Origin of the sequence: Shewanella acanthi (assembly GCF_019457475.1) — a bacterium.
Taxonomy (GTDB): domain Bacteria; phylum Pseudomonadota; class Gammaproteobacteria; order Enterobacterales; family Shewanellaceae; genus Shewanella; species Shewanella acanthi.
Genome location: NZ_CP080413.1, coordinates 1,730,148 through 1,787,818, shown reverse-complemented (window position 1 = coordinate 1,787,818; position 57,671 = coordinate 1,730,148). Strand labels below are relative to the sequence as shown.

At 46.8% G+C, this 57,671-nt stretch carries 45 protein-coding genes (2 of these 45 cut by a window edge); 25 read left to right on the top strand and 20 right to left on the bottom strand.

Going from position 1 to position 57,671, the window contains the following annotated elements:
- Positions 1-438, top strand: the 3' end of a protein-coding gene (hypF, locus tag K0H61_RS07910) for a carbamoyltransferase HypF (protein ID WP_220052140.1). It extends 2,076 nt beyond the left edge of the window; only the last 438 of its 2,514 coding nucleotides appear in the window; its start codon lies beyond the left edge, outside the window; its stop codon occupies positions 436-438.
- Positions 439-473: 35 nt separating this feature from the next.
- Here hypF and K0H61_RS07905 read toward each other — a convergent pair whose 3' ends face one another.
- Positions 474-1,439 (bottom strand): LysR family transcriptional regulator, encoded by a 966-nt coding sequence (locus K0H61_RS07905; RefSeq protein WP_220052139.1) that lies wholly within the window; start codon positions 1,437-1,439, stop codon positions 474-476.
- A gap of 135 nt (positions 1,440-1,574) precedes the next feature.
- Here K0H61_RS07905 and fdhD point away from each other — a divergent pair, with 135 nt between their 5' ends.
- The 7 genes from fdhD (at position 1,575) to hypA (ending at position 8,638) form a co-directional block, all read left to right on the top strand.
- Positions 1,575-2,396: a formate dehydrogenase accessory sulfurtransferase FdhD gene (gene fdhD / locus K0H61_RS07900; RefSeq protein ID WP_220052138.1), complete on the top strand. Its 822-nt coding sequence runs from the start codon at positions 1,575-1,577 to the stop codon at positions 2,394-2,396.
- Positions 2,380-4,707, top strand: a complete 2,328-nt coding sequence (locus tag K0H61_RS07895) for an FdhF/YdeP family oxidoreductase (protein WP_220052137.1) — start codon at positions 2,380-2,382, stop codon at positions 4,705-4,707. Before fdhD ends, K0H61_RS07895 begins: the two co-directional genes overlap by 17 nt.
- 317 nt (positions 4,708-5,024) lie before the next feature.
- On the top strand, positions 5,025-5,834 hold the full coding sequence (gene hypB, locus K0H61_RS07890; protein ID WP_220052136.1) for a hydrogenase nickel incorporation protein HypB: 810 nt from the start codon (positions 5,025-5,027) through the stop codon (positions 5,832-5,834).
- A gap of 11 nt (positions 5,835-5,845) precedes the next feature.
- Positions 5,846-6,091, top strand: coding sequence for a HypC/HybG/HupF family hydrogenase formation chaperone (locus tag K0H61_RS07885; RefSeq protein ID WP_220052135.1), 246 nt, complete (start codon positions 5,846-5,848; stop codon positions 6,089-6,091).
- A gap of 37 nt (positions 6,092-6,128) precedes the next feature.
- Positions 6,129-7,268: a hydrogenase formation protein HypD gene (gene hypD, locus K0H61_RS07880; RefSeq protein WP_220052134.1), complete on the top strand. Its 1,140-nt coding sequence runs from the start codon at positions 6,129-6,131 to the stop codon at positions 7,266-7,268.
- Positions 7,269-7,271: 3 nt separating this feature from the next.
- Positions 7,272-8,288 (top strand): hydrogenase expression/formation protein HypE, encoded by a 1,017-nt coding sequence (hypE, locus tag K0H61_RS07875; RefSeq protein WP_220052133.1) that lies wholly within the window; start codon positions 7,272-7,274, stop codon positions 8,286-8,288.
- Positions 8,288-8,638, top strand: a complete 351-nt coding sequence (hypA, locus tag K0H61_RS07870; protein ID WP_220052132.1) for a hydrogenase maturation nickel metallochaperone HypA — start codon at positions 8,288-8,290, stop codon at positions 8,636-8,638. The genes hypE and hypA overlap by 1 nt, the downstream gene beginning before the upstream one ends.
- A gap of 143 nt (positions 8,639-8,781) precedes the next feature.
- Here the strand turns inward: hypA and lpxM are convergent, their stop codons facing one another.
- From lpxM to yoaA, 5 genes are all read right to left on the bottom strand, one after another.
- Positions 8,782-9,723, bottom strand: coding sequence for a lauroyl-Kdo(2)-lipid IV(A) myristoyltransferase (gene lpxM / locus K0H61_RS07865; RefSeq protein WP_220052131.1), 942 nt, complete (start codon positions 9,721-9,723; stop codon positions 8,782-8,784).
- Positions 9,724-9,850: 127 nt separating this feature from the next.
- On the bottom strand, positions 9,851-10,147 hold the full coding sequence (gene ihfA / locus K0H61_RS07860; protein ID WP_220052130.1) for an integration host factor subunit alpha: 297 nt from the start codon (positions 10,145-10,147) through the stop codon (positions 9,851-9,853).
- Positions 10,148-10,150: 3 nt separating this feature from the next.
- Complete coding sequence (pheT, locus tag K0H61_RS07855) at positions 10,151-12,538, bottom strand: phenylalanine--tRNA ligase subunit beta (protein WP_220052129.1); 2,388 nt, start codon at positions 12,536-12,538, stop codon at positions 10,151-10,153.
- 15 nt (positions 12,539-12,553) lie between these two features.
- Positions 12,554-13,537, bottom strand: a complete 984-nt coding sequence (gene pheS / locus K0H61_RS07850) for a phenylalanine--tRNA ligase subunit alpha (protein ID WP_220052128.1) — start codon at positions 13,535-13,537, stop codon at positions 12,554-12,556.
- A 468-nt stretch (positions 13,538-14,005) separates the two neighbouring features.
- Positions 14,006-16,009, bottom strand: a complete 2,004-nt coding sequence (yoaA, locus tag K0H61_RS07845) for a DNA repair helicase YoaA (RefSeq protein ID WP_434086605.1) — start codon at positions 16,007-16,009, stop codon at positions 14,006-14,008.
- Positions 16,010-16,385: 376 nt separating this feature from the next.
- Here yoaA and K0H61_RS07840 point away from each other — a divergent pair, with 376 nt between their 5' ends.
- A complete protein-coding gene (locus K0H61_RS07840) occupies positions 16,386-17,525 on the top strand; it encodes a GGDEF domain-containing protein (RefSeq protein ID WP_220052127.1) in 1,140 nt (379 codons plus the stop codon).
- A gap of 448 nt (positions 17,526-17,973) precedes the next feature.
- Here the strand turns inward: K0H61_RS07840 and cysK are convergent, their stop codons facing one another.
- Positions 17,974-18,972 carry a cysteine synthase A gene (gene cysK / locus K0H61_RS07835; RefSeq protein ID WP_220052126.1) on the bottom strand — a complete coding sequence of 333 codons (999 nt, stop codon included), beginning with the start codon at positions 18,970-18,972 and terminating at the stop codon, positions 17,974-17,976.
- Positions 18,973-19,099: 127 nt separating this feature from the next.
- On the opposite strand from cysK, the gene K0H61_RS07830 reads away from it, so the two are divergent.
- The 13 genes from K0H61_RS07830 (at position 19,100) to K0H61_RS07770 (ending at position 33,801) form a co-directional block, all read left to right on the top strand.
- Complete coding sequence (locus tag K0H61_RS07830) at positions 19,100-19,567, top strand: Lrp/AsnC family transcriptional regulator (RefSeq protein WP_220052125.1); 468 nt, start codon at positions 19,100-19,102, stop codon at positions 19,565-19,567.
- 929 nt (positions 19,568-20,496) lie between these two features.
- Positions 20,497-21,396 carry an ATP phosphoribosyltransferase gene (hisG, locus tag K0H61_RS07825; RefSeq protein ID WP_220052124.1) on the top strand — a complete coding sequence of 300 codons (900 nt, stop codon included), beginning with the start codon at positions 20,497-20,499 and terminating at the stop codon, positions 21,394-21,396.
- Positions 21,397-21,399: 3 nt separating this feature from the next.
- Positions 21,400-22,698 (top strand): histidinol dehydrogenase, encoded by a 1,299-nt coding sequence (hisD, locus tag K0H61_RS07820; RefSeq protein WP_220052123.1) that lies wholly within the window; start codon positions 21,400-21,402, stop codon positions 22,696-22,698.
- Between the two features lie 10 nt (positions 22,699-22,708).
- Positions 22,709-23,863 (top strand): histidinol-phosphate transaminase, encoded by a 1,155-nt coding sequence (hisC, locus tag K0H61_RS07815; RefSeq protein WP_220052122.1) that lies wholly within the window; start codon positions 22,709-22,711, stop codon positions 23,861-23,863.
- 63 nt (positions 23,864-23,926) lie between these two features.
- Complete coding sequence (gene hisB, locus K0H61_RS07810) at positions 23,927-25,018, top strand: bifunctional histidinol-phosphatase/imidazoleglycerol-phosphate dehydratase HisB (protein ID WP_220052121.1); 1,092 nt, start codon at positions 23,927-23,929, stop codon at positions 25,016-25,018.
- A gap of 38 nt (positions 25,019-25,056) precedes the next feature.
- Positions 25,057-25,722: an imidazole glycerol phosphate synthase subunit HisH gene (gene hisH, locus K0H61_RS07805; RefSeq protein ID WP_220052120.1), complete on the top strand. Its 666-nt coding sequence runs from the start codon at positions 25,057-25,059 to the stop codon at positions 25,720-25,722.
- The gene (gene hisA / locus K0H61_RS07800) at positions 25,719-26,456 is read left to right on the top strand and encodes a 1-(5-phosphoribosyl)-5-[(5-phosphoribosylamino)methylideneamino]imidazole-4-carboxamide isomerase (protein ID WP_220052119.1); all 738 of its coding nucleotides are present in this window, start codon (positions 25,719-25,721) and stop codon (positions 26,454-26,456) included. Before hisH ends, hisA begins: the two co-directional genes overlap by 4 nt.
- Positions 26,438-27,211 (top strand): imidazole glycerol phosphate synthase subunit HisF, encoded by a 774-nt coding sequence (gene hisF / locus K0H61_RS07795; RefSeq protein WP_220052118.1) that lies wholly within the window; start codon positions 26,438-26,440, stop codon positions 27,209-27,211. The genes hisA and hisF overlap by 19 nt, the downstream gene beginning before the upstream one ends.
- 127 nt (positions 27,212-27,338) lie before the next feature.
- Positions 27,339-27,959 carry a bifunctional phosphoribosyl-AMP cyclohydrolase/phosphoribosyl-ATP diphosphatase HisIE gene (gene hisIE / locus K0H61_RS07790; RefSeq protein WP_220052117.1) on the top strand — a complete coding sequence of 207 codons (621 nt, stop codon included), beginning with the start codon at positions 27,339-27,341 and terminating at the stop codon, positions 27,957-27,959.
- A gap of 491 nt (positions 27,960-28,450) precedes the next feature.
- Positions 28,451-29,638 carry an aromatic amino acid transport family protein gene (locus K0H61_RS07785; RefSeq protein WP_220052116.1) on the top strand — a complete coding sequence of 396 codons (1,188 nt, stop codon included), beginning with the start codon at positions 28,451-28,453 and terminating at the stop codon, positions 29,636-29,638.
- 239 nt (positions 29,639-29,877) lie between these two features.
- The gene (locus tag K0H61_RS07780; RefSeq protein ID WP_220052115.1) at positions 29,878-33,183 is read left to right on the top strand and encodes an intermembrane phospholipid transport YdbH family protein; all 3,306 of its coding nucleotides are present in this window, start codon (positions 29,878-29,880) and stop codon (positions 33,181-33,183) included.
- 62 nt (positions 33,184-33,245) lie between these two features.
- On the top strand, positions 33,246-33,440 hold the full coding sequence (locus K0H61_RS07775; RefSeq protein WP_258406028.1) for a YnbE family lipoprotein: 195 nt from the start codon (positions 33,246-33,248) through the stop codon (positions 33,438-33,440).
- Between the two features lie 22 nt (positions 33,441-33,462).
- Complete coding sequence (locus K0H61_RS07770; RefSeq protein ID WP_220052113.1) at positions 33,463-33,801, top strand: YdbL family probable chaperone protein; 339 nt, start codon at positions 33,463-33,465, stop codon at positions 33,799-33,801.
- A gap of 402 nt (positions 33,802-34,203) precedes the next feature.
- On the opposite strand, the gene K0H61_RS07765 is transcribed toward K0H61_RS07770, so the two are convergent.
- From K0H61_RS07765 to K0H61_RS07705, 13 genes are all read right to left on the bottom strand, one after another.
- Positions 34,204-34,737, bottom strand: coding sequence for a cell division protein ZapC (locus K0H61_RS07765; protein ID WP_220052112.1), 534 nt, complete (start codon positions 34,735-34,737; stop codon positions 34,204-34,206).
- 183 nt (positions 34,738-34,920) lie between these two features.
- A complete protein-coding gene (pyrD, locus tag K0H61_RS07760) occupies positions 34,921-35,946 on the bottom strand; it encodes a quinone-dependent dihydroorotate dehydrogenase (protein ID WP_220052111.1) in 1,026 nt (341 codons plus the stop codon).
- Between the two features lie 65 nt (positions 35,947-36,011).
- On the bottom strand, positions 36,012-40,856 hold the full coding sequence (locus K0H61_RS07755; protein WP_220052110.1) for an NAD-glutamate dehydrogenase: 4,845 nt from the start codon (positions 40,854-40,856) through the stop codon (positions 36,012-36,014).
- A gap of 266 nt (positions 40,857-41,122) precedes the next feature.
- Entirely contained in the window at positions 41,123-43,438 is a 2,316-nt protein-coding gene (locus K0H61_RS07750) for an efflux RND transporter permease subunit (RefSeq protein WP_220052109.1), read from the bottom strand.
- A gap of 31 nt (positions 43,439-43,469) precedes the next feature.
- Complete coding sequence (locus K0H61_RS07745; protein ID WP_220052108.1) at positions 43,470-44,483, bottom strand: WD40/YVTN/BNR-like repeat-containing protein; 1,014 nt, start codon at positions 44,481-44,483, stop codon at positions 43,470-43,472.
- Positions 44,484-44,538: 55 nt separating this feature from the next.
- Entirely contained in the window at positions 44,539-45,903 is a 1,365-nt protein-coding gene (locus K0H61_RS07740; protein WP_220052107.1) for a DUF1329 domain-containing protein, read from the bottom strand.
- 14 nt (positions 45,904-45,917) lie between these two features.
- Positions 45,918-47,954 carry a DUF1302 domain-containing protein gene (locus K0H61_RS07735; RefSeq protein ID WP_220052106.1) on the bottom strand — a complete coding sequence of 679 codons (2,037 nt, stop codon included), beginning with the start codon at positions 47,952-47,954 and terminating at the stop codon, positions 45,918-45,920.
- Positions 47,955-48,292: 338 nt separating this feature from the next.
- Complete coding sequence (locus K0H61_RS07730; protein WP_220052565.1) at positions 48,293-48,508, bottom strand: DUF2835 domain-containing protein; 216 nt, start codon at positions 48,506-48,508, stop codon at positions 48,293-48,295.
- Between the two features lie 40 nt (positions 48,509-48,548).
- A complete protein-coding gene (gene pepN / locus K0H61_RS07725) occupies positions 48,549-51,098 on the bottom strand; it encodes an aminopeptidase N (protein WP_220052105.1) in 2,550 nt (849 codons plus the stop codon).
- 97 nt (positions 51,099-51,195) lie between these two features.
- Positions 51,196-53,235 (bottom strand): carboxy terminal-processing peptidase, encoded by a 2,040-nt coding sequence (prc, locus tag K0H61_RS07720; protein WP_220052104.1) that lies wholly within the window; start codon positions 53,233-53,235, stop codon positions 51,196-51,198.
- Positions 53,236-53,263: 28 nt separating this feature from the next.
- Positions 53,264-53,899 (bottom strand): RNA chaperone ProQ, encoded by a 636-nt coding sequence (gene proQ, locus K0H61_RS07715; RefSeq protein ID WP_220052564.1) that lies wholly within the window; start codon positions 53,897-53,899, stop codon positions 53,264-53,266.
- A 281-nt stretch (positions 53,900-54,180) separates the two neighbouring features.
- The gene (locus K0H61_RS07710; RefSeq protein WP_220052103.1) at positions 54,181-54,639 is read right to left on the bottom strand and encodes a GAF domain-containing protein; all 459 of its coding nucleotides are present in this window, start codon (positions 54,637-54,639) and stop codon (positions 54,181-54,183) included.
- A 15-nt stretch (positions 54,640-54,654) separates the two neighbouring features.
- A complete protein-coding gene (locus K0H61_RS07705) occupies positions 54,655-54,954 on the bottom strand; it encodes a YebG family protein (RefSeq protein ID WP_220052102.1) in 300 nt (99 codons plus the stop codon).
- Between the two features lie 199 nt (positions 54,955-55,153).
- On the opposite strand from K0H61_RS07705, the gene K0H61_RS07700 reads away from it, so the two are divergent.
- The 3 genes in view from K0H61_RS07700 to K0H61_RS07690 are tightly spaced (at most 13 nt apart) and all read left to right on the top strand, a layout consistent with a single transcriptional unit that may run on beyond the window.
- Positions 55,154-55,786, top strand: a complete 633-nt coding sequence (locus K0H61_RS07700; RefSeq protein WP_220052101.1) for a paraquat-inducible protein A — start codon at positions 55,154-55,156, stop codon at positions 55,784-55,786.
- A gap of 13 nt (positions 55,787-55,799) precedes the next feature.
- Positions 55,800-56,438, top strand: a complete 639-nt coding sequence (locus tag K0H61_RS07695) for a paraquat-inducible protein A (RefSeq protein WP_220052563.1) — start codon at positions 55,800-55,802, stop codon at positions 56,436-56,438.
- Positions 56,416-57,671 carry the beginning of an MlaD family protein gene (locus K0H61_RS07690; RefSeq protein ID WP_220052100.1) on the top strand. The gene runs 1,381 nt beyond the window's last position, so 1,256 of the gene's 2,637 nt are visible here — the first part of the coding sequence; the start codon lies at positions 56,416-56,418; the stop codon falls past the right edge of the window. Before K0H61_RS07695 ends, K0H61_RS07690 begins: the two co-directional genes overlap by 23 nt.

The following is a 57,671-nucleotide window of genomic DNA, read 5'->3' as shown; positions in this document are numbered from 1 at the left end:
TTAACACTCGATTTCCCACTAAAAGCGCCCACGCTAAATGAACTGGGCAACAAAGCACGCAGCCAAGTTTGGCAAAGCTCAGCCCTCTTTAAACAAGTTATATCACTCGTCGCTCTGCAAAGAGAAATGACGCAGCAAAGCGAAATGGCGCAGCAAGCATGGGAAGATTTACGAAGTCGTATCGCTAGAGCCTTTATTCACGCCCTTGGCGATGCGGTATGCGCAATGGCTAATTGTCAGGTATCGTCACTCAATCACATCCCCATTGTCCTTACTGGCGGGGTATTTCAAAACCGCTACCTGCTGGAATACTGCCTTGGCAAACTTAATAAACTCGGCCACAGGGTGCTTGAAAGCAAACAAATCCCCATCAATGATGGCGGCATTGCCCTAGGACAATTGTGGTATGCGATTCACCATACTGATTTGAGTGAGTGAAGTGAGCGCTGGTTTAAGCAATCCCACCATTGGCATTATTCATCGCCCTCAAGCAACCTTGTAAAGGCTTTCATCGCCGGCGTCAGGCTGTGCTTTCGGGTGATAAACACGGTACTACCCGATTTTATCCCTTCAAGGGCTTGATAATTAATGCCAAATAATTGCGAGACGGATTCGGCAATGCCTAGGCTCACAATCGCGCTGCCGATCCCATGCTTTACCGCGCTGATTAAATGAAACAGTGAGTCGGTTTCGAGCACCACCTTAAACTCCCCGCCCACCTCTGCCATCGCTTGGTCAATGTATTGCCGAAACTGCATACCCTTACTCAGCAGCACTAAGGGCGTGTTACTCAAGGAAGCAAGTGAAACACTTTTTTGACTCGCCTTATCATCTATATGGTCATCAATGTAGGCACAGAGCAGCGCCATTTGGCTAATGCTGTAAGCAGGGTTAGTGCTTTGAGCATGATTAGTGCTGTGAGCAGGACAATTGCTGTGGGCAAGACTGCGCTGGGGGTAAAGCACAAAACTGCGGCGATTCACCTCCGTTAAATGTTCATCAAAACCTAAACCGATATCGGTTTTATGCAGGGTTAATGACTCAATCAATTGGCTGTTGGTCATCACCGAAAGGTTAATATTGATGTGGGGAAAGGCCTGATTAAAGCGTTTGATCAGCGGCATGATATCCACACTCGATTGCGGCACTATGCCAATGTCGAGGCTACCCGTCATCTGCCCGCTAAATAGACTTAGCTCCTGCTTTAACGCTGCCTGCTCCTGTAGCATTTTTTCGGCGTATTGCAGCACGATATCCCCAGCATCGGTCAATGCCACAAATTGGCTCTGCCGCACCACGAGCTCTAATCCGAGGGATTTTTCCAGGGCACTTATCCCCGCAGAAAGGGTTGGCTGGGTCACATGGCAGGCCTTGGCCGCCTTGGCAAAATGCTGCAACTTAGCAAGCTGCTGAAAATACTGCAGGTGACGTATATTCATAAAAGCCCTAAAGCAAAGCTATCGATTACCGCATTTTAATAGAAGTTTTCTATTAATTCATAAAATACTTTGATTGGCCTAGCGCACATCCCCTCCCTAAAATGTGATCTAACTTCGATTTTCGAGCCGATAACGATGCAAACTCACCCGCGCTTTCTCACGTCCGTTGAGCCCAATCCGTACTCCCATTTAGTGGAGGAGGTTGCCGCCTCAATTAACCTCAATGGGGTGAATTACGCGGTGATGATGACCACGCCAGATAATTTTGAGGACTTTGTCATCGGCTTCCTCTTTGGTGAAGGCATTATCCAAAACGATCGAGATGTGCATGATATTCACCTCACTGAGATTGAGGACGGCTATCTGCTCGATGTCACTTTGGCTAACCGCTGTCTATTTGCCCTAAAGCAACGTAAACGCCGTTTGGTCGGTGCCACAGGCTGCGGCATTTGCGGCGTTGAGGCTATGGGCCATGCCCTGCCGAATTTACCTAAGCTTGTGCCAACACTGCCAATTGATCTTCACGATGTTCAAGGGCTTAAAGCGCAAATCGATGCTTGGCAAGTTAAGGCAAAGCATAGTGGCGCCATTCATGCCGCCTTTGCGCTATCAAGCGATGGCAACGTCATTCGCTGCCGAGAAGACATAGGTCGCCATAACGCGCTGGATAAACTCATTGGCTCACTGCTGCGCCAATCGCCTACTGAAAACGCTGCGCACTGTGACGCTCTGATCATCACTAGCCGCTTAAGCAGCGAACTAATTCAAAAGGCGGTGCGCTATGGCGCTAGCAATCTGATAAGTCTGGCTTCGCCAAGCCAACTCGCGGTCAAACTCGCCATGCGTTACCACTTAAATTTGATCCATATCCCCAAATTTGATCCACCTATCTATTACACCAATGCAAACCCTGAAAGAGTTGCGGATTGCGGAGAACGTTATGCCTGTTCATATTGAAAAACCCACTAAAGCGGGTGGATTTCCGTCATTACAGTCCACATTAAAACACGTGATGCGCAGCCAAAAGGCTAAGCAAAACATTAAAAACCTGCTGCGGGTTAATCAGACCGATGGCTTCGATTGCCCAGGTTGTGCATGGGGCGATAACAAGGCTGGCGCCTTCCAATTCTGTGAAAACGGCGCTAAGGCCGTGGCGTGGGAATCGACGGGTAAGAAAGTCGACAGACACTTCTTTGCCGAGCATTCAGTGCGCCAACTGGCAAAACAAACCGACTACTGGCTTGAATACCAAGGCCGCTTAACTGAGCCAATGCGCTATAACGCCACCACGGATCACTACGAGCCCATTAGTTGGGAAGCGGCTTTCGATTTAATTGCAGCGCACCTAAATCATCTATCCGATGCCAATCAGGTAGAGTTTTACACCTCGGGACGCGCCAGTAACGAGGCCTCCTACCTGTACCAACTATTCGGTCGCCTCTATGGCACCAATAACTTCCCCGACTGCTCGAACATGTGCCACGAGGCCAGTGGTGTTGCGTTAAATCAATCCGTGGGTGTCGGTAAAGGCACCGTCGTGTTAAAGGACTTCGATGCCGCCGAGGCCATTTTTGTGTTTGGCCAAAACCCCGGAACTAACCATCCTCGGATGATGAATGCCCTGCGTAAAGCCGCCAAGCAGGGCTGCAAAATTGTTACCTTTAACAATTTAAAAGAAGTGGCGCTCGAGCGTTTTGCAAGCCCACAAAGCCCAACCGAGCTGCTCACCCCAGCAGCGACCACCATTAGCCACCTCTACCTCACCCCAACCCTAGGCGGTGATATGGCGGCAGTACGCGGTATGGCGAAATGTATCCTCGAAAACGATGCACAAGGTACTGAAAAAAGCTTTATCGACCGGGAATTTATTGCCCGTCACACGGCGTTTTTTGATGACTACGAGGCACGTGTGCGCGCAACCAGCTGGGAGCAAATTGAGGCGCAATCAGGACTCAATCGCGAGCAAATCGAGCAAGCGGCAATGCTGTTCAGCCAAAGTAAGCGTGTGATTAGTTGCTGGGCGATGGGCATCACCCAACATAAACATTCGGTCGATACCATTCGCGAAATCGTCAACCTGCATCTCATGTGCGGTCAAATTGGTAAAGAAGGCGCAGGGCTTTGCCCAGTTCGCGGCCACAGCAACGTGCAGGGCAACCGCACTATGGGTATTAACGAGAAGCCCAAGGCGGAGTTTATTGATCGCTTCGAGCAGCATCTTGGCGTGAGTCTGCCCCGCAATGCAGGCCATAACGTGGTTGATGCGCTCAAAGCCTTAGATAGCGAACAGAGTAAGGTACTGATTTGCTTAGGCGGCAACTTAGCTGCAGCGGCGCCGGATACTGAATTTACCTATCAAGCCATGAAAAAGGCCAAGCTAAACGTGCAAATAAGCACCAAGCTTAACCGCAGCCATCTACAGGTTGCGAGCGATGCGCTTATTCTGCCCTGCCTGGGTCGCACCGAATTAGATCGACAAAAGCAAGGCATTCAAAAAATCACCGTGGAAGATACCTTCAGCATGGTACATGCCTCAACGGGCATGAATGATCCTGTATCTGAGTTGTGTTTATCGGAAATTGACATCGTAGCCCGTATGGCCGATGTCACGCTGGCCAACCGTGTGCAATCACCAAAGGCTGATATCGATTGGTTAGGCCTTCGCGATGACTACGCCCTTATTCGTGATTTGATTGAAAAGACCATTGCCGGCTTTGATGACTTTAACCAACGGGTTGCCGAACCTGCGGGGTTTCATTTAACCAATAATGCCACCGAGCTTAACTGGCACACCCCAAGCCATAGGGCCGAATTTCGGGCCTGCGATCTACCAGAATCGATTCTTGCCGATTGCTCGAGTGATGCATTAAATCACAAGGATGCCCCCGTATTACTGCTGCAGAGCCTGCGGTCACACGATCAATACAACACTACCATTTACGGCATGGACGACAGGTACCGCGGTATTAAAGGTAAACGTAATGTGCTGTTTATGAATAGTGAAGATGCCAAGGCTCAGGGTTTTAGCGAATCACAACTCGTGGATATTCAATCCTTAACCAACGATGGCAAGCTACGTAAAGTCTTTGGCTTTTGCGTGGTGTTCTACGACATTCCTAAGGGCAATATCGCCGCCTATTACCCTGAAACCAACCCGTTGGTCGCCATCGACAGTGTCGGTGTGGGTTCATCAACGCCGACCTCAAAATCGGTGCCCGTGGTGTTAAGCCCATCGACTGAAAATAAGATTGCAGTGTCGCTCGTATAAGTCACTCGTTTAAGTCACTCTTACTGACTTAAAAGCCTTTACAAAGCGCAATCCCATTTAGAAAGGCCAATGTTTCCCACATTGGCCTTTTTGTTTTCAGCACACCTTTAATCCTTGTGATTAATGCATTCCATCCCATAAAAATCCCAATGGATTTATCAAGCTAAACCTGACCAAAATCAAAGAATCCTTGACTTAGTTGCAGCACAATTAACATTAGCGTAATCAAATTAACGAATTTAATAGCACAATATTAAAAGCGTGGATTTAAAACTGACATACGCCGATAACCGACATCAAGACAAGGAGAGATTGAGATGTGTAAAGATTGCGGGTGCTCCATTCCCCGATTTGCAGAAAATCCACTGCAGCATTCCCACGCTTATTCCCATGAGCATAGCCATACGCATTCTCATGGCCACGAGCATGGTGACGCACATCACCATAATGAGCTGCAAACCAATCCTCAGCTGAATGATAAAAAGACCCTGTCGGTTATCCATAAAATCCTCGATAAAAACGATGTCGAAGCCGCCCATAACCGTGCCCACTTTGAAAAGTACGGTCTAACCGCTTTTAACCTAATGAGTAGCCCTGGTAGCGGCAAAACCACACTGCTTGAGCACCTTCAGGAATATACCAAGCTTAAATATGCGGTGATTGAAGGGGATCTTGAGACCTCCCGCGATGCCGACCGCTTAACCGCCAAGGGCATTGCCGCCTATCAAATTCAAACTGGTAGTGCCTGCCATCTCGATGCCTTTATGGTGCACGGCGCCTTGCACCATCTGCCACTCGACGGCCTCGATATCTGCTTTATCGAAAACGTCGGCAATCTGGTGTGTCCCGCCAGCTACGATGTGGGAACACACAAAAATATCGTGTTGCTGTCGGTGCCTGAAGGCGATGATAAGATTGAGAAATATCCAGTAATGTTTCGCCGCGCCGATGTGGTGCTTATCACTAAGTGCGACCTTTTGCCCTACTTCGACTTCAACCTCGATGCCGCCAAAGCGCAGCTTAAAAAGCTCAATCCTGAGACGCAAATCTTTACCGTCTCCATCAAGGATGGCCAGTCTATGTATTCAGTAGCCGAGTGGCTTCAATCGCAACTAATTAAAGCCTAGGAGGGAATATTATGTGCCTATCGATTCCATCCGAGGTAATTGCCGTCGATGCCGAAAGGCAATCCGTGACCGTCGATACCTTAGGCGTGCGCCGAGATGTGAGCAGCCACTTGATAAGCGACCCGCTTGCGATTGGCGACTATGTGCTTATCCATATCGGCTTTGTGATGAATAAAATTGATCGGGACGATGCCCTAAATAGTCTAGAGCTTTACCGAGAAATCGTCGAAAAGATGGGCGGCAATCCACTTAATTAGATCAATAAAATTCAAGGCAAGTTTGAAAGGACTGAACATGCTCGAACTTAAACAGCTCTATCAGGGCTTTCGCGACCCAACGACCATTCTCTCCCTCGCCAGAGACATTGCTCGCCTTGCCGACAAACTGCCAGCGCCTCTTAATGTTATGGAAGTCTGCGGCGGCCACACCCACACCATCATGAAGTACGGCTTACTCGAACTTTTGCCGAGCAATATCGAGTTTATTCATGGTCCAGGCTGCCCCGTGTGCATTATGCCAAAAGAGCGCATCGATCAGGCCGCAGCCCTTGCCAGCATTGACAATGTCATTTTGGTTACCCTTGGCGATATGATCCGTGTGCCAGGCTCCCACGGCTCATTGGCAAGTTTTAGGGCCAAGGGCTGCGATATAAGGCCGATTTACGACCCACTCGACACCCTGAAAATTGCCAAAGATAACCCAAAAAAAACGATAGTATTTTTTGCCATCGGCTTTGAAACATCGACCCCAATGACGGCGGTGCTGCTGCAGCAAGCCGAGCGGCAAGGGATTAAAAATCTTCTGTTTCACATCAACCATGTGCTAGTCCCACCCGCCATTGATGCGGTCATGCAGGACAGTCAAACTCGGGTGAATGCCTTTATCGGCCCCGCCCACGTGAGCGTCATAAGCGGCGCGAAAATCTATCGCAGCACGGTTGAGAAATACGCCACCCCTGTGGTGGTCTCAGGCTTTGAGCCCGTGGATGTAATGGAGTCAATTCTGCGCCTCGTACGCCAGAGAATCGAAGGTAAGGCCGAGCTTGAAATTCAATACACCCGCGCCGTCTCTGAGGCGGGAAACCTCGCCGCTCAGGCGCTGGTGAATCAGTATTTCCAGACTCGGATGCAATTTCGCTGGCGGGGTCTTGGCGAAATATCCAACTCCGCCTTAGCCCTTAAGGACGAATTTGCCCATCGGGATGCCGAGCGGATTTTTGCCGATCGTCTGCCCGTCAAACAAATCGATGATCATAAGGCCTGCCAATGCGGAGATATTTTACGCGGTCTTGCCAAACCTAAGGACTGTAAAGTATTTGGCCGAGGCTGCGCCCCCGAAACGCCCCTTGGCAGCTGCATGGTCAGCTCCGAGGGTGCCTGCAACGCCTATTACCGTTATCAGGGTATCCAAAAAGAAACTGTCGCAAGGAGCTAATCAATGTCTGACTTACCAAGGGATAAAAGCATCCAACTGAGCCACGGCGGTGGCGGTAAAGAAATGAATAAGCTCATTCGCGAGTTGTTTTTCGCCGAGTTCGATAATCCAATTCTTCGCGCCGAAGAAGATGCGGCAAAACTCGACTTACAGGGCGCCAATGCCTTTACCACAGATTCTTTTACCATAGCACCGCTGTTTTTCGCGGGCGGCGATATCGGCAAATTAGCGGTCGCGGGCACGGTTAACGATCTCGCCATGATGGGCGCCGAGCCCCAGTACCTAAGCTGCAGTTTTATTATCGAAGAAGGCTTTTCACTCAATCAGTTAACCACCATAGTGCGCAGCATGGCCAAGGAGCTTAAACACAGCGGCGCACGCATCGTCTGCGGCGATACTAAGGTGGTGCCACGGGGCTGCGCCGATGGCATTTTTATCAATACCTCGGGGATTGGCCGCATCCTGAAACCGCAGATATCTGCGGCAAATGTCGCGCCCGGTGATGCGATTATCGTGTCCCGTGACATTGGTTGCCACGGCGCCGCGATATTAATGGCCCGCGAAGGTCTGGTGCTGGAATCTGAGTTACAAAGTGACTGCGCTACCCTCTGGCCGGTTGTCGAGCAATTGATTGCCGCCAACATTCCTATCCATGCGATGCGAGACGCCACCCGCGGTGGATTATCTGCAGTACTCAATGAGTGGGCAGCCGCGTCTCAAGTTGGGATCAGTGTCGATGAGGTCGCTATTCCCGTTAGCGATGAAGTCAAAGGCCTCTGCGAGCTCTATGGCTTCGAAGCGATGGATTTAGCCAATGAGGGCACCTTTATCCTCGCCGTGCCACAATCCATCGCATTAGGCGCTTTAGAAATCATGCAGCGCTTTGGACACTGTGAGCGCGCCGCCATCATAGGCACAGTGAATGAAGCGCATATCGGTAAAGTGGTGCTAAATACGCCCTGGCAAACCCAGCGTTACCTCGACCTGCCACAGGGTGAACTGCTGCCGAGGATCTGCTAATGCACGAATACTCGATTGTCAGCGCCCTGATTGAGCAGTGTGAGCAGCACGCCTTTGCGAATCACGCCAACAAAGTCACGCGAGTGGAGATTAAATTGGGGATCATGAGTGGCGTCGAGCCAGCGCTACTTCAAACCGCCTTTGAGACATTTAAGCTCGATAGCATCTGCTTTGATGCGATACTCGAGATGCGCCTGCAGCCACTTGTTATTGCCTGCAGTGACTGCGGACAGGAATCGATACTCGATGAGCGCTCCGTCATCTGCCCCCACTGCCAGAGTTACCATACAAAAGTCATCGATGGCGAAGAGATGCTGCTGATGCAACTCGAACTTGAACAGGAAAATTAGCTTCCAATTGTTACTAAAAAAGCTGAATAAAAACATAAAGCTTAAGTAAAAAAAAAGGCGTTAAGCCGGACAGTTAACTAAACATATTGTTTAATAGTATGTCGCTTAACGCCTATGATTTTTAAAGAGAAAGAAAGCCAACTCTATTTTTTATAGATGGATGGCTCACCCTCGGGGCGGGTTTTCAGCAATCTTAAAAACCACATATATTGCTCGGGGTACGCGAGGATCACCTGCTCCACCGCTTTATTGAGCGCCAGCGCTTCGTTCTCCTTACCGACCATATCCTCTGGATTGATGGCCGGCATCACGGTTAATTCAAACTGACGGCTTTGTTGGTTATAGCCAATCTTAACCGGCAGAACCTGGGCATTACCCGCCTGCGCTAAACGGCCAACTACCGGCAGCGTCGCTTTAACTGTGCCTAAAAACGGCGTGAATACGCTTTGTTCTGGGCCTAAGTCTTCATCGGGCAGGTAAAAGAAACTGTTGTTTTGCTTAAGCTCGGCCAGCAGGGCACGAATACCCGCCTCACGCATATAAACGTTGCCGCCACCGCTGCTGCGCACACGGTTGCTAAACCAGTTGAATAAATCATTCTTATGGGCTTTAGCCATCGTTACCATTGGCAACTCGAGATTCAATCTCAGGCCCGCATAATCGATTGGCCACACGTGGGGCATAATAAACACCACCGGCTGCCCTGCCGCCTGCGCTGCCTTAACATGCTCAAACCCTTCAAGCGTTACACGATGACGCAAATTCTCCTTAGAGCGCACCAGAAGCTCGCCCTGAGAGAGCAGCACCAACACAAAGTTCTGCACGTTATCACGCACTAGGGCATCAATTTCGTCGGCGGATTTTTCAGGGAAACACGCCGTTAAATTCGCGCGGGCGATGCGAATCGGTTTTTTGGCAATTGGTGCCACGCATTTTGCCAGCAAACGGGCGATAGGATCGCGCAGCCAAGCGGGCATAATCCCAAAAACAACCAATAGGCCAATGGCTAACCAAGTGAGCCAAAATTTAGGGTGCAACAGGGCGAGTTTGAAACTGCGGTCGAAGTATTTGGGCTGTCTTGCCAAAGCATCACCTCAGACAGTTGGAAAAATGAAAATCGCTATCGGCAATCTTGAGTGCTACCAATAGGTTGTAAAACGAAAATAGGAAAGCCACCCGCTTAGGAGTGGCTTTCCCTTAAAGGATGCGAAATTACTTGCCCGAGTTAGCGGCTTCTACACGGGTTTTCAATTTCTGGCCGGGACGGAAAGTCACGACACGGCGAGCTGAAATAGGAATATCCTCGCCTGTTTTTGGGTTCCTTCCCGGTCTTTGATTCTTATCCCTAAGGTCAAAGTTGCCAAAGCCAGATAACTTGACCTGCTCACCACTTTCGAGAGCGCCACGAATTTCTTCGAAAAACGCCTCTACCATCTCTTTAGCCACACGCTTGTTAATACCAAGTGTTTCAAAAAGATGTTCTGCCATTTCGGCTTTGGTAAGTGCCATACTTTAATCCCTCAACGATGCGTTGAACTCAGTTTTCAGAGCAGAAACCACTGATTCTACCGTTTCAGCAATCTCTTTTTCCTCAAGCGTACGAGTAGTGTCTTGTAATGTAAGTGCTATCGCCAGGCTCTTCTTGCCGGGTTCAACACCTTTACCTAAGTATACATCGAACAAGTTTATGCCAACCAACTGATTTTCGCCAACTTTTCTTATCAAATTCATCACTTCGCCTGAGGAAACACTTTCATCAACGACGATAGCGATATCACGACGATTAGCTGGGAACTTAGATACTGCCTGAGCTAGCGGCAAACTGGTGTGCAATAAAGCATCCAATTCCAACTCAAAAACGATAGTTTTACCATTGAGTCCGAAAGGCTTCTCCAAACTAGGATGGATAGCGCCAATATGGCCGATTACTCGATCATTTCTCAATATTTCAGCACATTGCCCTGGATGAAGCGCAGAATGTGTTGCTCTTCTAAAGCTAAATTCTGATGCTGAAACTGTCAAGCCGATAATTGCTTCTAAATCGCCTTTAAGATCGAAAAAATCAACGGTTTTCGATTCCATAGACCAATGTTCGTCATTTTGAAGGCCAGTAATGACGCAACCTAGCATAGCTTGCTGTCTTACACCTGATTCTGCATTGTTATCAGGGACAAAGCGTAGGCCAGTTTCAAAAAGTCTCACGCGGCTCTGTTGACGGCTTTGGTTGTAGCCAACGGCAGTCAATAATCCGGTAAACATCGACAGACGCATGGCCGACATTTCGCTAGAAATGGGGTTTGGCAGCACCATGGCTTGCTCACCTGGGTGAACCAGATTTTGCAGCTTAGGATCGACGAAACTGTAGGTCACGGCTTCTTGGAAACCACGGGCCACTAACAGCGAGCGCACGCGCTTAAGGCTTAAGTCGGTTTCTTTGTGATCGGACATCTTAAGCGATGCCACAGGCGCCACGTTAGGAATGTTGTTGTAACCGTAAATACGGGCAACTTCTTCGATTAAGTCTTCTTCAATCGCCATGTCGAAACGGTAAGTGGCGGTAGTCACCTGCCAGCTACCCTCGCCTGCTACCACGCCAAAACCTAAACGCTCGAGGATTTCAACCACGTCGGTGTCGGGTACATGGTGACCAAGGATTTTATCTAACTTGCTACGGCGCAATTCGATTTGTGCAGGTTTTGGTAAATCGGCATCGGATTTAGCTTCAACCACAGGGCCAGCTTCACCACCACAAATATCCAGTACTAATCGAGTAGCACGGTCCATCACCTTATGCTGCATCTCAGGGTCTACACCACGCTCAAAGCGGTGTGAAGAATCGGTATGCAGGCCTAAACGGCGTGATTTACCCATGATGGCTAAAGGTGCGAAGAAGGCACACTCAAGCAGGATGTCTTGGGTAGTGTCGCTCACACCTGAGTACTCGCCACCAAATACGCCAGCAAGGGCTAATGGGCGAGCATCGTCGGCAATCACTAGGGTATCACTTGGAATGGTCACCTCTGAGCCATCGAGCAGGGTGATTTTCTCTTCGCCGTTACCTAAACGCACTTGGATGTCGCCCGTTAACTTGGCAAGATCGAAGGCGTGCATAGGTTGACCGAATTCAATCAGCACGAAGTTCGTGATATCAACGATAGGGTCGATTGAGCGGATACCGCTACGGCGTAGTTTTTCCTGCATCCATAATGGCGTCGGTGCTTTCACATTGACGTTTTTCACCACACGGCCCAAGTAACGAGGGCAAGCGGCGGTTTCTTTCACATTGATGGCGACTTTGGCATCAATCGTTGGGTTAACCGCTTCCCACTGAGGTTGTGTTACCGCGTGACGGTTTAACACGCCCACTTCACGGGCAAGACCGACCATGCCTAAACAGTCTGCACGGTTAGCGGTTAAATCCACTTCGATTACCGCATCGTTTAATTGCAGGTATTCACGGATATCTGTGCCTAATGGTGCATCTAATGGCAGTTCAATAATGCCATCGCTTTCGATGTCGATACCGAGCTCACCGTACGAACACAGCATGCCCTCGGATGGCATACCGCGCAGCTTAGCTTTTTTGATTTTGAAATCGCCAGGCAGAGTCGCACCGACCATAGCCACTGCAACGCGCAGGCCTTGACGGCAGTTCGCCGCGCCGCACACGATGTCGATTAGCTCACCGCTACCGACATTCACTTTTGTCACACGCAGTTTGTCTGCGTCTGGATGTTGAGCGCACTCAACCACTTCACCGACAACGACGCCGTTAAAATCGGCGGCAACGGCATCCACGCCGTCCACTTCAAGGCCGGCCATCGTGATTTGGTGTGATAATGCTTCACGGCTAACCGCTGGGTTTACCCACTCACGAAGCCAAGATTCGCTAAATTTCATGCTATTACAGCTCCGTTATTTAAATTGCTTCAGGAAACGCAGGTCGTTCTCGAAGAACGCGCGTAGATCGTTAACGCCGTAACGCAGCATAGTTAAACGCTCAACGCCCATACCAAAAGCAAAACCAGAGTATTTGTCTGGATCAATGCCCACGCTGCGCAGTACGTTCGGGTGAACCATACCGCAGCCTAATACTTCTAACCATTTGCCGTTTTTGCCCATCACGTCCACTTCGGCAGATGGCTCAGTGAATGGGAAGTAAGAAGGACGGAAACGCACTTGCAGATCTTCTTCGAAGAAATTGCGCAGGAAGTCGTGTAACACCCCTTTCAGCTCAGCGAAGTTCACGTGCTCGTCCACTAATAAACCCTCTACCTGATGGAACATTGGCGTGTGGGTTTGATCGTAGTCATTACGGTAAACGCGGCCCGGAGAGATGATACGTAATGGCGGCTTTTCCGTTTCCATAGTACGAATTTGCACGCCCGAAGTTTGGGTACGCAGCATCAGCTTAGGATTGAAATAGAAGGTATCGTGGTCGGCACGCGCTGGGTGGTGCTCAGAGATATTCAGGGCATCGAAGTTATGGAAATCGTCTTCGATTTCTGGACCTTGCTTAACGGTAAAACCTAATTCACCGAAGAAGGTTTCGATACGTTCGATGGTGCGAGTCACAGGGTGCAGACCACCGATTTCGATGGTGCGACCAGGTAAAGTCACGTCTATCTTTTCTGCGATTAATTTGGCTTCAAGCTCAGCACTCTTTAAACCATCGATGCGCTCAGTTAATTTCTGTTGAATGGCCTGTTTCGCATCATTGACCGCCTGACCAAAGGCTGGTTTTTCTTCTGGACTTAAGCTGCCCATCATTTTCATCATGTCGGTGATCTTACCTTTCTTACCCAGGTAGTCGACACGGATATCATCCAGTGCTTTTAGATCACTGGCCTGGTCAATAATGACTAAGGCTTGTTCTACGATCTCTGTTAACTGCTGCATTTTCTCTTCCACTGCATAGTCGCGCTTGATAAACAAGTGCTATGGGCGCCAATTAAAGGCTAATGGGTGCTCAGGTTATCGGCGTTAATGCCAGACGCAAAGCGAATACAAAAAGGATAGAAATTCTACGTGAGCAGGCAAGAGATTACTAGGCTTAATTCTGGCTTTTTATCATGCAAATTCATGTGTTACCCCACAAGAATGGCGCAGATTTATCCAGAAATTTAACCGTCGTTGTTTTTTTAAACAATCATTACTTTGCTCGCAGACTTTCAATGTCAGAACTCTACCGACACATCCCTATGCACTGAGTTGTTTAAAGGATAATAAACGATTGGAAATGATCCAAAATCCGCGGCCATTTTTACTTATTTTTGCTTAAAATGAGCCGAATGAATGAAAAGACAAACAAACGATAGGCAATAAAGTGCCCTCCTAATATCACGTCCATTTAAGCTCAGCAAAGTATTAGGGAATTTGCCTGAGGAAAGCTAAGGCCTTATCTAAATCGCGGGTGCGTGCCATCGGTGGCAGGGAATTTAAAAACGCCTGTCCGTAGGCGCGATTAACGATGCGGTTATCGCAAAGGATCAGCACGCCGCAGTCCTTTTCATCGCGGATTAACCGCCCTACCCCCTGTTTGAGCGCGATAATTGCCTGCGGCAGGGACACTTGATTGAAGGGATCGCCGCCCTGACGACTGATATTGTCGGCGCGGGCGCGGTACAGCGGATCGTCCGGAGACACAAAGGGCAATTTATCGATGATCACGCAGCTTAGTAATTTGCCGCGCACATCCACCCCCTCCCAAAAACTGCTGGTGCCGAGCAGCACCGCATTCCCGAGTTGCCTAAATTTAGTCAGCAAACTCTGCTTACCCGCCTGCCCTTGCACAAGTAGCGGATATTGCACCCGACTTCGAAGTGCTATCGCGGTTTGCTCGAGCATTTTATGGCTAGTAAACAGGATAAAAGTTCGCCCCTGCGCCGCCTCAATCGCCTTAGCGCAAACATCCACCAACTGCTTTAAGGCTTGCTGTTGATTACTTACATTACTCAACTGCCGCGGCACACAAAACAGCGCCTGACGGGGGTAATCGAACGGGCTATCTAAAATCTGCGATCTGGCGTCTTTAATGCCTAACTCATTGGCAAAATGGCCAAGGCTGCAGTTTACCTGCAGGGTCGCCGAAGTAAAAATCCAACTCACTTCAGGCACAAACAATTGCTGGCATTCTCGGGCAATATTAATCGGCGAAATACGTAACACCACAAAGCGATTGCCAAGCTCCACGCTATAGGCCGCCTGCGGGTTATCGCACTGAATAAACTGCATTAGCTTATGATTCATATCGCTAAGTTTAACGGCGATATCATCGAGCTCATCGCTTCGCCCCACATGGGCGAGCAGCAGTTTTTGCAGCGCTTCTAACTGCGCTAATAACTCCCAAGAAGTCATCGCAAGGCTTTTATCGCCGAGCAATTGCCGCCAATCCGACTCGCTATTTGACTCACTATAAGAGAATAACAAATTGTGCCAATCACTGAGCTTAACCATAGCGCGCTGGCTAAACTGGGCGATTTGCTCCGTATCACTGAGCTCGGTTTGATAGATCTTTATTAGCTTTTGCAGGTAATCATCGATGGTGCGACTCGATAATTGCGAGCCAAAGTAACTGACGCAGATATCGGGCAGTAAATGGGCTTCATCGAAAATCACCACATCGGGATCGGGCAGCAGCTCGGCAAAACCCGTATCCTTAAGCACACTGTCAGCAAAAAATAGATGGTGGTTTACAACAATCACCTTGGCATCCATGGCTCGGCTTCGCGCCTTGCGGGTAAAGCATTCATCATAAAAATCGCAGCGCTGACCAAGGCAGGTTTCCTTCGTACTCACTACCAAAGGCAATGCGGGGGAATTTTCAGCCACCGAGGTTATCGCCCCAATATCGCCATCTTTACTCATCCCCGCCCATTGATTGATTTTGAGTAAATCATCGAGCAAGCGCGAATCAATATGGCTCGCCTCTGTCATTTGCCTATTTAAGCGATACTGACACAGATAGTTATTACGCCCTTTTAATAGCGCTAATTTTGGGGAAATACCGAGCATAGTTGTAAGTGCAGGTAAATCCTTTAAAAACAATTGCTCCTGTAGGTTTTTACTGCCGGTGCTGACGATCACTTGCTTACCACTTAATAACGCAGGAATTAAATACGCAAACGTCTTACCGACCCCTGTGCCCGCCTCAATAATCGCATTGCCTTTGTTAGCAATCGCCTCACTGATAATGCCTGCCATCTCCACCTGACTCTGGCGGGCACTAAAGCCCTGAATATGATTTGCCAGTACACCATCGGCAGCAAAAGCGCGCAGCACCTCGCTTGCTAATCGACTGCGCGAAGGCATCCCCTGTTTAAGGGATGGGCTTTGGCTTGGTTTGGGATAGGGATGTCGAGAGCGAGTCAAGGGTAAAGAGTGTCCAATGAAAGTAGTAAAACACAGGGATAAGCAGTCTTATTGAAATGACCTATTAGCACAAGCAGTAATTACTAGAAGGTATCCTTAAAAAAGATTCTACTTATGGTGAAACAATTTAACGAAAAATTATTGCGGGATTTAGGCGTATGATTGCGGGCTTCATCCTACAGCAAAACCGTAGTATTCCATCATGCAATACTGGAAATACTCAATACATCGCTCAACAAATCACAATTCAAAATTAGGATTTATTTTAAGTGTACACAATCATTGCCTATCAAATTAATCCATGAATTTGTTATGGTTAAGTAACACTGTTAAAATATGTATCAATTTTCAATCTAAGCACTAAGCAATTTTCGAAATGACGGCATTCCCATTGGCCCTTCTCTATACACATTACTTTTACTTAGTGGTGTTCTTAATCAATTTGGCGTTTATTTTTCTTTGCAAACGCGCCCTGCAAACGGCTACCAACAAAAGCTCAGTGCAATACTTTTTGTGGTTTTTTGGTTTTAATACCCTCTCATGGGTAGGTGTTTGGCTGATAGAAACCGATTTGGCGCCATTAAGTCTGCATTTCAATGTCCTGACCTATATTCTTACCCATTGGTGTATTTTTATGGCGATTAATGCACTGGCACCGCATCCTGCACTAGCCAATGGTGTAAGCGTTTTTTCAGGCATCGCCCTGATTTGGATGTTGATGCTAAACCAACAGATAGCGTTTTATGACTTTGTTTCCTTATATTCACTTCCCATTGATATTGCAGGATTTTATATACTAAAACAGTTACTAAACCAGTCCGCAAGACAAGAGCGTGATACCGGACTTATCCTGATCCTCATCGCCATTGGCGTAGAGTTATGTGCATCCATTGTTCAACTGGCGGGGGGATGGCTTTACCCCGAGCAAACGTTAGCCTATCGCTTACCCATGCTGACAGGTACTCTGACCTTCTTTCTAGTCAGTATCGGATTTATCACCTCTGTTCTGACCCAAGATAAACAGCGAATTACCCTGCAGTCACAGCGGGATCCATTAACCAATGTGCTCAATCGCCGTGGTCTAGAAGCATCCATAGCAATGCAGTTATCCAAACATGAAACTGTGTCTTTGATCATGTTAGACATTGACCACTTCAAACAAATTAACGATCGCTATGGCCATGACGCGGGTGATTTTGTGCTCCAATCTTTTAGCAGATTAATTAGCCAAAATATCCGCAAAGATGATTTATTCTCACGTATTGGTGGCGAAGAGTTTGTACTACTATTGCCCCACACCACAGGTGACATTGCTGCTAAAATTGCGGATAAACTAAGACAAAAGATTGAGCAATGCGAGTTTCATTTTCAGCAACAACCGATTCAATTTACCTGTAGCTTAGGGATAGCCCACAGCAGTCAGAACTTCGATTTACAGCATCTGGTTAAACAAGCCGATACTGCGCTCTATCAAGCGAAGCATAATGGCCGTAATCGCGTTGAAGTTTTCGCCTAACTCAATGAATATTAAGCAAGTTACAAACGGTAATTCTGTGAGTCACTGACTTCATTGGTCTCTTTAACGCCCTAAACAAACCGTATCCGCAAACGAATGGGTTCTGCAAACGTTTTCACAAAACCATTTTATTGAATTTGATCAGGTCAGATACCGCAAACATTGCTCGGTACAATGCAGACATGCCAGAAAGATGTCCACCCATATTAGGGGATTTCAACACTGAACAAACCCATCTAGGAAAATATGCGGCTAGCAAAACACCAACCGCTAAGTTACTGAATGGAAAAGGTTAGGGTTAGGGGTAAAAAGCATCTATCAAACTGACACTGATACCCTAACAATGGGCAGTCATTAGCTCAGGTTCAAGCGCGTACAAATTTGAGATCACTGACAGTATCACCATTAAAAATGGTGATACTGTCAGATTGGGTGCTGGCGAGTTAATTTAGCAAATTTCTTCAGCTGAAACGTGCGTACTAACAAGCTCTTTATTAAACAGTTCTGTGCTAAAGTAACGCTCAGCCGTATCCGCTAAGATTGTCACAATCGTTTTGCCCGAATTTTCTGGACGCAATGCAACTTGTATTGATGCACAAGCTGCTGCTCCAGATGAAATCCCCACCGCTAGGCTTTCTTTACGGGCGAGTTTACGTGCATATTTAATCGCATCCTCATCAGTCACTGTGATGACTTCATCTAAAATCTCGGTATCTAAAACATCAGGAACATGGCCAGAACTCAGCCCTTGAATTTTGTGAACCCCTGCGTATCCTTTTGATAAAACAGGGCATGATGCAGGCTCTACGGCAATGATTTTTACACTAGGCTTTCTTGCCTTTAAAGCCTTAGCAATACCTGTAATCGTCCCGCCAGTTCCAATACCTGCGACAATGATATCTACATTGCCATCGGTGTCTGTCCATATCTCCTCTGCAGTAGAGTTAAAATGCATTTTCGGATTAGCTTCGTTGGCAAATTGATCCAACATCACAGCATTCGGTCGCTCTAAAAGCAGGTTTTTGGCATAATCTATGGCTCCTTTAGTTCCCAATTCTTTCGGAGTTGTGATTACCTTCGCCCCATAATGCTGAATCAACATTCTGCGCTCAATAGACATGTGCTCAGGAATCACAATCGTTAAGGGGATCCCTTTAATCGCACACGCCCAAGCACAGGCGACACCATTATTACCAGATGTTGCTTCGACAATTTCGGTCTCATTTGTGAAATTAGATGAAGCCATTAGCGCATCTATCATCGCTATTGCGGGGCGGTCTTTTATGGAACCCGCTGGATTAAAAAACTCTACTTTAGCTAATATCTCGCATTTAACATCGTATTCACTTACAAGCCTAGAAAGGCGAACGATCGGTGTATGACCAATCGTTTGAGTAATGTCGTCGTATATCACAGCTGCATTTATGTTTGTTCCGATCCGTTTCATAACAAACTCCATCTCTTCTGTTTATGGTTTGTTAAAAAATGATCTCATGTCGGCTAAAAAATTAATTTTCAATTTTCCCTAGTTAACTGTTATTTTATGGAATTATTTTCTACATTTTTATTAAATAATGAAAAATACATCTCTCGACAAGACCGACAAGGCAATTCTAAAAATGTTGCAGCAAGACTGCACTCTATCTGTCTCAGAAATCGCCGAACGAGTCGCATTAACCACAACGCCTTGCTGGAAGAGAATTCAAAGGCTAGAGCAACAAAATATTATTTCTAAACGTGTTGCTTTACTAAAGCCTCAAAATATCGGATTAGATTTGGTCGTTGTCGTCATGATTAAAACATCTAATCATGAGTCTACATGGCTAGAAAAGTTCGCAGAACACGCTGCATCATTCGACGAGGTTGTTGAATTTTATCGATTAAGTGGGATCTACGACTACATGCTTAAAGTTATTGTCCCAGACATGTCCTCATTTGACGTGTTCTACAAAAAGTTAGTCGCAAAAGTGAACATTGCAGAGGTCACGTCAAGCTTTGCGATGGAACAAATCAAATACACGACAGCTTTACCAATAAAGTAAGTTTATCTGGATTAAACAATAGAAGAATAAGCCATTAAAATTATTAGTGATGTTTATGTATCCAAAGCACGTTCACCTCAAAAATAGGTACCTCACTCCAATAATATTTGAGTGGTTCACCCCGCACTTAGCAAATATCTATTCGGGATGTTCCTCAACCGTTGCAATAAAGTTATCGTCACACCATAATTCTAACTTTTTGAATTAATTGAATTTAATATACAAATCACCAGTAGGTAGCGAATTGAATGCTTCATACCCCATCAAATGGGAACACTTGCTAAGTAGAGTTAATCGGCACTCATGTTGAGGTTTCTGCACGTAAAAATCAGCGACTTTTATTCGCCAATGTCATGAAAAAATGAACCAGCGTTTTTTATCTCGCCTGACACCACATTTTCCTTAACTGACGCTAAATTTGCTCTGGTTCTTCCTAACATCGACCTAGAACCTATTTAAATCCCAAACGCATAAATATTCTAAATTAGATCAAAATAGCTATTGCAAAGGCGGCGTAAAGCAGTTAGCTTAAAAATACATTTGATGGATTTGTATTCATCCAAACGATTTCATAGCGATCAAAAAATATTGATTGCAAAACCACGAAAAGAGACAGATATATGAGCCCTATTCTGAACGCTATCCACCATCATCACCATTATATGCGGTAGCCTTCGGACGCTCACTGCCGGAGGACTGTACCCTTCCGGTGGACTGATCCAATCCCGATCAAAAACCCCTGGAAGGAATTCCGGGGGTTTTTGCTTTTAGGCTGTTTATTTTTGTAGTTGCTCGATGAGTAAATTAATCAAGACTATTTAATTTCAATAGGTTAGTTTAGATAAACGCCCAATTAGACTGATAGATACCAGTTACAACATGCAATTTTGGATCACTAAATTTTGTCAATTTTAAGCGAGATACACACTATGACTGAATCGAACCGTTTACGTATTGCCATCCAAAAGTCCGGGCGTTTATCGACGGAATCCCAGCAGTTACTCAAGAGTTGTGGCGTTAAATTTACCATTAATGAACAACGCCTTATCGCCCACGCCGACAATATGCCCATCGATTTACTCAGGGTGCGTGACGACGATATTCCAGGGCTCGTGATGGATGGCGTGGTTGATTTGGGGATTATTGGAGAAAACGTGCTTGAAGAAGAACAAATCGAGCGCATCACGCTTAATAAACCCGCTGAGTTTGTAAAACTGCGCCAATTGGATTTTGGTGCCTGCCGTCTTTCCCTCGCGGTGCCGACCGAGTTTCGCTATAACGACGCCGCCTCACTTGAGGGACTTCGCATTGCCACCTCCTACCCCAACCTGTTGCGCCGTTTTATGCACCAAAAGGGCATAAATTATCGCGATTGTATGTTGAAGGGCTCGGTGGAAGTGGCGCCGCGTGCAGGGCTAGCCGATGGGATCTGTGACTTAGTGTCGACGGGTGCCACCCTAGAGGCGAACGGTTTATACGAAACAGAGGTGATCTACCGTTCTATGGCCTGCGTGATCCAATCGACTCAAACTCAAAGTCCATCGAAACAGGCGCTTATCGATAAAATCCTTTCCCGTGTAAATGGGGTGATCCGCGCCCGTGAGAGCAAATACATTCTGCTTCACGCCCCAACCGAAACCTTAGATCAAATCGTTGCCCTGCTGCCCGGCGCAGAAAACCCAACCGTGCTGCCACTGAACGATGACACTAACCGTGTGGCAATTCACGCGGTGAGCACCGAAGATTTGTTCTGGGACACCATGGAACAATTAACAGCCCTCGGTGCCAGTTCGATTCTGGTAATGCCAATCGAAAAAATGATGGGGTAATCCATGGATATCATCACTTGGGCAGAACTGAAAAGCACAGAGCAAAAGGCCGCACTAAGCCGCTCGCCGCTGATTGGCGATAGTGGTCTGGAGCAGAGTGTGCGCGCCATTATCGATGCGGTCGTGACCCGTGGCGATGCGGCATTAATGGAATTTAACCAAAAATTCGATGGGGTAAAGAGCGCCAGTGCCAAGGAGCTGCGATTAACCGATGCGCAAATTCAGCTCGCCGTTGAACGTGTGCCTGCGGCACTTAAAGAGGCAATCAATCAAGCTATGGCCAACATCAGTGCCTTTCACAGCGCGCAGCAGTTTCGACCCATCGATATTGAAACCCAAAGCGGCGTGCGCTGCGAGCTTCGCAGTGAACCGATTGAAAAGGTGGGTCTTTATATTCCTGGTGGCAGCGCTCCGCTAATCTCCACAGTGATGATGCTGGCGCTACCTGCCAAAATTGCAGGTTGTGATAAACGCGTGCTAGTCAGCCCGCCACCGATTAACGATGCCATTATCTATGCCGCAAGCGAGTGTGGCATTAACGAGATTTATCAGGTTGGCGGTGCTCAGGCGATTGCGGCGCTTGCCTTTGGCACAGAAACCGTTCCCAGTGTCGATAAGATTTTTGGCCCAGGTAATCGCTACGTGACAGAAGCCAAACGCTTAGTGTCGCAGGATGGCCGCTGCACTGTGTCTATCGATATGCCAGCGGGGCCGTCCGAAGTGTTAGTCATTGCCGATGGCGACGCTAATTGCGATTTTATTGCCGCCGATCTGTTATCCCAAGCTGAACATGGCGCCGACTCTCAGGTGATTTTAGTGACGGATTCCAAGGATATCGCTGAAAAGGTTAATCAAGCCATAGAGGTGCAATTAGCAGCATTGCCACGAAGAGAAATTGCCGCCACCGCGCTTAAATGCAGCCGCACTATTATTGTCGATTCGATGAAGGATGCAGCCAAGGTCTCAAACCAATATGGGCCTGAACACTTAATTATTCAGACCCGCGAGCCCCGCGAAGTGTTGAAGGATATCCGCGCCGCAGGCTCAGTCTTTTTAGGCGCCTATACACCGGAATCCGTTGGCGATTACGCCAGTGGCACTAACCATGTGCTACCAACTTACGGCTACAGCCGCGCGGTATCCAGCCTGTCACTGGCCGACTTTAGCCGCCGCTTTACGGTGCAGGAATTATCCGCCGATGGCCTGATGGGCCTTGCGCAAACCGTAATGACACTCGCCAGTAACGAGCTGCTCGACGCCCATAAAAATGCCGTTGCCCTGCGTGTAAACAGCCTTAAGTGAGAATGCCCAAATGAGCCAAGAGTTAACCAAGATTTCTGTCATTGAGCCGCAAACTGAAAGCAAGAGTTTAGCCGCCCGTTTGGCGCGCCCTGAACTGTTGGATTTAACCCCCTATCAAAGCGCACGCAGGCTTGGTGGTCAGGGAGATATTTGGATCAATGCCAACGAATCGCCCTTTAATAATGTGGCGCTTGAGTCCTTAGATTTGAGCAAACTCAACCGTTACCCCGAGTGCCAACCTCCCGCGCTGATCAATGCCTACAGCCAGTACAGCGGCGTGAAGGCGAGCCGCATTGTAGCAAGTCGCGGCGCCGATGAGGCGATTGAGTTGCTTATCCGCGCCTTTTGTATTCCAGGTGTTGACAGTATCGTCACATTTGGCCCTACCTATGGCATGTACGCCATCAGCGCCAATACCTTTAATATCAAAGTTAACGCATTGAGTTTAGATGCTAATTTTGACTTGCCCGAGGATCTTGCCAGTAAAGCCCGAGGCAGCAAGTTAGTGTTTATCTGTAATCCCAACAACCCAACGGGCACTGTGATTGAAACCGCTAAAATCGAGCAGACCATCAAAGCGCTGCCCGATTCCTTAGTTGTTGTCGATGAGGCCTATATCGAGTTTTGCCCCGAATACAGTGTGGCGAGTCTGTTGGATAACTACCCCAATTTAGTGGTGCTTCGCACCCTCTCAAAGGCCTTTGCCTTAGCGGGTGCTCGCTGCGGTTTTATGCTGGCAAATGTTGAGATTGTCGAAATCATTATGCGGGTGATCGCGCCCTATCCCGTGCCTGTGCCCGTGAGTGAAGTGGCGACGCAAGCACTCTTAACAGACGGCATTACCCGGATGCGCGAACAGGTAACACTCCTTAATGCCCAAGGGGCGCGCTTAAGCAACGCGCTTAATCTTTACTGCAAGCAATGGGGCGGGCGCGTTATCAAGGCGCGGGGTAACTTTGTGCTCGCCGAATTTGATGATGTGGCCAAGGTCGCTAAGTTATTAGTCGAAAACGGGATTGTCGCCCGAGCTTACAAGGATCCACGACTTGCCAATGCAATTCGGTTTAGCTTTAGCCATGGAGCAGATACCGACCGTTTAGTTCGCCTCTTTGAAACAGAGCGCCTTATTGAATCACAAGGCGTTACTAAGCAAGTGTCATTGTAGTTTGAGCCCGATATCGCACTGTGTATAGCACTATTTCAAAATCTATAAATAGGTAACAGCACCATGAATCCAGTTTTTAGCGTCAATCTTGCCCAAAAAATTCTGTTCATCGACCGTGATGGCACCCTGATTGAAGAACCTGCCATCGACAAACAGGTCGATAGTCTGAGCAAACTGGTGTTCGAGCCAGAGGTGATCCCCGCATTGCTGCGCCTGCAAAAGGCAGGTTTCCGCTTAGTGATGGTGAGCAATCAGGACGGCCTTGGCACACCGTCCTTCCCACAGGAAGATTTCGATGCGCCCCACGATATGATGATGCAGATCCTAAAAAGCCAAGGGGTCATTTTTGACGATGTGCTCATCTGCCCGCACTTTAACGATGAAAACTGCAGCTGCCGTAAGCCAAAACTGGGACTGGTAAAAGATTTCCTCACCCAGGGCTGCATCGACTTTACCCAATCAGCGGTGATTGGCGACAGACAAACCGATGTCGAACTTGGCAATGCCATGGGGCTCAAAAGCTTTCAATATCAACGAGAGAAATTGGGCTGGAATGCCATCGCCGATGCGCTGCTCAGTAAAGGCCGCCTTGCGACTGTGGTGCGCACCACCAAAGAAACCGATATTCGCGTCACGGTTGACCTAGATAACGCCGCTAAGGGCAGCATCGAAACCGGCATCGGTTTTTTCGACCACATGCTGGAACAAATCGCCACCCACGGCAATTTTAAGATGGACGTCAAGGTCGCAGGCGATCTTGAAATCGACGATCACCACAGTGTGGAAGATACAGCGCTCGCCATCGGTGATGCCCTGCGCCAAGCCCTTGGAGACAAACGCGGTATCGCCCGTTTTGGGTTTAGCCTGCCGATGGATGAGGCCAAGGGCGAATGTTTACTCGATATCTCGGGTCGGCCTTTTATTAAATTTAGCGCCCAGTTTGAGCGTGAAAAGGTCGGTGAAATGGCCACCGAAATGGTGCCGCATTTTTTCCGCTCCTTCGCCGATGGCCTGCGCTGCACCCTGCATGTGAGTGCCTCGGGCGATAACGATCACCACAAGGTCGAAGCCCTGTTTAAGGTGCTCGGTCGCGCCCTGAGACAGGCCGTTAAAGTGGAAGGCGATGTGTTGCCATCAAGTAAAGGCGTGCTGTAACGCCACACATTTGGACTAGGCCGTAGGATGAATTAAAGATGCAACCACAAACGGATGTAAGAAGTAACGCTCAAGATGTCGATGTGCTGATCATCGACACGGGCTGCGCCAATTTAAGTTCGGTGCGCTACGCCTTTGAGCGCATCGGCGCCAAGGTGCTCGTGACCGATGACAAAACAGCAATCAAGGCCGCCAAACGTGTAGTGCTGCCGGGTGTCGGCAGTGCGGGCGCCGCCATGGCCTCCCTGAACGAGAAGGACTTGGTCGAGTTGATAAAGGGACTGACTCAACCCGTGCTTGGAGTCTGCCTTGGGATGCAAATGCTCAGTTCGCTTTCCAAGGAACAGGGCGGCAAGGGACAAGACTGTGAATGTTTGGGCATTATTCCGACCGTTATCGATGAGTTAGATAGCGACATGTTAAAAGCGGCCGAGCTGCCGCTGCCCCATATGGGCTGGAATCAACTGAAAGTAAGCAATCATCCGCTGTTTGATGGCGTTGAGGATGGCAGCTTTGTGTATTTTGTGCATAGCTTCCGCGCGCCCTTAAGCGAGTTTACTCTCGCCGAGTGCCAATATGGTGAGGCCTTTAGCGCCGCTATCGGCAAAGGCAATTTTATGGGGGTGCAATTTCACCCTGAAAAGAGCGCAGCGATTGGCGCGCAAATCTTAAAAAACTTCCTCAAGATGAAGGAGCAGCAATGATTATTCCTGCTATCGATTTAATTGATGGCCAAGTGGTGCGCCTCTTTCAGGGCGATTACGGCCAGCAAACCACCTTCGATTTAAGTCCCCTCGCCCAGCTGCAATCCTACGAGGCTCAAGGTGCTAAGTGGTTACATATTGTGGATTTAACCGGCGCGAAGGAGCCTGAAAAACGTCAAACCAAGCTCATCAGCCAATTAGTCGCGGGCCTTAACGCCAATATCCAAGTTGGCGGAGGAATTCGTAATCAAGCGCAGCTCGATGAGTTATTTGCCATCGGCGTTAAACGTGTGGTTATTGGTTCCCTTGCGGTGAAATCCCCAGAGCTGGTGAGAAGCTGGTTTGAACAATACGGCAGCGATGCCATTTGCTTAGCGCTCGATGTGAATATTAATGAGGCGGGCGAGAAAATCGTTGCGGTGTCGGGCTGGCAAAGCGGCGGCGGTAAGAGTTTAGAATCCTTAGTTGAATACTTTTGTGAAGTCGGCCTTAAGCATGCGCTGGTGACCGACATTAGTCGTGATGGCACCCTCACCGGCGCTAACACCGCGCTTTATCAAGAACTTGCTACGCAATTTCCCGAGATCCAATGGCAGGCATCCGGCGGTATTGCCACCTTAGATGATGTCGCTGCCGTACGAGATAGCGGCGCCGCTGGGATAATTATCGGTAAAGCATTGTTGATTAATCAGTTTACGGTCGCGGAGGCAATTCAATGCTGGCCAAACGCATAGTCCCCTGTTTAGATGTAAAAGATGGTGCAGTCGTGAAAGGGGTGCAATTTCGTAACCATGAAATCGTTGGCGATATCGTGCCGCTGGCCGCCCGTTATGCCGCTGAGGGCGCAGACGAGTTAGTCTTCTACGATATTACCGCCAGCGCTCACGATCGCGTAGTCGATAAATCCTGGGTGAGCCGCGTAGCCGAGCAAATCGATATCCCCTTTTGTGTCGCGGGCGGCATTAAAACCGTAGCCCAAGCGCGGGAACTATTAGCCTTTGGCGCCGATAAGATTTCGATTAACTCGCCAGCACTGAGCGATCCCAGCTTGATTACCCGATTACAGGATGAATTCGGCCGCCAATGTATTGTGATTGGTATCGACTCCTTCTTCGATGCATCGACCAACAGTTATCAAGTTAAACAATTTACCGGCGATGAAGCGGCGACTCGCGATACGTCATGGTACACCCAGGATTGGGTGGAAGAAGTACAGCACCTTGGCTGCGGCGAAATTGTGCTCAATGTGATGAACCAAGATGGCGTGCGCTCGGGCTACGATATCAAACAGTTAAGTATGGTACGCGCGGTCTGCGATGTACCACTTATCGCCTCGGGCGGCGCTGGCACTATGGCGCATTTTCGCGATGTGTTTATCGAGGCTAAAGTCGATGCGGCCCTTGCCGCCAGCGTATTCCATAAGGCGATTATCAATATCGGTGAGCTTAAGCACTACCTCGCCGAGCAAGGGATTGCCATTAGGCGCTAATGCCGAATCGTTATTGTAGTTTCATCAGTTGCGAGACAGTTATTGAAAAACATTCGCCCGGCGAACCATTGGGCATTAAAACGATTCAGTTATTTGGATAATTAAACTCTTTAGATTAGGTAATGGCATGACTCAACAAGCGATGGATATCACCCAACTCGATTGGGAAAAACAGGATGGCCTCATACCCGCCATTGTTCAAAATCACCTGTCGGGCAAGGTATTAATGCTCGGCTATATGGATAAAGCCGCGCTGGAAAAAACCTTAAGCACTGGCGATGTCACCTTTTATAGTCGCTCCAAACAGCGTTTATGGACCAAGGGCGAAACCTCGGGCAATACCCTCAAACTTGTCGCCCTCGATATGGACTGCGATAACGACAGCCTGTTAGTGCAGGTTATCCCAAACGGCCCCACCTGCCATAAGGGCACCGAAAGCTGCTGGGCCGCAGCGGTACACCCCTTTTTAAACCAATTGGCCGAGCTGATTGCAAGTCGCCGTCACGATAGCCCAGATTCGAGCTACACCGCCTCGTTATTTCAACGTGGCACTAAACGCATCGCGCAAAAGGTTGGTGAAGAAGGCCTAGAAACCGCCCTTGCTGCGGCGACCCACGATAAAGAAGAACTAGTGAACGAAGCCTCAGATTTGATTTATCACCTGCTGGTACTGCTCGAAGATCAAAACCTCAGCCTAAGTGATATCAATGCCAATTTGTTAAGTCGTCATCAAAGGGCAAAACCCTAAACCTACACTTGCTCAGTACCATAAGGTACTGAGCAGTAATGGAATCAACCGATTGAAAAATTCGATCAAATTGGAGTTTAAAGTTAAGCTGTTTAAACAACAATTTACGCGATGATGCAAAGAATTCGAAAAACAAAAATTGTACAGCATAAGCTTGAGTGCCTGTTCAATTCTCCTCCAAACCTCAAAGCAAAACATTGTTAACCATTATCCAGTAACCTGCCCTAGCCGCTAGCTAACGCGCCGAGTTTTATATTCATAAAATTTTCGAGTTTCACGGCGAACTAAGTGAGTCACTCAATTATTCAGACGTTAACCGTCTTATTTCGCAACACCGCAACAGTGTAATGCTGTAATGGTTGACATATACAAATTAAAAACCTATGGTATCGCCCCGCTAAACAACAAGCTCCATCACCCACAAGCTCAAGGGTCAAACTTGAGAGAACCACAATTTATCAGCGTTCGAGACGTTGTAATTCGAGCAAGCAATGACACAGAATAAATTTTTCGGCAGTTTGCTGCTGATCGCCGGCACCACCATAGGTGCGGGTATGTTGGCCCTACCGATTGCTTCGGCAGGTTTAGGCTTTGGGGCTTCAGTCCTAGTGATGTTACTACTGTGGGGATTAATGGCCTATACCGCCCTGTTGCTGGTTGAGGTGCACCAATTTGCCCCGCCTGAAGCTAGTCTGAATCAACTCGCATTTAAGCTGCTTGGTCGCCCAGGTCAAGTGATTGCAAGTAGCGCGCTGATGTTTTTACTCTACGCCCTATGTGCCGCCTACATTGCCGGTGGCGGTGAGCAGCTTAATCAAAAACTCACGCTTTGGCTGGGTTTAGCGCTGCCGAGTCAGTTTGCTACCATCTTATTTACCTTGGTTTTCGGTACCATTGTCGGCCTTGGCACCCACAGTGTGGATCTTATCAACCGCGGTTTATTTATTGTGAAGATCTGCGCTTTACTAATGCTACTCGGCCTGTTGCTGCCCAAAGTCGATGGCCAACACCTATTAGCGCTACCGGTAGAACAGGGGCTGATTATCAGCGCCATTCCGGTGGTGTTTACCTCCTTTGGTTTTCATGGCTCGATTCCATCGGTGGTGCGCTATTTAGGCGTCGATGTGAAATCCCTGCGCCGCCTAATGTTGCTTGGCTCGGCCCTGCCACTGCTGATTTATCTGCTGTGGCAACTGGGTAGCCAAGGAGTTCTCACCCAAACACAGTTAATGCACAGCCAAAGCCTCACGGGTTTCATCAATCAATTAGATGTGGTGATGCAAAACCAATATTTAACTATGGCGGTCAGTTTGTTCGCGGCGCTTGCACTCGCCACTTCATTTTTAGGGGTAAGTCTCGGTCTATTCGATTTTATGGCGGCCAACCTTAAGCAGAACAATAATGTCTCAAGACGTAGCGTCACCTCGGCCATCACTTTTATTCCGCCATTGGGTTTTGCCCTCTTCTACCCCCAAGGCTTTATCACCGCACTGGGTTTTGCATCGATTGCCTTAGTCATACTCGCGGTATTTCTGCCAGTGGCGATGGTGTGGGCACAGCGCCGACATCGCGATGAAGCACAGTTGCCAAGGGGCTATCGAGTGACTGGCGGTAAACCGGCGTTACTCTTGGCAGCGGTAAGTGGCGTGATGATTATCGCGGCGCAATTTGGTGGCTAATCCCAAAACCATTTAAGCCCAGAGATGTAATCCTAAACACCAATAAGCAGTTGAATACTTGCATGATTTAAGATTATCGAATAGGTAATTTGAAGATCACTATTAGTCAGCCAAGGACATGGGTGTTACACTGACAAGGCACTCTGCCGAAGGCTTGCCATGGCATAGATGCGCCACTGAGGCCTCGAGTCAGGATAACCACTTGAGTGCCAATGTCATTAGGATGTGATTCAAGCAAGATGCCGAAGCTCCCAACAAAACAAGACAAGGAAAACGCCAAGGGTGAGCCAAATCCCGCGCTCACTTCCAACGCAAGTCACGCGAATGCGCCTACTAAGTTGTCCTATGGGAGACGGGTCTCAAGCCAAAAGAAGACTTTAACCTCTGGGTCGAATAGCATAATCAACAGCCGCCTAAGGCAAACACTGCTCGCAACTTGCCTGTTACTTGTCTTAGGGCTGACGGGGGCAGCCTTTGTAGTGACTCAGCACACTGAAGCCCTTATCCAAAAAACCGTTAATGCCCTCTTAAAGGATACAGATGGTGAGCTTATTCAACTGGGTAAGGTGGAGTTGGGTTTACGGCATTGGCATCTTGAAGCTGCCAGTGTGCGTTTTGGTGACTCTCTCTTCGCGATTCAGGATATCAATATCGATTTACAAGTGAATTTGCCACAAGATCTCACCGCACTTACCGAATTCTTCCCGTTAGATAAGTTACTCACCATACACAGGGTGGACATTGACTCTGTGGATGCCAAATTAGGGCCATCACTCTTTATCGCCAATATGAGTGACCAAAGTGCGATTGGCGAGAGTCAGACGCCATATCATCAAATCACGCATACTCTGCAAGCACTGCCTGAGATAGATATCACAAAGATCCTTTTTGAATTGATACCGCCTGAAACGACGGCCATCGCAGCGAAGATTGAAACCAACAATATCCAGGTTCATCAAAAAGTTAATGTGCAGCTAGAGGTGCAACAGCCAATAGGCCAACTTCCCCAACCACGCTTCGCTTTGATCTTGGATGATTTAGTGTTGCGCCAAGGTGAAATTAGCGGCCGATTGTCGCAACGTGCTAATGAAATCAAATTAACTGATATTGAGCTTGCAAAATTTAAGGCAAACCTTAAGGGCACAACGCTGAGTATTGATAGTGAAATCGATACGGGGCCACTCTTAAAGAACCTACATACACTTGTGCAATTGCCCTACCCAAACAGTATTCTAGCGTCGGTTGTCGACCTAGATAACCAATGGCAGGCCCAGCAAATTGAAATTGAAGGTAAACTTAAATCCCAGATAAGCTTTGACTTTATTTCGAGCAACCTTCAGAGTCAGCATCAATTTATTGAACCTAAAATGACGTTTTCGGCATTTGAAGGAATAAGCCTCGCCCCAAAAACTGCGCTTAATCTCAACTTGTCTGGGCCATTGAAACAGCTGGAATTACAGCTTGAGCCATTTGAATTAAGCCTCACCCCCACTGAAGCTCAGACTCAAAAGCTCCTTGCCCACCTAGATGAAGAATCAAGTCAAACCGTGAGTTTTTTACTCAATGGCCTTCGTCTTAAGCAAACCGCAATCACTTGGCACTTAGGGTTACAAGATTCGTTTGAATACCCTTTGTATGGAGACAATTCACTGGCTAAATATATCCTACCTTCATTTATCCTCAGTACCCAGAACAGTAAAGTGAATGTTGAACTTGCTATAAGCTATCCAAAGCTGAGCCTGTCTCAGGATAGCTGGCAATTTGATGGCAATTATCGCTTAGCCACGCTGCAACAAACCCCCATAGACCTTGAGTCGCTGTGGCAAAACGCGCCACTTTCACTCGCTTGGCAAGAATCACACTTTAAAACCCAAGGTAATCTAACCCTTAGCCAATCTCAGCACGGCTTAGATTGGCAACTTAGCGCAAAGCCCAATGTCGAAACGCAAACAGCAAAACCACTCATAGAACTTAAGGGCGTTACGCTGAGGCAAGCAAACTCAACCTCAGTGACAGAGTCGCAGCTCTCACTAGGACAACTACAATTGACCCCTTCAGCGACATTGACTCTTGCCAGTCAGCGCAGCGACATCAAGAGGCCAACAACGTCTATTCGGGCTAACGTTCCACCGCTAACATTGGCTTTCACGCAGCTAGCATTCTCGCAACAAGCATTGATGCAGCAAACATCCACACTGCAGCCTGAGACTCATACAGCCAGCATCGCCGATTTTTCGCTGCAATCTAAGCAAGCAATGGGATTTGAAGAACTCGATACAAAGGCCATATTTGAAAGTCTTAACGCTGGCACTTGGGCAAATCAACTCGAATGGCAGGTGCGGGATATCCAAATCGACAAACAACAAACTAGCCATGGCAGAAGTCGCAAAGAAACTCTGCTAAAACTGGATAATCTAAATCTTAAACAGGATCTTAGCTGGAAAAAGCAAACCCTTAAGGGGATAGAACACTGGCAACTTGGCACTTTTGCGCTTAATAGCGTTCATCAATTAAAGTTTGCCAATGGACAAAAGCCGCTAAAGCTTTCAGGACAATGGCACATCGACAGCAGTCTCACTCAAACACTCGCCCTACTCAACCAATTAGCACCACTGCCAAGTGAATTTAATGCAACGGGTAACAATCAGTTAAAGGCGAGCTTTGAACTCACACAAAGCATAAGTCAAACCCATTTTGCGATGCAGATAAACCAATCAATCACAGAGCTTGAGGGCTTTTATCAGGACCTCACCTTCGATGGTGGTAAACTCAATGCGCAATGCCTATTTACCTGGGGACAATCCCTTCAATCTCCAACGCATCGGGACTACTTTAGCAGTGTCGCCACGCTAAAATGCCCAAATACACAATTGTATTTTAGCCAGTTTGATCCCGGTTTTCCTTTGACTGAGATTGAAGTTGAGTCTGATATTGTCCTAAGTAGGGATGCAGATAAAGTCGCGACTAACTACCTACAGCAACTCACGGGATTAAGTGATACCGATGTCACTATGACTGCTAAAGGCAAAGTACTCAGTGGCCATTTTTTGCTGCCAGACTTTAATTTGCGACTGCAGGATAAATCCCATGCTTATTTGATTTTACATGGCATGAGTTTAGAAGAAGTGCTGCGTATTCAGCCACAAATTGGGGTCTATGCCGACGGAATTTTCGATGGCGTTTTGCCCGTCGATCTGAACGATGGCAAAGTTTCTATTTCAGGTGGGCAATTAGCGGCTCGACCACCCGGTGGTCTGATAGCCATTTCGGGAAGTCCCGCAGTGGATCAGATGCGCGCTTCCCAGCCCTACCTCGACTTTGTGTTTCAAGCACTTGAACACCTCGAATACAGCCAGCTGTCGAGTACCTTCGATATGGATAATAAAGGTGATGCTATTCTTCAGGTGGAAGTGAAAGGCAAGAGCCGGGGGATTGAACGCCCTATTCACTTGAATTACTCTCAAGAAGAGAACATGCTGCAGTTATTGAGAAGTTTGCAGATAGGTAATGATCTGCAGGACAGAATTGAAAAGTCCGTGAAATAACCTAAGACTACAACCAAACTGCCGTCTTAAAAGTCCTAGCAATAGAAGGAAAGCCAGTGAAAATGACACCACTCACTCAAATCAGTTTAGGGAGCCTACTTCTCGCCGGCTTAATTTCTGGCTGCGCCCCTACAGTAAAAATTGAACCACCGGATAAGCCGATTGTCATCAATCTCAATGTGAAAATTGAACACGAAATTAAAATTAAAGTGGATAAAGAACTGGATCAATTGCTAACCGACGATAAATTGTTCTAATTCGGGTGTTGAGGAATATGAGATGAAATCATTACTAAAAATAAAACCACGTCTATTAATGCTGTTAAGTTTATGTGTGTTAAGCCTCAATGCCTTCGCCATGACGCTACAGGAAGCAAAATCTCAAGGTTATTTAGGTGAGCAGCTAAACGGTTATTTAGGCTTAGTGCAAAATAATCCCGAGGCCAAAGCGGTAATGGATGATGTGAATACCAAACGCCGTGCCCATTATGAAACTATCGCCAAAAAGAATAATATTTCAGCCAGTGATGTGGCAAAACTTGCTGGAGAAAAAGCCATTGCAGCCACTGACAAAGGCAATTTTGTACAGAACGCACAGGGAAAATGGGTTAAAAAATAATCCACATTACTTGTCTCTGCTAAGATGGACTGCTAGGAATATGTAGCGATATCTCACCTATAAATGCCCGCATCTCGCGGGCATTTTTATTTAACCAACTTTATGAGAAATTCACCCGCGAAGTTCACAATCGATTTAGCAAGGATCAGCAAATACAAGCCCCTATGAAAATAGGGAATGGATGCCCATAAATTAACCACATATTAAATTAATCATGCAGTGCTTAAGCCAAGATACAATGATGCACTTGTAAGAAAAAAGATTTAGAGGGTTAGATTTAACAAAAATGGAATAAATCAGATGGAATAAAACAGAAAAAATAAATAGTCAGCTTAGAATAAGCATGATTTAGCCGCCAGCATAACCGAATCAGCCCTATAAAAACTGAAAATTGGAGTAAAGTTAGGCGGCCACAACATGACGCTGCATACGTAATGGATGTAGACGATTATGCATAACTTTAATGGTCTCAAATTGCACTAACGTCTTGGCACCCGATAATTCACACTCAGGCGATAATAACATCACCAATGCCGACTGCAGGGTATTCTCCACCACTAAGACTAACGCCCTTTGCTTCTGGCATTTGAGTTCAAAGACCTTACCGACATCACTAAATACGCACACATCGCTGACATCGAAAAACCAAGACTTTGGCATTTGTGGTGTCAACATAAAGTGAGCTGCTGTGGCATTAAGCGCAATTTGCACAATTGCAGCATCGGATAAAGTTAATGTCTTTGGCAGCTTCTCAAGTAAGTTCATATAGAATTTGGCGTGCAAAACATTAAATTCCATGCTTGAAAGCGCATCTGGAATTAATGATTTTGCCCTATAAGCCGTCAGAAATTCTATCTCGGAACCTAACGAAACGCCTAATACTCCATACGATTCGTTATATTTCCATTGCCAATCCTTTTGCGGCATTAATAACATAACGTATACCTACTTGTTTAAACACAGGGACATAATAGTAGATATTTTATCCAATATCAAAACAAAAAATACAATATAGAAATTAATTAACAGCGACTTATAAGATCTATTTTTTGATCATAAGTGCGATCTATTGTTCTAAATAGATCGCACTTAACCAATTTGATCAATTTTTAGATCTAATTACTTTTGCCGAGCGCGATAAGCTTGAACAATTTCTTTAATTAACTTTGGACCTTGGTAAATAAAGCCCGAATAAATTTGCACCATCGTTGCGCCGGCATCAAGTTTTGCCAGTGCATCTTCTGCACTGTTAATACCACCCACGCCAATAATTGGGATCTCACCTTTTAAGCAAGTGGCCAATTGTTTAATCACTTTGGTTGAAAGTTCAGTTAATGGTTTACCGCTTAACCCACCGCTTTCATTGGCGTTTTCAAGACCACTTACACCATCGCGGGTTAACGTCGTATTGGTTGCAATCGCGCCATCGAATTTATTTTTGATAAGCGACTGGGCAATATTCTCAATTTCTTCGCTAGTTAAATCCGGCGCAATTTTAAGGGCGATTGGCACATATTTATTATGCTTTTCGGCTAACTCAAGTTGCTTGGTTTTTAATGCGCTTAATAATTCATCTAATAGATCGCCATATTGTAGCGATCGTAATCCTGGGGTATTGGGTGATGAAATATTTACCGCAATATAGGATGCGTACGGATAAACTTTATCCATACAGATCAAATAATCGTCCTTACCCTGCTCTACTGGCGTGTCTTTATTCTTACCAATATTCACACCGACCATGATATCGGTTTTCTTGGCGATCAAATTTTTGACCAGATTATCGACGCCTTTGTTGTTAAAACCCATGCGGTTGATGATGGCTTTTGCGGGTTTTAAACGGAATAAACGCGGTAAATCGTTACCTGGTTGTGGTCTTGGGGTAACAGTGCCGACCTCTACATGACCAAAACCCATGGCATGGAAGGCATCGATAGACTCGCCGTCCTTATCCATACCCGCCGCAAGACCGACTGGATTCGGGAATGTTAGACCCATAAAGCTCACTGGTGCTGGTGCAATATTTTGCGCATAAAACGCATTTAACGGGCTATTGCCGGTCATTTTCAGACTGCCAATGGCTAGATTGTGAGCTCGCTCAGGATCCATCTGAAACATGATTTTCTGTGCGATTGTATAAAACATGTACTATCCTCGACCTAAAAAAAGCCCCGGCGGTCGCCAGGGCTTCTGATTGTTATAATAAAAGTTTACTTTTGGCCTTCGCAATGAAGGATCAGAAGATTCAGTTCACGTAGGGCGACAGAGAACTTAGCAAACTCATGGCTTTGCGAAGTCTTGAAGTCTGCCAGCATATGGAACCATCTCTCCAGCAGGGCTTGATTGGTATCAATCCACTGAGAAATCACACTTTCTGCGTCACAGCTCGCAGTGCATGTTCTTAGCACCACAGAACTTAATGCACGTTGTTGCCAATCCAATTCTTCTCTAAATGCTGCACGGGCAAGTGCCTGCCAGTGGTTAGCAACTGGTTGAGCACTGATCTGTTCAAGGAACCAGTGTAACTCAACGCGAGCACCTAATTTAAAGTAAGTTTCGGCAACGAGCGCCACTGATTTATCTTCAGCCTGGGCGATTTGCGCAATATCCAGAGTAGAGAACAGTGTACTCATGTTGGCGACAATAGTAGCAACCTCGAGCGGGACATTTTCTTTAACCAGAGCATTAATCTCGGTTTGGATGCCAGCCGCTTCTTCTTCAACCATGTAGGCGTGAACATTCGCTTTGATCTGTTCGAATACCGGTTTGAAGAATTCCACGGTTTGCTCGATGCTCCAGCTGCGGTTACGGTGACGTAGGAACCAGCGACAAGCACGGCGCATGTTGCGGCGTAGCTGGTGTAACATCTCACCTTGAACAACAGCAGGAACGATGCCATTTAAATCCGTGATTGATTTAGTTAATTCAGCTAAACCAAAGACTTCGCGAGCCATAGTGTAGCAAATTGCCGCATCTGCAACTGAGGCACCTGTCTCATCCTGCATACGTTGCACGAAGTTCAGGCCCATATCGTTGACTAACTCGTTTGCCAGCGAGGTAGCGATGATTTCGCCACGCAATGGATGCGTTGCCATTCTGTCGCTATAGAGTTCCTGAAGTTTTTTCGGGAAGTATGCAATCAGCAGCTGGCTTAACAGCGTATCTTCGGTGATTTCCGGCGTTAATAATTGCTCTTTGAGCACCATCTTAGCGTAAGCCACCAGTACAGACAGCTCTGGACGTGTTAAAGCACGGCCATTAGCTAAACGTTCTGCAAGCTCTTCTTCAGACGGTAAAAATTCTAACGCACGGTCAAGCTTGCCTTCTTTTTCCAGATACTGGATAAAGCGGATTTGCTCTTTTAACTGCTCAGCACCGTGAACCTGAGTCACCGAAATGGTGCGGGTTTGGTCTTTACAGTCTTGCAGTACGATTTGACCGACCTCTTCAGTCATCTCTTCGAGTAAACGGTTTCGTTGTTTCAGGGTCAATTCACCCTCGGCAACCATCGCGTTTAACAGAATTTTGATGTTCACTTCGTTGTCAGAACAATCCACACCGCCGACGTTATCCACAAAATCGGTGTTGATGCGACCGCCATTGGCAGCAAATTCGATACGACCTAACTGGGTACAACCTAAGTTACCGCCCTCGCCCACAATCTTGGCGCGCAGTTCACGGCCGTTAACACGCAGTGCATCGTTAGCACGATCGCCCACTTCAGCGTGAGTCTCGCGTGACGACTTAACGTAGGTACCGATACCACCGTTCCAAATCAGATCCACTGGCATTTTCAGCAGTTCTTTCATCAGTTCGGTTGGGTTCATCGAGGTCTTTTCGGTTTCCAGCATTTGCTGCATTTCTGCAGATAATGGAATCGACTTAGCCGAACGTAGGAAGATACCGCCGCCTTTTGAGATCAGCTTGCTGTTGTAGTCTTCCCAGCTTGAACGTGGCAGAGCGAATAAACGCGCCCGTTCATCATAACTGGCTTCAACATCTGGATTTGGGTCGATAAAGATATGCATATGGTTGAATGCAGCCACAAGTTTTGTGTGCTTCGACAACAACATACCGTTACCAAATACGTCACCGGCCATGTCACCAATACCTAAACAGGTAAAGTCGGTGGTTTGGCAATCGATGCCCACTTCGCGGAAGTGACGTTTAACCGATTCCCAGCCACCTTTAGCCGTGATACCCATTTTCTTGTGATCGTAACCGTTACTGCCGCCCGATGCGAAGGCATCGCCCAACCAGAAGTTATATTCCAGAGAAATCGCGTTCGCGATATCCGAGAAGGTCGCGGTGCCCTTATCGGCTGCTACCACTAAATATGGGTCGTCTTCATCGTGGCGAACCACGTCCACTGGATGCACCACTTCACCATTTACGATGTTATCGGTAATGTCGAGCAATGCACGGATAAAGATACGGTAGCATTCTTGACCTTCGGTGAAGAACGCCTCACGACCGCCTTCGATTGGCAGTTGTTTACACACGAAACCACCCTTCGCCCCCACAGGCACGATAACGGTGTTTTTCACTTGCTGCGCTTTAACCAGACCTAAGACTTCAGTACGGAAGTCTTCACGGCGATCGGACCAACGCAGACCACCACGGGCAACCTTACCACCCCGTAAATGCACACCTTCAACGCGTGGCGAATAGACGAAAATCTCGAATTTCGGCAGCGGACGCGGCATTTCAGGGATCATCGACGGCATGAACTTGAAGGAGATATAGCTCTTCGGTTCACCCTTAGCATCTAACTGATAGAAGTTGGTACGCAGCGTTGCGTTAATCAGATCCAGATAACGGCGAATGATACGATCGTCATCGAGGCTTGAAACTTCATCCAAACGTAAGTTGATTTGCTCCATAAACTTGCCCAAGGTGCGAGTCTTGAGTTTTGGATTGAACTTACGGATAAACATTTTCACCAACAAATCAGCGATTTGTGGGTAACGGCCGAAGGTTTCTTCGATGTAGGCTTGGCTGAAGGTCGCATCGATTTGACGCATGTACTTAGCATATGCACGCAGTACTGATACTTCACGGCCAGTTAAGCCCGATGCTAGGATGATGCGGTTAAAGCCGTCATCTTCTAATTTCTTTTGCCACACCTGCGAAAGCGCAGTTTGGAATCTGTCTTGGCTATCGGCGATATTATCGGTATTAGCGACCTTCACCATCATCAAGAAGTCTAAAATCCAGAAAGTCGAACCATCAGAGGTGGTCACTTCGTATGGGCGTTCGTTAATGACGCGCAGACCAAAGTTTTCTAGCATTGGCAGTACGTCAGAAAGATGAATCGGTTCATCCTTGTGGAACAGTTTTAAACGCACTTTGTTGTCGTTCAGTGCAGCCTCCTGCGGCTGATAGAACAACATGCCGAGCTTGTGCTCGTCATCTAAGGCTTCGAGCTGCTGCATATCGACAACGGCAGAACTTGGCAGTACGTCTTCTTTATAGCTTTGCTCAAACGCGTTAGCGTAACGCTTCATTAAATGGGTGCCGGTTTGCTCACCCAGGGCATTGTTTAAGGCTGTGCTTAACTTATCTTCCCACGAGCGCGCCGCTTCAATCAGATTGTTCTCAATCGCTGCCACATCTACATCCATATTATTGTTATCAACTTTGACGATGTAGTGCGTACGAGCTAGGGTCGACTCAGAGAAGTACGTCGTGAATTCTACATCTTCTTTGCTGTTGAAATGTTGAGCCAAAATACGTTGGGTATCTTGACGTAACTTAGTGTTGTATCTGTCTTTAGACACGTACACTAAACAGGATAAGAAACGACCAAAACCGTCTTTGCGAACAAAGAGTTTCAGCTTATCGCGGTCCTGCATCTCGAGCACGCCGTGGGCCGTGTGGGCCAAGGTATCAACATTGGCTTGAATTAGCTCATCGCGAGGCAGGTTCTCAAGAATGTTTAGCAGTGCCTTGTAGTCGTGTGAACGCGGCGCTAGGCCTGAACGGTCTAAAACCCGCTGCACTTTTTCATTCAGCAGCGGTATTTCACGCGGGCTACGGTTGTAAAGATTTGAGGCATATAGACCAATGAATCTATCTTCACCGACCACATTGCCCTGCTCATCGAAGCGTTTAATGCCGATGTAATCCACATAGGCGGGACGGTGAACACGGCTCTTGGCACTGCTCTTAGTCAGGATCAATGGGCTGCTGTCTAAGGCTTCACGGCGAGCGCTTGGAGAAAAACTGGATAACAGCAGACCTTGCTCAGGTTGCGCTTTGGGTTGCTTGTTCATCAAACCTAGACTGGATTCTAGATTTGGCACTAACTCGACGTCACCCTCTACGCGTTTTAAATCATACTGACGGTAGCCGAGTAAGGTAAAGTGATGATTATTAAGGTAAGTTAAGAAGTTTATCGCTTCTTCTAAATCTTTTGCTTCACCCGGGAACGGACGATTCGGTAGGTCTTTGATCGTCTCGCTGAGTTTAGCTGACATCGCGCCCCAGTCATTTACTGAAGCGGCCACATCGGCGAGTACCGATTGCAGTTCACGTTCAATCGCTTTGATATCGGCAGTGCTGCTTTGGCGGTCGATTTCAATTAAAAATACGGCGATGTGCTCAGTGCTCTCTGGGCTTTGTTTCACAAAGGTGACCTTAGACACTTCGTCACCCTTGCGTTCAATAGCCAGTGGGGTATGCAACATCATATGGGCAGTAATTCCCATACGATTCAATGCCATACCTAATGAATCCACTAGGAAAGGCATATCGGGTTGAATCACCTCAATAATTGAATGCGTGGATTGCCAGCCGTGTTTTGACTGACTTGGATTGAAAACGCGGAGGTGGGTTTCACCTTTGGGGGTCTTATTTAGTGCGTTCCATAAGCTAAGAACGGCACCGTACAGATCACTTTCATTACGCGCCTTGAGGTCGTCTTTCGACATGTGGGTGTATAGGCAGGTAGCGAACTGTTCAACTTGCTTGGCTTGTGAATTAGGGACTTTAGCATGAATTAAACTGACTACATTTTCGAGTAGTACTGAAGGCATTGCATCTTTCAAGGCCATCTTGCTGTTTCCTTAAGCGTCTATGGCAGCGCTTTTTTTCATTATTAGGATGCTTCGACTGCACGACCAGTAAATATTAGTGTGATCCCGATCGTCGCGCGAAGTTTATTACTAAATCCTCTGTATTTCGAGGAAAATTTTAGTGGTACATCCTCTGAATAACTAGGAAGGTCAAGGGGAATTTAAGATATTTGAAATTAAAATCAGAATTTTAGATTTTGTATGCAAAACAAAATGGGGAGCTATTGCTCCCCATTTTTCTTTAGTTACTTAGCCTTACGCCAGAAGAATGCTGCCAGTGCTGGCAGAATAATTATCGCACCCAACATATTCACTACGAACATAAAGGTTAGCAAAATGCCCATGTCCATTTGGAATTTTAGCGCCGAGAAAAACCAAGTACTTACACCAATGGCCAACGTCAGGCCAGTGAATATTACCGCGCTACCACGCTCAAGCAGTGCTTCGTAGTAAGCCTGTTGAACTGGCATACCATTTGAAAGCTTTGATGACATAGTAGATAGAATATAAATACCGTAGTCAACGCCAATACCTACACCGAGTGCAATTACTGGTAACGTACTGACAGCTAATCCAATATTGAGCTGTGTCATCAGTGCCTGCGCTAGGGTCGATACCACGTAGAGTGGAATAATGACCGCCACGGTGGCCTTTAAAGAACGGAAGCTAATTAAACACAGGATGAATACCGCGCCGTAAACGTAGATCATCATCGGCAACTGAGCTTCGGCAACCGCTTCGTTAGTCGCAGCCATTACCCCAACAGGGCCCGATGCCAGTTTATACTGCAGCTTGTCGTTATTCATTTTTGCGGCAACCGCTTTAACTTTCGCCACCACAGTTTCAATGGTTTCAGCCTTGTGATCCTTAAGGAACAGGTACACGGGCATCACTGAACAATCACCGTTTAACAGGCCAGATGTCGTCGGAATTTGACCAATCGCCTGAACTAAACTTGCGGTAGTACGCGGCAGCACTTCCCATCGAGGGTTACCTTCGTTAAAGCCTGCGTTCACTTTCTTAGCAACGTTTGCCAAACTGATGGTCGATTCAACGCCTGGAGTGTTACGGACTAACCATTCGAATTCATCGATTTGGGTTAACACATCATGGTAGGTACAGGCCTCAGGACTTGCTTCAACAATGACAGTCATCACATCTGTTGTGATAGAGAAATGATCCGTAATGAAAAAAGTATCTTGGTTATAGCGAGAATCTTGGTGTAGCGCGGGTGCCCCGCCCTGTAAATCACCAATTTTCATTTGGTTCGCCTGCTGCAATCCTGCAAAATACAGAGCAATCGTCGCCACTATCACCACGACTGCATATTTTGGTGTCGCGAATTTAGACAAAAATTGCCAAATTTTTTGAACACGTAAGTCTTCAGCCGTCGGCTCAGAATGTGCTACCGCTTTAATTTCGGTAAAGGAAATCACCAGTGGTAAAAGGATAAGGTTGGTGAAGATAATCACGCCTACACCAAGGGATGCCGAAATCGCTAACTCACGAATAATGCCGATATCGATAGATAACAACGTAATAAAACCCACAGTATCCGACAGCAGTGCAACACCACCTGGTATTAAAAGACTACGAAACGCAGATGCTGCGGCGGCCTTAGTGGCTTGACCGTCCATCACACGGTGTCTAACCGCGTTAATGATTTGCACCCCGTGACTGACACCAATCGCAAAGACGAGGAACGGCACCAGAATCGACATAGGATCGAGGCCAAAACCGATAACCGTGAGCAAACCTAGCTGCCAAATTACCGCGATTAAGCTACAAGCAAGTGGTAGAACGGTCAGGATTAAGGATTTAGAAAACAGATATACCATTACTGCTGTAATGAAAATCGCGATAACGAAGAACAGCAGTACGCCCTTGGCACCATCGGCCACATCACCCGCCATTTTTGCAAAACCGATAATGTGGATTTTAATCTCATCAGTCTCGTACTTTCCACGCAGCTCCTGCTCAAGTTGATTAGCAAAAGCAATGGTATCCAGTGGTTTACCGGTTTGTGGGTCAAAATCCATTAACTGAGCTGACACCATGGCTGCACTGTAATCGTTGGCAATCAAACGGCCAACAATACCGGCTTTCTCGATGTTATCGCGCACGGTTTCAAGGCCTGCAGGTGTAGTCGAGAAATCGGCCGGGATGACTGGACCGCCCGCAAAACCGTCTTCTACCACCTCGGTAAAACGGGTTGATGGCGCAAACAGCGACTTCACTTGAGCACGGTCTACGCCGGGAATGAAGAACAATTGATCGTGGACATTCTTCAGGGTATCAAAAAATGTCGGGTTAAAAATATTTCCACTCTTGTCTTCCACTGCCACCATAATGCTGTTGGCGCCACCAAAATCCTTTTGATGCTTTTGGTAGGTTTGCATATAGGTGTGGTTCAGCGGGATGTTTTTACTGAACGCCGCGTCCATTTTTAATTGGCTGGCTTCATAGCCTAGGAACAGCGTGAGCAAAATAAATATATTCACAACCCATGCGCGGTTGCGGAATAAAAATGACTCAAATCCATTGACCAGTTTTTCTAACATCTTTTCGGCCCTATTATTGTTGTTTTAAAAATTATGGTTTCAGCACGAGCAGCCCTTGGCTGCCGGATAACCACACTTGGCCTTGGCTATCTTTAGCGATAGACACTAAGTTCTCACCCTGACGGCGAGTCACAATGCTTGTACTATCATCTTGGTTTAACTGAATAACCATCCCTGCATTGCCCACGAGATACAGAGTGTTATCGGAAATGGCCATAGCTCCATTAATGGATGATTCCACAGGCATTTCAATTTCATCCCACTGGGTAAAACTCAAATCTGATTTGAACACATGACCACGTAAACCCATCACATACACGGAATCATTAAGCTCAATCGCGTTAAACATCGAACCATCGTAATCGAATGTAGTGCGGCTAAAGGTTTTACCTTCATCACTGGATACAGCAACTAACCCTAATTCGCCCACAAGCACTAAACGGCCATCGTTTAAACGCATCATGCGATTAAAATGCGGTAGCAGTGAGGCTCGCTCGGTTAAGTAAGCTTCTTGATCGGTTTCTTTGAGTTCAGCCAAATAAGAGACATCTTCTTCGGCCAGCAGTTCTTCATGGAATTCTTCATCCCAATTCGCACCACCGTTATGGGTACGATAGAACAGCCCGTAGGCACCAATCGCCATGCCCTCCTGTTCGTTTAAGAACATCACATCAAGAAAAGGCTTTTCAATTTCCTTAGATTGCATCTGCAGTAACCAAGTCTGACCGCCATCTTGAGTGTGGAGAATGGTGGCGTCATGGCCAACTGCCCAACCTAATTTATCATTGAGAAAGAACACTTTGGTTAACTGTGCTGAGGTTGGCGTAGAAACCTGCTGCCAATTGTCCTTTAGCAATAACGCATGTCCACGCTCACCCACCGCGACGAGGTTATTACCTGCCTTAGCAATGTCTAACACAAGGGATGAAGCCGACAGCGGCTGGATTTGAGATGTTAAATTATCGGTAACTGCTGAAAACGATGGGAAGGAAAACAAACAACCAACACTTAACGCAGTGACGCATTGAAGGATGCGAAACGACATACAAACTTCCTTAAACTAATGAGGGGCGCTAGGCGCCCCTTTATACCGTGGCTGATTAACGAATACCTTCGCGACGCAGAGCATCGGGAGTAAAGTTCGCTTCACTCAGTTTGGCATCGAAGTCATACATAGCGCTTTGGTTGTCTAAGCCCATCGCTAAGTAACGGCGAGACTGTAGATCGTGGAACACTTCTAAGGTATCCCACAGCGTTGGCACTTCGTAGTAGTTCAAAGCATGCGACACTGCTACGCGGTATAACTCGTCACGGTTGTCATACAGATCCGCAATAGACACTTGCCATGAATCTTCGTCTAGGTACATCACGCGCGTTTTGTAGATGTGGCGCATACCGTCTTTCAAGGTTGCCTTTACTTCCCACACGCGGTGTTTTTCCCAACGAACGAACTCAGGGTTGATATGGCCAGGTTTTAAAATTTGGTCATATTTCAGCTTGTCTGAGTGCAGTTTATAGTCGTTGTAAGGAATGTAGATTTCCTTCTTACCTACTAACTCCCAGTTATAACGCACAGGAGAGCCGTTAAACATGTCGAAGTCGTCGGTAGTACGCAGACCGTCAGACACTGTACCTGGAGTATCAAAGGCGACGTTTGGCGCTTTACGTACACGGCGTTGACCAGTGTTGTAGGTCCAAGCCTGACGTGGCAGAGCCTCTTGATCCATGGTTTCTTTAACGAGCAGTGCAGTACCCGCTAGACGCGCAGGTTGTGTCACTACTTGTTTAAAGTAGAACAGCGTGTTGGACGCTTTTAACTTATCGAGGGTCATCTCGGGACGTGCGTATTCGAAACGAATTTCCTCTGAAGTTTCCACTAAGCTGTAGCTACCGTCAGCGGTCGGTGCCGCTTGGCTACGGGTTGTGACAACATCAACACCGCGGAAACGCAGGATATGGTTCCAAATCGCCTCTAAACCGTTTGCAGGGATTGGGAACGGAGTACCAATCGAAGCACCCGCAATACCATTACCTTGAGCAATCAGCTCAGCGCGAGTCGCGTTAGCTTTAGTCGCGTCATACACGAACTGAGGCGCTGATGCACTACGACGCGTCTTATAGACGTTCATCTTGTAGGTATCTGGGTACAGTTCAAATAACTTGATTTGACCAGGCGTTAAGAATTCCTTGTATTGATCCTTGTTCGCGTTGGTGATCGTGAACTCAATTTTATCCTCAGGGAAAGGATCTGGGTGATGCATACCCTTTGAGTAACCAGAAACAGGCTTAGTGATACCACCATCCCATGCTGGAATTGAACCATCGGCGTTACCCGCCTTAACAGCACCTAATGGTGTCAGCTCACCACCTAATTTAGCAGCTTCAGCTTCAGAGACTTTCGCCATTGCGACTGGCGCAACAAGCGCCAGTACTACGGCACTCGCCAATATCGACAGTTTCTTCATTGTTATAATCCTTCTTAGAGCGAATACTTGATATTGAATGAAACATAATCACGGTCTGCCATCGCATTGGTCGTACCTACACCACCAAAGAAGTTGTTGTATGACAGATCCGCTCCCCAACGGTTTTGATAATCAAAGTTCAGGCCCAGCGCCACAGACTTACGTCCTTCGGTGAACAGGAACATTGGATCAGGGGTAATACCGTCAACGTCGTGAGAGAAAATCAAACGAGGAGACATGTTCACACCTGCAAACAGGTTGTTGTAATCAGCCTTGGCCACGATGCGATAACCCCAAGCGAAATCGGTCGCAAATGGGTTAGTTTCAGGGCCATTGTGCAGAACTTGAATAATACCTGGCATATCTGGGTTACCACCCGAACGGCCAGTACCTGGGCTGTTTAAACGCAATTCATCAAAACCTGGCATATCGTGGATCCACACACCACCCACTTCAGCTAACATCACTAGGTTATCCATACCGAAAGTCGGTCCGAATAAATGGGTGAATGTCATCTGAGCTTGAGTCGTGTCAAGACGGATAAAGCCTTCACGGTAAGCACCTGGCTCAACCACATCTAATTGCGACAGACCGTCGAGTTCTGGAGCAATCCCTGCGTTGGCTAACTGCTGCGGCATCGCTGCGAACAACAATTCAACGTCATCGATTTGCATAGGCTCATCTTGACGGTGAGAAATCTCGCCCGCAACAGAAGTATCACCAATCAGGGTATTGAAGCTAAAGCCATAGAGCTTAATATCCTCTGGGTATTCAATCTGTGCCTTAGAGAAACTCTGTAGGCTTAACATGACGTCGCGGTCAATTTGACCGGCATTAGCACCGAGCACGCTTAAATCGCTTAATAATGCTGGAGTGGTGAAATTGGACGCTGTACCACTGATAATTGGACGACGGCTATGATAATTCATGTAGTACAGGCCAAATTCGGTCTCACCTAACTCAGGTGCGTAATAACCAAATTTGATACCGTATTGACCGCTATCACTCGGCTCGGCTTCGTCTTTAACTAAAGTCGCTTTAGTTGGATAAGCCAGAGACATCGCCACTAATTGCGCTGTCGGAACAGATGCACCGCTAGCCACTAATGCCGCTAACTTTTCATATTCTTGCATCAGAAAGTCGAGGTTCATGTCTGGGTTTACGTTAAAGCCCAACTGCGCGTTTTGCGCATAACCACCGTAACCGGCAAAATCGTTAGTAGCGAAGATTGAACCTGGTGTTGGGATCCAAATTGGCTGCCAATCGTATTGGTAGAAAGCTTCAACCGATAAAGATTCGGTAATACCTAAAGAGGCCCATAACATGCCCTGTGGACGGAATGCTTCTTTAAGCTCAGCACCTGGCGCATTAAGAATGTTCAGGTCAACGGCGTTGATTTCGCTGATACCGTGGGCAATTAAGGTACTTTCACCCCATGACACCACTTGGTTACCTAAACGAACTGACAGAGGGTTAGCACCGTCGTTTAAGTCAAAATTTGCGTAAACGAAGGCATCTAACAAACGGATGTCCTTACATTGCACTTTAGAGGCGTCGCTGTCGGCGCAAGGGTCATATTCCTTGCCCGTTAATGGATCGGTGTAGCCAAAGTTACCATCGTTGAGTTTACGATCGTAAAAATACATACCACGGGCAAAGAGACCGTAGTTTTCGTATTTTAACGATAATTCGTGTAAGCCTTTGAAGATCTCAGAGGTGGTATCACCTTTTGAGTAGAGCATGTTGCTCAAATCGCCGTTGCTTGAGTAAGAGCCTTGCTGTGCCCAAATATCTTGAGACGTATATAGCGTGTTGCCGAATGCACTGTAACCAGTCCAATCGAATTGCGGTTGGTTGACTTTACCGATTTGACCGTTCCAATCACGGTCAGCCACACGCCAACTTGCACCTAATGTCCAAGTGGAGTCAAAAGTACCTTCTACATCACCCCAATTGAAAGAAACAGCATTCGCGCTCGATGCCATAATTAGTGCCGACGCCACCCCCAAAGCAAGCGCCGACTTGTTAAAACGATTTTTAACAGTGGTCATTTTTATTCTCCGTACCCTGCTGGATTATTTTGTTTTAGGAATTACAACCAACATCTCGTTAGCCCAGAGGTAACACCATTGTTACAGCAATTAATCCCTGTGAGCAAGGCGCTGATGGAGAAAATTTTCTAAAGAATTAAGCACGTAGAGTCATTTTAGCCGAGCAAAAATGACTGCTCGATTAAATTAGGAAAGGATGAGATGAAAAATCAGGCTTTATATAGGATGAAAAACTATATATTTCATTAACATAAAAACAAATACAAACCCTAAATCTGCGTATAATAATCAGCCGACCGTTTTGAGCAATTACTCTACATTTTTTTAACAGTGAAAAATTAAATTCGGCTGATTGAAACGAATTTGCCCTGCGAGTCGAGAACCAGCTTAAAATTGCCATGAATACCATCCTTAGTCAGAAAGCTGCGCAAATGTCTTCCGTTGATCCATAAAATACGACCAAGGCTATCCCTGACTTCTACTTTCTCTGCAATACCTTGATAGTAAGGTAAAAATTGCTGATAACCGATATTGAGCTTAAAATACAATTCCATCACAACTCGGGCAGCCAATTAGCTGCCCTCCTCCAACACATTATTGTCCAAGTGCCTTCGACACTTTCTCGTACAGGTCTTTTGAAAGCTCAGGTAACGCCAATAATTGGCCAAGATATTCTTTTATCAAGGCTTGACGTTTCACATCAAACTTACTGAACTGAATCAGCGGGGTAACCATACGCGCAGCAACCTGCGGATTGAGCTTATTGAGTTCAATCAGACACTCAGTTAAAAATCTGTAGCCCTCACCGTCATTACGATGAAATTGATAGAGATTACCCGCAGCAAAACTGCCAATGAGAGAACGTACACGGTTAGGATTATTCATGCTAAAACTGGGATGTTGCATAAGTTGCTTAATGCCCTCAATCACATCCTCACTGTCGCGCGTTGCCTGTAGCATAAACCATTTATCCATTACTAATGGCGTATTTTGCCAGCGCTGCTCGAATGCACTCATTAGCGCTGTGCGGCAAGGCAAATCTCCAATATTTGCCGCAGTTAACGCGCCTAAAGCATCGGTCATGTTTTCTGCCTGCTCAAATTGGGATACCACTAATGCTTCCGCATCGACGCTAACGCGGCTTAACCAGATGAGGCACTGATTTTTAAGGGCGCGTGATTTAGCGCAATCAATGTGAGCGAGTGTGCCGTAAACGGCGGTTAACTCATCCTGGCAATAAAGTGCCAGTTCAGATAAGACAAACTCACGTGCTACGCGCAGTGCGTCTAAATCCACCGCATCGGTTTGTTCAACCAGCGCAGAGCTTGATGGCGTTGCCAGAATTTCAGCCATCAATGCCCTATCCAGCTCAGTCGATAACAACACGCCTTTAAAGCCATCTTTGACGCGCTCATCTAAGGTCATGGTTTGATGTAGCTTTACGTGGCTCACATTTTGCCAAATTGCTTGGCTTACTAAGGCAACTGATGCTTCCCAGCGGGCAACTTCGCTTGTCGCATAACGCATCAAATGCACAAGTTGGTCAACTTCGAAGGGATATTCGAGTTTCACTGGCGCGGAGAAATCCTGCAGTAAAGAACATATCGGTTTTTGACTAAATCCTTCAAAGGTAAAAGTCTGCTCTTTTTTAGTGAAGTTAAGCACCTGATTAACCTTCGAATGCCCATTGGCATCGAGCAGCTCAATGCTAAAGGGAATATGCAATGCTTCGTTACAACCCGCAAGTGACTGCACGAGGTTCAACTGATAAGTCCCTTTCATCGCATCGAAACTGTCAGTCACGCTAACAACTGGCGTGCCCGCCTTGCTGTACCAAAGACGGAATTGAGTTAAATCGATGCCGCTCGCATCTTCCATCGCTGCCACAAAATCATCGCAGGTAACCGCTTGGCCGTCGTGACGCTTGAAGTAGAGCTTCATCCCTGCTTGGAAATTCGCCTCCCCCAACAAGGTATGCATCATACGGATGACTTCGGCACCTTTGTCATACACTGTCACTGTGTAAAAATTATTCATCTCAATCACTGAGTCAGGCCTAATTGGATGGGACATCGGGCCTGAATCTTCAGCAAATTGCTGGTTTTTCATCACTTTGATTGCATGAATTCGGTTCACTGCACGCGAGCCTAAATCTGAGCTAAATTCCTGATCGCGAAATACAGTAAGGCCTTCTTTTAAACTCAGCTGGAACCAATCACGGCAAGTAACACGATTACCCGTCCAATTGTGGAAGTACTCGTGGCCAACCACTGACTCGATTCCATGGTAGTCATCATCGGTCGCAGTCAACTTATCGGCGAGCACATATTTAGTGTTGAAAATATTCAGGCCCTTGTTTTCCATTGCGCCCATGTTGAAAAAGTCGACCGCAACAATCATGTAGATATCAAGATCATATTCAAGGTCAAAGCGCGATTCATCCCATGCCATGGATTTCTTGAGTGATGCCATCGCATGTTCGGCCTTATGCAGATTGCCTTTATCGACATATACTTGCAGAACAACTTTACGTTCACTTCGGGTAATAAATTCATCCTGCAGCAGGTCAAAATCACCTGCAACAAGGGCAAATAAATACGCGGGTTTCGGGAACGGATCCTGCCAGCATACATAATGGCGCCCGCCTTCAAGTTCCCCCTGCTCGACTAAATTACCGTTACTCAATAGATAGGGAAATGCCGACTTCTCGGCTTCGATACGGACAGTGTATTTAGCAAGCACATCGGGGCGATCAAGGAAGTAGGTAATACGTCTAAAACCCTCAGCTTCACATTGGGTGCAGTAGGCTCCGTCTGACATATAAAGCCCTTCTAGGCTGGAGTTGGCTGCAGGGTCAAGCTCGGTTTCGATCACCAGTTCAAACTCATTAAGCACGGTTTCAATTAACAGCTGGCCCTCTTTGACTTGGTAAACGACACTTTGACCATTCACAGTCACCGAAACGAGTTTCAGGCCTTCACCGTCGAGAACTAAGGGCTCATTATGCTCGGACGTACGTTTAACAAAGCTTTTAGCCTTCACTTGGGTGTGGTTTGGCGCAAGGTTAAAGTTAAGGTCGATGGTTTCGATTGTAAAAAGGGGAGCTTGATAATCTTTTAAGTATTTGGCTTGGGCTTGTGTCATTTCTTTCCCTTTACGTTGCTGTTCTTATAAGAAAAAACGCGCTATAAGCGCGTTTTAATTTGAATATACCTATACAGGCCATCGTTTTCAGCGAGCACTACTTCGCGTTCGCAAGTTTTTTCGCATCAGCCATGTCGAGGGTGATATAGGCAGTTTCGTCCAAAAACGCATCTGGCGCATCGGTATCATCTTTGATTTCATCCATCGATTTAACCGCGGCTAAACCTTGAGTTGCACGACGATCATTGGTTCTGTCGAGTACTTTCTTCTCATCAGCTTCCCGAGAGGCGATACGTTCGCTTTCGACAAGAGAAATGGTTTTCTCTTTGTGATGCTTTTTAAAATCTGCAATATCTTGATTGATATAACTAAATTCTACGCTGTGCTTAATACGCTCTGCGTGATTTTTATCTAAGCTGGTGACGAGCTCAGGGGTAATATCATTGAGCGCCTGATACTGCGCGACAGGCACTTTATCCCAAGGCAATGCATTTTTCTCTTCCGCTTCACCGTATTCACCCGGATCGAGGGCACTTGGAAAAGCGATATCTGGCGTAACACCTTTTAACTGAGTACTACCACCATCGATACGGTAAAATTTTTGAATGGTATATTGCACGTGACCGATTGGCTTGTCGTACATATCGTAGATACGGCCCAAGCTCTTATGCTGCTGTACCGTACCCTTACCAAAGCTTGACTCACCGACAATTAACGCGCGGTCATAATCCTGCAACGCTGCGGCAAAAATTTCGGACGCTGAGGCACTGTAACGATCAACCATAATGGTTAATGGGCCTGAGTAGGTCGTTTTTCCATCGTTATCACGGTGAGCAGAAACACGACCATCGGCATCACGCACCTGCACCACTGGCCCCATATCGATAAATAGGCCAGTCAGCAGAACTGCTTCAGTTAATGCACCGCCACCGTTGCCACGCAAATCGATAACGATACCTTCAACCTTGGCTTCGTTTAATTTAACTAATTCTTTTTCAACATCCTGGGATAAATTCATATAGAAACCAGGAATTTGTATCACACCGACCTTACGATTGGCGTATTCGCCATCCTTAGGCTCGATGACTTTAGAGGTCGCTGCTCGGTCCTCTAAACGAATTTTGTCGCGCACCAGCGTGATATTGAAGGTCTTAGCATTGGCGCCGCCTTTCTTAGGCAGAATTTGCAGAATGACTTTACTGCCTTTAGGCCCTTTGATCAGTTCGACCACATCATCGAGACGCCAGCCAATCACATCGACGATTTCACCGCCTTCTTGACCAACACCGACAATCTTATCTTCCGCCGATAACTTTTCACTGTCTGCCGCAGGACCACCCGCAATCAAACTCTTAATGACAGTGTAATCGTCTTCAAGTTGCAATTGAGCACCAATACCTTCAAGGCTTAAGTTCATTTCCATTTGGAAACGTTCAGCATTGCGTGGTGACAGGTAGCTAGTGTGCGGCTCGATACTGCGTGAAAACGCATTCATCACAGTTTGGAATACATCTTCACTGTTAGTTTGTGTCAAACGTTTAATTGCGTTGTTGTATCGCTTTTGCAGAATGTCGACAATTTCAGGCCATTTTTTGCCTGCCAACTTGAGATTGAGTGCATCATACTTAACGCGTTGACGCCATAACTCGTTAACCTCTGCTTGATCTTTAGGCCATGCCGCATCTTCCCTATCGTACTCATAGGCATCACCGGGCTTGTTAAAGTCCATTTCATGGTCGAGTAATGACAGTGCATATACAAAACCTTCGTAACGGCGCTTTTGCACTAAATCAAACATTTTATATGCTGGTTCAAGTTCACCTGAACTCAGCATATTGTCGAACTGTGAAGTATAAGATTTGAAGCTGTCTACATCGGCCTGCGTCAGAATGTTACGACGATAGTCGAGCTGCTGCAGATAACGATCGTAGATTTGAGCAGAGAAAGCATCATCAAGTGCAAATCTGTGGTAGTGAGATCGGGTATACAGATCCGTTACCCTCTTACTCGCGACTTTGTGCTGAGCTTCCTGGTGGAGAGTGGGTAACTCGCTGATTTGAATAGTAGGTGGTACAGCCCAAGCTGAAAATCCGACAAAAACTGAGGCAATGGATGTTGCCAAAGTGAGTTTTCGCATCAACAAGTTACTCCATTAAATTAATTGATTACAGCAGAATGTGTTCCGCTTTAACTTTAACCGTTAAACCACTATCCAGTTGCACATGCACGTCTTCTTTGTTGATGTCAGTAATAACACCCGCAACAGGGGTCATTCCTAATTTAACGTTAACGCGTTGTTTCTTGGTCAAATCGGTTAATTGAGCTTGCACTAAATTTACTGCTGGCTCTGCCTTGGGTGCAGCTTTTGCTGGACGCTCGGTCTTACGAGGAGGAACAGCCACCTTTTTAGGGGATTTCTTCGGTGCAGCTTTTTGTGCAGGCTTTGGCGCTTGAGCAGCACGTTTCGCTTTTGCCTTGTCTTGGCTTTCTTTTAGCATAGCCTGAGCATGATCAATATGTTCTTGCTCTAATTCACCGCAAGGCTGGCCATCTAAGTCAACACGGTGAGCACCGGCTTTTACAGACTTCAGGTAACGCCAGCTGCTGGTATAACGTCTTAAGGCGACTCGTAGTTGAGTTTTACTGACTTTAGAATCATCAGCCAACCTTTCAGCCAAATCTTGAAACAATCCGATTTTTAATGGCTTAGTTTCACCTTCAGCAATAAAGCACAAAGGAAATGTTTCATACAAATACGCCAAAATTGCATTGGTGTCGGTCAACTTTTCTGTTGATTCCATCATTACTTCCACAGTCAAAAAAGGGACTACGAATTCGAAGCAATTTATATATCAGCTTCTTACGAGTCGTTTATCTTGGTTAAGCTCACATTTGAGCCAAAGTACAAATTAGCATTGTCGCCGCTGATTCAAAAGTTAAAAACACAAAAGTTAACAATTTTTACGGCTAAACAGTCCAAGTAATTCATCAACAGACGTCAATGAAGCCTTGAACTGCACATGCGTATTATAAGGCGCACGCCACCGAATGCGACTATGAATTATGCGTTATTGTACGCAAATTAAGCAAATAGGCAGCTTTCGAAGCTTTTTACCAACAATTCTAAGCCTTTTTGGTCTTCGGCATCGAAACGATCAAAAATTGGACTATCGATATCCAGTACTGCAACCACTTTACCTTGGGCGTGAACGGGGATAACGATTTCAGAATTACTGGCAGCGTCACAGGCGATATGGCCATCAAACTGATGCACATCGGCAATTCGTTGGGTTTGATCAGCAAGGGCCGCAGTACCACAGACACCTTTACCGAGAGGAATACGCGTACAAGCCACTTTACCTTGGAAGGGACCTAGCACTAACTGTTCACCGCGCATTACATAAAAACCTACCCAGTTGAGCTGTTCAAGGTTTTGGTTTAGTAAGGCTGAAAAGTTAGCCATGCCCGCCACAAGATCGTCTTCCCCATCTAATAAGGCTAAGGCTTGACGATTCAATGACTCATAAAATTCAGATTTCATATACTTCCTAGGAATCTATTCGTCAGCGGTGTCTTTTTTAGGGACTTTTTTCGCTGGATTTGGCTTTGATGCCGTACTATTAACCGGAACAACACCTTTAAGCAAGTTTGTTAGCTCATCTTTATGGTTAGCGAAATAAAATGCGAGCTGTTCGCTCAGACTTTCATCAATTCCTAACTCGGCTTTTTGGATAAAAGGTATGAGGTTATCGGCGATGTCGAGCATCTTATCGTAGGCATCGGCCTCCTTCTTCGATGTGAATGTCATCTTTTCTACCCCTTCTCTTACCACGACAAACTGTGTAATAACTGCCATGATTGTCCTCGCACTGTTTAAATATACAGTAATCAGAATGCCAAAACTCAAGTATTGATGCAAGTATTCTGATAATTCTGATATTATTATGTCGCTTTTCAGTAACACGACGGATTAATTTGTTGTCGTCTCACCTATAATCTCCGTTGTGGCAGAACCTAAACCAGCATTAGCATTGGGGCTAAACTAATATTTTTATATGCATGAAAATACAGCTGATCATTCTGTAATTCTCTGTCGTTCCTGCGACTTAGCGATTCGAAAGCGTGCCTTACCTTCTGGGGTGAGAGCCCTTTGTCCCCGTTGTCATACCGCCCTCTATGACACCCCCTATTGCTCGATGAATGGCATGCTTGCGCTGTGTGTTACCGCTTTTATTTTCTATTTTCCGGCAAACTTTTTTCCCGTTCTTGAGATACATTTTTTGGGCAGTATTCGAACCACGACTGTATTTCAGGGCGCGTTTGCAGTGTTCGACCAAGGTTATTGGGTGGTAGGTATTGCCGTATTTACTGCTGCGGTTTTAGGCCCTGGGCTACTGCTCATGTCAATCATGAGCCAAATTTTGATCGCCAAATGGGGGCTTAACAGTCCATTTTGGCGCCATATCTTGACCGAACTTTTAAAGTTGCAGGGACTATTGTCACAGCTAACCATGCTCGAGATATATGTCATCAGCTTTTTAGTTTCTGCATTCCAATTATCTGACTTTGCAGATATTTATTTCGGAATGGGCACCTTTTGCTTCACAATGTTATTTTTAGTGACCCTGTTCTTACAACGGGAGTACAGTTTGGAGCATATGTGGAGCCTTTTAGATGAGCGTCGCTAACTCACAAAGTAATATGCAAACCAGTACTCAACTTCAAGGCAAAGATTTGAGCCTCTGTTTATGTAAACAGTGCCGCGAACTCAATGATTGTCATCATAGCCATTGCCAGCGCTGTGGTACCGAGTTACAAGTACGCGATGTCGGCAGCTTACAAAAAAGTTGGGCACTACTTATCACGGCCGCCATTTTATTGGTTCCTGCAAATCTCTACCCTATTACTATGCTCACCAATCAAGGGCAAGTTCGCCACGATACGATTTTGTCTGGAATCATCCATTTAGTGCAATCTGACATGCTGCCGATTGCCATTATTGTGTTTATCGCCAGTATTTTAGTGCCTTGGATTAAAATCATAGGCCTTGCTACTTATCTATGCGCCATCAGTTTTCACCTACCGATTTCGAAAAAAACCTTAATGGTAGGCTTTCACATTATTGAGTGGATTGGCCGCTGGTCGATGCTCGATTTGTTTGTGATTTCCCTCACCGTCGCCCTCGTTAATATGGGGCAATTACTGGATGCCAAACCTGCACCTGCGGCCACCGCGTTTGCCCTAGTGATTTTATTGACACAACTGGCCGCAAAAGTATTAGACACTCGTTTACTCTGGGATCGACTGGAACCTCAAGATGACGCAAATCGAAACGCCTAAAGTAGTGAAGAAAAAACTCTTTTCGCCCATTTGGCTCCTCCCCATAGTCGCACTGGCTCTCGGTGCTTGGCTTGGGTTTAAGAGCATTAAAGAATCAGGCATTGAAATTCAAATTCATTTCCCAAGTGCCAGTGGCATTGAAGTGGGGAAAACCTTGGTCAAATACCAAGGTTTAACCGTAGGTAAGGTTAAAGATATCAGTATCGATGATGAGCTTAAGGGGGTGAATGTCAAAGTCATGATGGACTATCGCTCAGGCCCTTTCCTCAATAAGCAAACCCTATTCTGGTTAGTGACGCCAAAAGCCAGTATCACGGGCGTTGAAGGCTTAGACGCCCTGTTCTCGGGTAACTATATCGCCATTCAACCCGGTGAAGGTAACGCTGCAACCTCATTCGAAGCTGAGCGCCAGCCACCACCGATGCAATTAGGCTCAGACGGCGTGATGGTCGAGCTGACTACTGACAAATTAGGCTCCCTCGATGTGGGCTCCCCCATTTTTTACCGTCAAATCCCGGTGGGCAGTGTGGCAAGTTACCGTTTAGACGGAAACGCGAGAGTGATTATCAGCGCCTTTGTTCAGGAGCAATACGCCAGTCTAGTGAAGAAGAACTCCCACTTTTGGAATGTGTCAGGGGTAAAAATCGATGCCAGCCTTGCTGGGGTCAAAGTCAGCTCCGAAAGTCTCGCGTCCATTCTAGCGGGCGGGGTGAGTTTTAGCTCCGATGACAAAGCTCCACGCGCCGTCAACGGTGATAGTTTTGCGCTCTACGATTCCGAAGCCTCCGCCCTCGGTGGTACCGAAGTCACGTTAACCATGAAAGATGGCAACGGCATCGATAAAGGTAGCAACATTGTTTATCGTGGGATCAGTATCGGCAGCATAGAATCAAAACGCTTAAGTGAGGATGGCGTTATCGCTGTCGCTAAATTTGAAGGCCAATATGCCCATCTGCTGACAAAAGACAGTGTCTTTTGGCTTGAAGGTGCGGATATTTCGTTATCGGGCATTAAGCATGCAGAACGACTGCTGACGGGTAATGTGGTCAGTTTTTTACCCGGCAATGATTCTGCCAGCCCGTTACCCGAACGATTCGCTCTACAAGATAAAGCACCAGATTTGATGCAATCGAAAAAACGCAGATTAACGCTTAGTTCAGTCGAGAATATGGGCATCGGCGCTGGCGCAGAAGTGCGCTATAAGCAGCTGCCAATCGGTCAGATTCTGTCGGT

Excerpts from the sequence above, each read along its gene's own strand:
- K0H61_RS07735 (WP_220052106.1), bottom strand. The coding sequence starts at position 47,954 with ATGACCACTGTTAAAAATCGTTTTAACAAGTCGGCGCTTGCTTTGGGG.
- K0H61_RS07745 (WP_220052108.1), bottom strand. The coding sequence starts at position 44,483 with ATGTCGTTTCGCATCCTTCAATGCGTCACTGCGTTAAGTGTTGGTTGT.
- K0H61_RS07830 (WP_220052125.1), top strand. The coding sequence starts at position 19,100 with ATGAAAAATACATCTCTCGACAAGACCGACAAGGCAATTCTAAAAATG.
- K0H61_RS07710 (WP_220052103.1), bottom strand. The coding sequence starts at position 54,639 with ATGAAATCTGAATTTTATGAGTCATTGAATCGTCAAGCCTTAGCCTTA.
- K0H61_RS07905 (WP_220052139.1), bottom strand. The coding sequence starts at position 1,439 with ATGAATATACGTCACCTGCAGTATTTTCAGCAGCTTGCTAAGTTGCAG.
- hisD (WP_220052123.1), top strand. The coding sequence starts at position 21,400 with ATGGATATCATCACTTGGGCAGAACTGAAAAGCACAGAGCAAAAGGCC.
- K0H61_RS07700 (WP_220052101.1), top strand. The coding sequence starts at position 55,154 with ATGCATGAAAATACAGCTGATCATTCTGTAATTCTCTGTCGTTCCTGC.
- hisG (WP_220052124.1), top strand. The coding sequence starts at position 20,497 with ATGACTGAATCGAACCGTTTACGTATTGCCATCCAAAAGTCCGGGCGT.
- hypE (WP_220052133.1), top strand. The coding sequence starts at position 7,272 with ATGTCTGACTTACCAAGGGATAAAAGCATCCAACTGAGCCACGGCGGT.
- hisB (WP_220052121.1), top strand. The coding sequence starts at position 23,927 with ATGAATCCAGTTTTTAGCGTCAATCTTGCCCAAAAAATTCTGTTCATC.
- K0H61_RS07765 (WP_220052112.1), bottom strand. The coding sequence starts at position 34,737 with ATGTTATTAATGCCGCAAAAGGATTGGCAATGGAAATATAACGAATCG.
- hisA (WP_220052119.1), top strand. The coding sequence starts at position 25,719 with ATGATTATTCCTGCTATCGATTTAATTGATGGCCAAGTGGTGCGCCTC.
- pheS (WP_220052128.1), bottom strand. The coding sequence starts at position 13,537 with ATGCAGCAGTTAACAGAGATCGTAGAACAAGCCTTAGTCATTATTGAC.
- hisH (WP_220052120.1), top strand. The coding sequence starts at position 25,057 with ATGCAACCACAAACGGATGTAAGAAGTAACGCTCAAGATGTCGATGTG.
- K0H61_RS07780 (WP_220052115.1), top strand. The coding sequence starts at position 29,878 with ATGCCGAAGCTCCCAACAAAACAAGACAAGGAAAACGCCAAGGGTGAG.
- hypA (WP_220052132.1), top strand. The coding sequence starts at position 8,288 with ATGCACGAATACTCGATTGTCAGCGCCCTGATTGAGCAGTGTGAGCAG.
- hypD (WP_220052134.1), top strand. The coding sequence starts at position 6,129 with ATGCTCGAACTTAAACAGCTCTATCAGGGCTTTCGCGACCCAACGACC.
- K0H61_RS07770 (WP_220052113.1), top strand. The coding sequence starts at position 33,463 with ATGAAATCATTACTAAAAATAAAACCACGTCTATTAATGCTGTTAAGT.
- proQ (WP_220052564.1), bottom strand. The coding sequence starts at position 53,899 with ATGGAATCAACAGAAAAGTTGACCGACACCAATGCAATTTTGGCGTAT.
- fdhD (WP_220052138.1), top strand. The coding sequence starts at position 1,575 with ATGCAAACTCACCCGCGCTTTCTCACGTCCGTTGAGCCCAATCCGTAC.
- prc (WP_220052104.1), bottom strand. The coding sequence starts at position 53,235 with ATGCGAAAACTCACTTTGGCAACATCCATTGCCTCAGTTTTTGTCGGA.
- K0H61_RS07755 (WP_220052110.1), bottom strand. The coding sequence starts at position 40,856 with ATGGCCTTGAAAGATGCAATGCCTTCAGTACTACTCGAAAATGTAGTC.
- K0H61_RS07885 (WP_220052135.1), top strand. The coding sequence starts at position 5,846 with ATGTGCCTATCGATTCCATCCGAGGTAATTGCCGTCGATGCCGAAAGG.
- hisF (WP_220052118.1), top strand. The coding sequence starts at position 26,438 with ATGCTGGCCAAACGCATAGTCCCCTGTTTAGATGTAAAAGATGGTGCA.
- K0H61_RS07840 (WP_220052127.1), top strand. The coding sequence starts at position 16,386 with ATGACGGCATTCCCATTGGCCCTTCTCTATACACATTACTTTTACTTA.
- pepN (WP_220052105.1), bottom strand. The coding sequence starts at position 51,098 with ATGACACAAGCCCAAGCCAAATACTTAAAAGATTATCAAGCTCCCCTT.
- K0H61_RS07785 (WP_220052116.1), top strand. The coding sequence starts at position 28,451 with ATGACACAGAATAAATTTTTCGGCAGTTTGCTGCTGATCGCCGGCACC.
- K0H61_RS07705 (WP_220052102.1), bottom strand. The coding sequence starts at position 54,954 with ATGGCAGTTATTACACAGTTTGTCGTGGTAAGAGAAGGGGTAGAAAAG.
- pyrD (WP_220052111.1), bottom strand. The coding sequence starts at position 35,946 with ATGTTTTATACAATCGCACAGAAAATCATGTTTCAGATGGATCCTGAG.
- K0H61_RS07775 (WP_258406028.1), top strand. The coding sequence starts at position 33,246 with ATGACACCACTCACTCAAATCAGTTTAGGGAGCCTACTTCTCGCCGGC.
- hisIE (WP_220052117.1), top strand. The coding sequence starts at position 27,339 with ATGACTCAACAAGCGATGGATATCACCCAACTCGATTGGGAAAAACAG.
- hypB (WP_220052136.1), top strand. The coding sequence starts at position 5,025 with ATGTGTAAAGATTGCGGGTGCTCCATTCCCCGATTTGCAGAAAATCCA.
- hisC (WP_220052122.1), top strand. The coding sequence starts at position 22,709 with ATGAGCCAAGAGTTAACCAAGATTTCTGTCATTGAGCCGCAAACTGAA.
- K0H61_RS07750 (WP_220052109.1), bottom strand. The coding sequence starts at position 43,438 with ATGTTAGAAAAACTGGTCAATGGATTTGAGTCATTTTTATTCCGCAAC.
- pheT (WP_220052129.1), bottom strand. The coding sequence starts at position 12,538 with ATGAAATTTAGCGAATCTTGGCTTCGTGAGTGGGTAAACCCAGCGGTT.
- K0H61_RS07730 (WP_220052565.1), bottom strand. The coding sequence starts at position 48,508 with ATGGAATTGTATTTTAAGCTCAATATCGGTTATCAGCAATTTTTACCT.
- K0H61_RS07740 (WP_220052107.1), bottom strand. The coding sequence starts at position 45,903 with ATGAAGAAACTGTCGATATTGGCGAGTGCCGTAGTACTGGCGCTTGTT.
- ihfA (WP_220052130.1), bottom strand. The coding sequence starts at position 10,147 with ATGGCACTTACCAAAGCCGAAATGGCAGAACATCTTTTTGAAACACTT.
- K0H61_RS07695 (WP_220052563.1), top strand. The coding sequence starts at position 55,800 with ATGCAAACCAGTACTCAACTTCAAGGCAAAGATTTGAGCCTCTGTTTA.
- cysK (WP_220052126.1), bottom strand. The coding sequence starts at position 18,972 with ATGAAACGGATCGGAACAAACATAAATGCAGCTGTGATATACGACGAC.
- K0H61_RS07895 (WP_220052137.1), top strand. The coding sequence starts at position 2,380 with ATGCCTGTTCATATTGAAAAACCCACTAAAGCGGGTGGATTTCCGTCA.